Annotated in this window: 44 protein-coding genes, 18 pseudogenes and 1 riboswitch (1 of these 63 running past the window's edge); of the genes and pseudogenes, 5 read left to right on the top strand and 57 right to left on the bottom strand. The window is 33.8% G+C overall.

All coding sequences use genetic code 11. The annotated features are described in order from the left end of the window. The 3 genes and pseudogenes from JCM7501_RS02655 to pdxS form a co-directional block, all read right to left on the bottom strand. Positions 1–1,073: pseudogene (locus JCM7501_RS02655) on the bottom strand (elongator complex protein 3) (it extends 30 nt beyond the left edge of the window). 127 nt (positions 1,074–1,200) lie between these two features. Beyond that, a pseudogene (gene pdxT / locus JCM7501_RS02650) lies at positions 1,201–1,768 on the bottom strand (pyridoxal 5'-phosphate synthase glutaminase subunit PdxT). Position 1,769: 1 nt separating this feature from the next. After that, a complete protein-coding gene (gene pdxS, locus JCM7501_RS02645; RefSeq protein ID WP_012995317.1) occupies positions 1,770–2,648 on the bottom strand; it encodes a pyridoxal 5'-phosphate synthase lyase subunit PdxS in 879 nt (292 codons plus the stop codon). Positions 2,649–3,046: 398 nt separating this feature from the next. On the opposite strand from pdxS, the pseudogene hydE reads away from it, so the two are divergent. Continuing rightward, a pseudogene (gene hydE, locus JCM7501_RS02640) lies at positions 3,047–4,082 on the top strand ([FeFe] hydrogenase H-cluster radical SAM maturase HydE). A 22-nt stretch (positions 4,083–4,104) separates the two neighbouring features. Here hydE and JCM7501_RS02635 read toward each other — a convergent pair. The 23 genes and pseudogenes from JCM7501_RS02635 to pta form a co-directional block, all read right to left on the bottom strand. Then, positions 4,105–4,832: pseudogene (locus tag JCM7501_RS02635) on the bottom strand (GltB/FmdC/FwdC-like GXGXG domain-containing protein). Beyond that, a complete protein-coding gene (locus JCM7501_RS02630; RefSeq protein ID WP_028991685.1) occupies positions 4,832–6,097 on the bottom strand; it encodes an NAD(P)/FAD-dependent oxidoreductase in 1,266 nt (421 codons plus the stop codon). The pseudogene JCM7501_RS02635 and the gene JCM7501_RS02630 overlap by 1 nt, the downstream one beginning before the upstream one ends. Beyond that, positions 6,094–6,543, bottom strand: coding sequence for a 4Fe-4S dicluster domain-containing protein (locus JCM7501_RS02625; RefSeq protein ID WP_028991684.1), 450 nt, complete (start codon positions 6,541–6,543; stop codon positions 6,094–6,096). Before JCM7501_RS02625 ends, JCM7501_RS02630 begins: the two co-directional genes overlap by 4 nt. 11 nt (positions 6,544–6,554) lie before the next feature. Next, positions 6,555–8,060, bottom strand: coding sequence for a glutamate synthase-related protein (locus tag JCM7501_RS02620; RefSeq protein ID WP_028991683.1), 1,506 nt, complete (start codon positions 8,058–8,060; stop codon positions 6,555–6,557). After that, positions 8,057–9,181: a class II glutamine amidotransferase gene (locus tag JCM7501_RS02615; RefSeq protein WP_012995323.1), complete on the bottom strand. Its 1,125-nt coding sequence runs from the start codon at positions 9,179–9,181 to the stop codon at positions 8,057–8,059. Before JCM7501_RS02615 ends, JCM7501_RS02620 begins: the two co-directional genes overlap by 4 nt. Before the next feature lie 374 nt (positions 9,182–9,555). After that, positions 9,556–10,268 (bottom strand): annotated as a pseudogene (locus JCM7501_RS02610) (type 1 glutamine amidotransferase). 19 nt (positions 10,269–10,287) lie between these two features. Beyond that, positions 10,288–10,549, bottom strand: a pseudogene (locus JCM7501_RS12510) (transposase); the annotation flags it as partial. A gap of 124 nt (positions 10,550–10,673) precedes the next feature. Then, on the bottom strand, positions 10,674–11,012 hold the full coding sequence (locus JCM7501_RS02605; protein ID WP_013150364.1) for a P-II family nitrogen regulator: 339 nt from the start codon (positions 11,010–11,012) through the stop codon (positions 10,674–10,676). Between the two features lie 46 nt (positions 11,013–11,058). Further along, entirely contained in the window at positions 11,059–12,399 is a 1,341-nt protein-coding gene (locus tag JCM7501_RS02600; RefSeq protein WP_028991681.1) for an ammonium transporter, read from the bottom strand. A 316-nt stretch (positions 12,400–12,715) separates the two neighbouring features. Next, a pseudogene (locus tag JCM7501_RS02595) lies at positions 12,716–14,813 on the bottom strand (glutamine synthetase III family protein). Positions 14,814–15,210: 397 nt separating this feature from the next. After that, positions 15,211–15,949, bottom strand: a pseudogene (gene rnc / locus JCM7501_RS15725) (ribonuclease III). Then, positions 15,921–17,150, bottom strand: coding sequence for a beta-ketoacyl-ACP synthase II (gene fabF, locus JCM7501_RS02585; protein WP_028991678.1), 1,230 nt, complete (start codon positions 17,148–17,150; stop codon positions 15,921–15,923). The pseudogene rnc and the gene fabF overlap by 29 nt, the downstream one beginning before the upstream one ends. A gap of 63 nt (positions 17,151–17,213) precedes the next feature. Next, positions 17,214–17,441, bottom strand: coding sequence for an acyl carrier protein (acpP, locus tag JCM7501_RS02580; RefSeq protein WP_012995329.1), 228 nt, complete (start codon positions 17,439–17,441; stop codon positions 17,214–17,216). A gap of 42 nt (positions 17,442–17,483) precedes the next feature. Continuing rightward, a complete protein-coding gene (gene fabG, locus JCM7501_RS02575; protein WP_013150368.1) occupies positions 17,484–18,227 on the bottom strand; it encodes a 3-oxoacyl-[acyl-carrier-protein] reductase in 744 nt (247 codons plus the stop codon). 4 nt (positions 18,228–18,231) lie between these two features. Further along, positions 18,232–19,161 (bottom strand): ACP S-malonyltransferase, encoded by a 930-nt coding sequence (gene fabD, locus JCM7501_RS02570; RefSeq protein WP_028991677.1) that lies wholly within the window; start codon positions 19,159–19,161, stop codon positions 18,232–18,234. A 4-nt stretch (positions 19,162–19,165) separates the two neighbouring features. Next, positions 19,166–20,107, bottom strand: a complete 942-nt coding sequence (gene fabK, locus JCM7501_RS02565; RefSeq protein ID WP_012995332.1) for an enoyl-[acyl-carrier-protein] reductase FabK — start codon at positions 20,105–20,107, stop codon at positions 19,166–19,168. Between the two features lie 12 nt (positions 20,108–20,119). Continuing rightward, the gene (locus JCM7501_RS02560) at positions 20,120–21,115 is read right to left on the bottom strand and encodes a beta-ketoacyl-ACP synthase III (RefSeq protein WP_013150370.1); all 996 of its coding nucleotides are present in this window, start codon (positions 21,113–21,115) and stop codon (positions 20,120–20,122) included. Continuing rightward, a pseudogene (gene plsX / locus JCM7501_RS02555) lies at positions 21,108–22,105 on the bottom strand (phosphate acyltransferase PlsX). Before plsX ends, JCM7501_RS02560 begins: the two are co-directional and overlap by 8 nt. Further along, the gene (gene fapR, locus JCM7501_RS02550) at positions 22,089–22,691 is read right to left on the bottom strand and encodes a transcription factor FapR (RefSeq protein WP_012995335.1); all 603 of its coding nucleotides are present in this window, start codon (positions 22,689–22,691) and stop codon (positions 22,089–22,091) included. The pseudogene plsX and the gene fapR overlap by 17 nt, the downstream one beginning before the upstream one ends. A 118-nt stretch (positions 22,692–22,809) precedes the next feature. Beyond that, complete coding sequence (rpmF, locus tag JCM7501_RS02545) at positions 22,810–22,992, bottom strand: 50S ribosomal protein L32 (protein ID WP_012995336.1); 183 nt, start codon at positions 22,990–22,992, stop codon at positions 22,810–22,812. 17 nt (positions 22,993–23,009) lie between these two features. Further along, positions 23,010–23,495: a YceD family protein gene (locus JCM7501_RS02540; protein ID WP_013150372.1), complete on the bottom strand. Its 486-nt coding sequence runs from the start codon at positions 23,493–23,495 to the stop codon at positions 23,010–23,012. 70 nt (positions 23,496–23,565) lie between these two features. Then, entirely contained in the window at positions 23,566–24,771 is a 1,206-nt protein-coding gene (locus JCM7501_RS02535; protein WP_028991676.1) for an acetate kinase, read from the bottom strand. Between the two features lie 25 nt (positions 24,772–24,796). Next, the gene (gene pta / locus JCM7501_RS02530; protein WP_012995339.1) at positions 24,797–25,789 is read right to left on the bottom strand and encodes a phosphate acetyltransferase; all 993 of its coding nucleotides are present in this window, start codon (positions 25,787–25,789) and stop codon (positions 24,797–24,799) included. Between the two features lie 132 nt (positions 25,790–25,921). Here pta and JCM7501_RS02525 point away from each other — a divergent pair. Both JCM7501_RS02525 and ylbJ read left to right on the top strand, forming a co-directional pair. Then, a pseudogene (locus tag JCM7501_RS02525) lies at positions 25,922–27,126 on the top strand (nucleotidyltransferase). Positions 27,127–27,201: 75 nt separating this feature from the next. Beyond that, positions 27,202–28,383, top strand: a pseudogene (ylbJ, locus tag JCM7501_RS02520) (sporulation integral membrane protein YlbJ). Here the strand turns inward: ylbJ and JCM7501_RS02515 are convergent. From JCM7501_RS02515 to JCM7501_RS02475, 9 genes and pseudogenes are all read right to left on the bottom strand, one after another. Next, on the bottom strand, positions 28,384–28,848 hold the full coding sequence (locus JCM7501_RS02515; RefSeq protein WP_028991673.1) for a hypothetical protein: 465 nt from the start codon (positions 28,846–28,848) through the stop codon (positions 28,384–28,386). Between the two features lie 18 nt (positions 28,849–28,866). Further along, entirely contained in the window at positions 28,867–29,346 is a 480-nt protein-coding gene (gene coaD, locus JCM7501_RS02510) for a pantetheine-phosphate adenylyltransferase (protein WP_028991672.1), read from the bottom strand. After that, positions 29,343–29,897 (bottom strand): 16S rRNA (guanine(966)-N(2))-methyltransferase RsmD, encoded by a 555-nt coding sequence (rsmD, locus tag JCM7501_RS02505; protein WP_028991671.1) that lies wholly within the window; start codon positions 29,895–29,897, stop codon positions 29,343–29,345. Before rsmD ends, coaD begins: the two co-directional genes overlap by 4 nt. 221 nt (positions 29,898–30,118) lie before the next feature. Then, entirely contained in the window at positions 30,119–30,346 is a 228-nt protein-coding gene (locus JCM7501_RS02500) for an alpha/beta-type small acid-soluble spore protein (protein ID WP_028991670.1), read from the bottom strand. A gap of 173 nt (positions 30,347–30,519) precedes the next feature. After that, positions 30,520–30,747 carry an alpha/beta-type small acid-soluble spore protein gene (locus tag JCM7501_RS02495; protein ID WP_013150377.1) on the bottom strand — a complete coding sequence of 76 codons (228 nt, stop codon included), beginning with the start codon at positions 30,745–30,747 and terminating at the stop codon, positions 30,520–30,522. 115 nt (positions 30,748–30,862) lie between these two features. After that, on the bottom strand, positions 30,863–31,705 hold the full coding sequence (locus JCM7501_RS02490; RefSeq protein WP_028991669.1) for a DegV family protein: 843 nt from the start codon (positions 31,703–31,705) through the stop codon (positions 30,863–30,865). Between the two features lie 17 nt (positions 31,706–31,722). Then, positions 31,723–33,766, bottom strand: a pseudogene (recG, locus tag JCM7501_RS02485) (ATP-dependent DNA helicase RecG). 12 nt (positions 33,767–33,778) lie between these two features. After that, a pseudogene (locus JCM7501_RS02480) lies at positions 33,779–35,359 on the bottom strand (DAK2 domain-containing protein). Positions 35,360–35,369: 10 nt separating this feature from the next. Further along, positions 35,370–35,720, bottom strand: a complete 351-nt coding sequence (locus JCM7501_RS02475; RefSeq protein ID WP_012995350.1) for an Asp23/Gls24 family envelope stress response protein — start codon at positions 35,718–35,720, stop codon at positions 35,370–35,372. Between the two features lie 184 nt (positions 35,721–35,904). Between JCM7501_RS02475 and rpmB the strand changes: the two genes are divergently transcribed. Next, positions 35,905–36,093: a 50S ribosomal protein L28 gene (gene rpmB / locus JCM7501_RS02470; RefSeq protein ID WP_012995351.1), complete on the top strand. Its 189-nt coding sequence runs from the start codon at positions 35,905–35,907 to the stop codon at positions 36,091–36,093. Positions 36,094–36,128: 35 nt separating this feature from the next. Here rpmB and JCM7501_RS02465 read toward each other — a convergent pair whose 3' ends face one another. From JCM7501_RS02465 to JCM7501_RS02365, 21 genes and pseudogenes are all read right to left on the bottom strand, one after another. Further along, positions 36,129–36,311 (bottom strand): hypothetical protein, encoded by a 183-nt coding sequence (locus JCM7501_RS02465; protein ID WP_028991666.1) that lies wholly within the window; start codon positions 36,309–36,311, stop codon positions 36,129–36,131. Between the two features lie 60 nt (positions 36,312–36,371). Further along, entirely contained in the window at positions 36,372–37,007 is a 636-nt protein-coding gene (locus tag JCM7501_RS02460; protein ID WP_013150381.1) for a thiamine diphosphokinase, read from the bottom strand. Continuing rightward, positions 37,004–37,654, bottom strand: coding sequence for a ribulose-phosphate 3-epimerase (rpe, locus tag JCM7501_RS02455; protein WP_012995354.1), 651 nt, complete (start codon positions 37,652–37,654; stop codon positions 37,004–37,006). Before rpe ends, JCM7501_RS02460 begins: the two co-directional genes overlap by 4 nt. Before the next feature lie 3 nt (positions 37,655–37,657). Next, positions 37,658–38,539 carry a ribosome small subunit-dependent GTPase A gene (gene rsgA / locus JCM7501_RS02450; protein ID WP_012995355.1) on the bottom strand — a complete coding sequence of 294 codons (882 nt, stop codon included), beginning with the start codon at positions 38,537–38,539 and terminating at the stop codon, positions 37,658–37,660. Continuing rightward, entirely contained in the window at positions 38,540–40,426 is a 1,887-nt protein-coding gene (gene pknB, locus JCM7501_RS02445) for a Stk1 family PASTA domain-containing Ser/Thr kinase (RefSeq protein WP_028991665.1), read from the bottom strand. Continuing rightward, positions 40,423–41,166, bottom strand: coding sequence for a Stp1/IreP family PP2C-type Ser/Thr phosphatase (locus JCM7501_RS02440; RefSeq protein ID WP_012995357.1), 744 nt, complete (start codon positions 41,164–41,166; stop codon positions 40,423–40,425). Before JCM7501_RS02440 ends, pknB begins: the two co-directional genes overlap by 4 nt. 7 nt (positions 41,167–41,173) lie before the next feature. Further along, a pseudogene (gene rlmN / locus JCM7501_RS02435) lies at positions 41,174–42,201 on the bottom strand (23S rRNA (adenine(2503)-C(2))-methyltransferase RlmN). A 94-nt stretch (positions 42,202–42,295) separates the two neighbouring features. Next, positions 42,296–43,630, bottom strand: coding sequence for a 16S rRNA (cytosine(967)-C(5))-methyltransferase RsmB (gene rsmB, locus JCM7501_RS02430; RefSeq protein WP_028991664.1), 1,335 nt, complete (start codon positions 43,628–43,630; stop codon positions 42,296–42,298). A gap of 18 nt (positions 43,631–43,648) precedes the next feature. Further along, complete coding sequence (locus JCM7501_RS02425) at positions 43,649–44,332, bottom strand: zinc metallopeptidase (RefSeq protein ID WP_028991663.1); 684 nt, start codon at positions 44,330–44,332, stop codon at positions 43,649–43,651. 5 nt (positions 44,333–44,337) lie between these two features. Next, complete coding sequence (locus JCM7501_RS02420; protein ID WP_028991662.1) at positions 44,338–45,090, bottom strand: DUF116 domain-containing protein; 753 nt, start codon at positions 45,088–45,090, stop codon at positions 44,338–44,340. Between the two features lie 22 nt (positions 45,091–45,112). Next, the gene (gene fmt, locus JCM7501_RS02415; protein WP_028991661.1) at positions 45,113–46,042 is read right to left on the bottom strand and encodes a methionyl-tRNA formyltransferase; all 930 of its coding nucleotides are present in this window, start codon (positions 46,040–46,042) and stop codon (positions 45,113–45,115) included. Between the two features lie 3 nt (positions 46,043–46,045). Then, positions 46,046–46,525 carry a peptide deformylase gene (def, locus tag JCM7501_RS02410; protein ID WP_013150390.1) on the bottom strand — a complete coding sequence of 160 codons (480 nt, stop codon included), beginning with the start codon at positions 46,523–46,525 and terminating at the stop codon, positions 46,046–46,048. Positions 46,526–46,544: 19 nt separating this feature from the next. After that, a pseudogene (priA, locus tag JCM7501_RS02405) lies at positions 46,545–48,740 on the bottom strand (primosomal protein N'). Positions 48,741–48,790: 50 nt separating this feature from the next. After that, complete coding sequence (gene coaBC / locus JCM7501_RS02400) at positions 48,791–49,990, bottom strand: bifunctional phosphopantothenoylcysteine decarboxylase/phosphopantothenate--cysteine ligase CoaBC (protein WP_028991659.1); 1,200 nt, start codon at positions 49,988–49,990, stop codon at positions 48,791–48,793. A gap of 11 nt (positions 49,991–50,001) precedes the next feature. Beyond that, the gene (rpoZ, locus tag JCM7501_RS02395) at positions 50,002–50,214 is read right to left on the bottom strand and encodes a DNA-directed RNA polymerase subunit omega (protein WP_013150393.1); all 213 of its coding nucleotides are present in this window, start codon (positions 50,212–50,214) and stop codon (positions 50,002–50,004) included. Next, positions 50,211–50,834 carry a guanylate kinase gene (gmk, locus tag JCM7501_RS02390; protein ID WP_012995368.1) on the bottom strand — a complete coding sequence of 208 codons (624 nt, stop codon included), beginning with the start codon at positions 50,832–50,834 and terminating at the stop codon, positions 50,211–50,213. Before gmk ends, rpoZ begins: the two co-directional genes overlap by 4 nt. 9 nt (positions 50,835–50,843) lie before the next feature. Next, positions 50,844–51,130 (bottom strand): annotated as a pseudogene (remA, locus tag JCM7501_RS02385) (extracellular matrix/biofilm regulator RemA). 12 nt (positions 51,131–51,142) lie between these two features. Next, positions 51,143–52,015 carry a YicC/YloC family endoribonuclease gene (locus JCM7501_RS02380; RefSeq protein WP_013150394.1) on the bottom strand — a complete coding sequence of 291 codons (873 nt, stop codon included), beginning with the start codon at positions 52,013–52,015 and terminating at the stop codon, positions 51,143–51,145. Positions 52,016–52,060: 45 nt separating this feature from the next. Then, a pseudogene (dapF, locus tag JCM7501_RS02375) lies at positions 52,061–52,884 on the bottom strand (diaminopimelate epimerase). 91 nt (positions 52,885–52,975) lie between these two features. Next, positions 52,976–54,105, bottom strand: a pseudogene (locus tag JCM7501_RS02370) (MFS transporter). A 15-nt stretch (positions 54,106–54,120) separates the two neighbouring features. Continuing rightward, positions 54,121–54,648 carry a Chromate resistance protein ChrB gene (locus tag JCM7501_RS02365; RefSeq protein WP_028991656.1) on the bottom strand — a complete coding sequence of 176 codons (528 nt, stop codon included), beginning with the start codon at positions 54,646–54,648 and terminating at the stop codon, positions 54,121–54,123. 198 nt (positions 54,649–54,846) lie between these two features. Here JCM7501_RS02365 and JCM7501_RS02360 point away from each other — a divergent pair, with 198 nt between their 5' ends. Then, a complete protein-coding gene (locus JCM7501_RS02360; protein WP_013150398.1) occupies positions 54,847–56,559 on the top strand; it encodes an Rqc2 family fibronectin-binding protein in 1,713 nt (570 codons plus the stop codon). A gap of 24 nt (positions 56,560–56,583) precedes the next feature. Here the strand turns inward: JCM7501_RS02360 and thpR are convergent, their stop codons facing one another. Continuing rightward, complete coding sequence (gene thpR / locus JCM7501_RS02355) at positions 56,584–57,132, bottom strand: RNA 2',3'-cyclic phosphodiesterase (protein WP_028991655.1); 549 nt, start codon at positions 57,130–57,132, stop codon at positions 56,584–56,586. Positions 57,133–57,493: 361 nt separating this feature from the next. Beyond that, positions 57,494–57,616, top strand: a riboswitch (SAM riboswitch). Positions 57,617–57,671: the final 55 nt, after the last annotated feature.

The raw sequence follows: 57,671 nt of genomic DNA, 5'->3' as shown, positions 1-57,671 counted from the left end.
TAAAATTTTTTTAAAATTATTTTTTATAAATCAGTTATAGAAATGCGCATAATCTTTTTATCAGTACAAATAACTATTTTGTCCTTAGTCAGTCTATCTGATATTTTAAATTCCATTTTTACATTGTATTTTTTTTCTAAAAACAACTTGTTGAACTTTTTTTGCCCTATAATTGTTGAAATCCGCTTTTCATTACAAAAAATTGTAACATTTGTGTCCCTTATATTCTTATCTTTAAATGCCCTTATAAGAATGTCAAGAATAACACTTGACTCGACCAATTGTCCCATCGCAGGATGAAAAGGACCTGCTACTACATCTTTATTGTAATTAATATTTTCTGTCGTTTGAAGTCCAATACGAATGACATCAATATTATTCTTAATAAAAATTATATACATTTTCTTTGAAATTTCAACAGCCTCTTGCAAAGTCAAAGGAAGGAATCTTCCTTCTTTGTACATTCTTTCTAGATAAGTATTTTTAATCACCAAAGTAGGATAAATCCTCACAAAATCAGGTTTCAACTTCACAATCTTATAAGCGGTATTTAAAGATTTTTCTAAGTTATCTCCAGGTAGTCCTACCATTATTTGCAATCCTAATTTAAAGTCATATTGCCGAATTAGATTTACAGCTTTTACGACATCCTCACTTGTATGACCTCTTCTACTTTTTAAAAGCACTTCTTCATCCATTGATTGTACTCCAAGCTCTATTATTGAAACTTGGTATCTTTTAAGGTTTTGTAAAATCTTCGTGTCTATATAATCAGGACGAGTAGACAAACGAATAGCATCTATTTTGCCCTTATCCAAATATTCTTTTGCTATTCCTAAATAGAAATTTTGCATATCCTGGGGTATCCCTGTAAAACTTCCACCAAAAAAAGATACCTCTATTTCCGCATCCCTTGGAAGAGTTTTTAAATGACTTTCTATGGTTTGCCTTACCTCTTCTTCTGTTATCTCCCTTTGTTGCCCTGTTATCGAATTCTGATTGCAAAAAACACACTTAAAAGGACAACCTAAATGGGGTATAAAAATAGGTATTATATACATCTTCTTCTTCATAACAACTTCTACACTCCACTCAAAAGGCTTATTTTCCAGTTTTTTTGCATTAACTCTTTTATGCTATTTCTGGCACGCTTGGGCACAAACATTTTTTCTTTAAAAAGTTTGTATTCAATCTAAAGTTTTAAGAGTTAAGTCTTAAGAAATACTTATAAAAACTTAAATCATCAGTAAGTTCGGGATGAAAAGAGGTAGCAAGCAAATTATCTTGCTGTGCTGCTACAATTTTACCTTGGTACTTCGCAAGTATCCTGACACTATTCCCTACATTTTCTATATACGGAGCCCTTATAAAAACCGCCTCTATTTCATTATTGGAAACCTCTGGTATTATAAGTTTTGTTTTAAAGCTGTCAAGTTGACTACCATATGCATTTCTTCTAACTGAAATATCCATTATTCCAAGGTGCACTTTGTCATCATTAATTATATATTTTGCCATAAGTATCATGCCAGCACAAGTGCCCCATATGGGAATTTTCCTCTCATTTAGCTTTAAAATAACATCTTTGAGTCCAAAATCCACAATCATTTTCCCTATTGCAGTGCTTTCGCCCCCAGGTATAATCAATGCATCTAAACTTAGCAGAGTATTTTTTGTCTTTTGCCAAAACAGCTTCTACACCCATAAGCTTTAATTTTTCAATATGTTCTCTAACAGAGCCTTGAATTGCCAATACTCCGACACGCAAACTACCATCCCCTTGAAGCATATAGATCTTTTTCATCAAGTTTTCTTATATCAATGCTCTGCATGGCTTCTCCCAATCCTTCTGAAACTTCTGCCAATATTTCTGGTTTGTCGTAATAGGTTACCGCTTTTACTATAGCTTCTGCCATCTTTTCGGGATTTTGTGACTTGAATATTCCAGAACCAACAAAAACACCATCTGCACCAAGCTGCATCATAAGTGCAGCATCTGCCGGTGTGGCAATCCCTCCTGCCGCAAAATTTACAACCGGAAGTCTCCCATTTTGTGCAACATATTTTACAAGTTCATATGGAGCTTGTAGCTCTTTAGCAGCAGCCATAAGTTCGTCTTCCCTCAAAGTAGTAAGCCTTTTTATTTCAGCATTTATTATCCTCATATGCCTTACTGCTTCCACGACATTTCCTGTACCCGCTTCTCCTTTAGTCCTTATCATAGAAGCACCTTCCCCTATGCGCCTTAGTGCTTCTCCAAGATTTCGCGCCCCGCACACAAAAGGTATCTTAAATGCCCACTTATCTATATGGTACATCTCGTCTGCAGGAGTTAAAACTTCACTCTCATCAATAAAATCTATCCCAAGTGCCTCTAAAATCTGTGCTTCCACAAAATGCCCAATTCTAACTTTTGCCATAACAGGGATTGATACTGCCGCCTTTATCTCCTTTATTATTTTAGGATCTGACATTCTTGCTACTCCGCCTCTTGCCCTAATATCAGCTGGAACTCTCTCTAAAGCCATAACTGCAACAGCTCCTGCCTTTTCAGCAATAACCGCCTGTTCTGGTGTTGTCACATCCATTATGACTCCACCCTTTAGCATTTGGGCTAAATTTTTATTTAATTCATACCTTTCATTCATTGTTTTATACCTCCTTACAATTGTATTAATATTTTGCATATCTTAATATCAATTGTATCTATTAAATCATAACAAGTCAATCATAACATTATAGATACAAAAAAGAATGCATAATAATAGGATGCTGCCAACCATTGCTCATGCTTTGAAAGAAGTTGTAGAGGTAACGCCAAAAAATCCTCTTTTCTTTTAGAGCGTTAAATGTTAAACTCATATTGTGAAAGTTTTGCTTTCTATCAATGTTTTTAATTTTAACAGTTAAACATTAGAGAAGTGCGACACTTTTATGGATATTTCAAAAAAATTACTCATCTTTATTTAGCCACAAAAACTTCGCTTCTTTTTAACAATTTTATTTGCCAATTTGAAGCTTAAATTTATTAAGGTAGGTGAATATTTTGTTAGAACTAATAAAAAAAGCTGAAGAAACACACACTCTCTCAAAGAAAGAAATAGTTGAGCTTTTAAAGGATAATCAATATAACGACGAATTATTTAAAGCTGCGGATAGAGTAAGAAAAAAATATGTGGGTGATGAAGTGCATTTAAGAGGACTTATTGAATTTTCTAATATATGTAAGCAAAATTGCTTATATTGTGGTCTAAGAAGAGATAACAAAAATATAAAACGTTATAGATTAAAGCCAGAACAGATAATTAATTTTGCCAAAAATGCCCGCAATTTAGGATATAGAACTGTAGTATTGCAGTCTGGCGAAGATGATTTTTTCAATGTTGAAGGATGACTAAAATTATAAAATCAATAAAAGAACTCGATGTTGCAATAACTCTAAGTATAGGCGAAAAAACAAGAGAAGAATATAAGGCATATAAAGAAGCTGGAGCAGATAGATATTTGTTAAGAATAGAAACAACGGATAAAGAACTTTATGAAAAACTCGATCCTAATATGAGTCATGAAAATAGAAAAAGATGTCTTAAAGATCTAAAAGAATTAGGTTATGAAGTTGGAACCGGATGCCTCATAGGACTTCCTGGGCAAACTATAGAATCTATTGCAGATGACATTCTATTTTTTAAAGAAATTGATGCTGATATGATAGGGGTTGGCCCATTTATCCCGAATCCCGATACTCCATTAAAAAATGAAAAGGGAGGTACCTTTGAACTCAGTTTAAAAGTATGGCCATAACAAGGCTTTTGATGCCCGATATTAATATTCCGGCAACTACAGCAATGGAAGCTCTCAATATTAATGGAAGATTGATAGCACTTCGCAGTGGAGCAAATGTTGTAATGCCAAATGTTACAGAAGGGGAATACAGAAAATTGTACGCATTATATCCAGGCAAAATCTGTGTAAATGACACTCCAGCCCATTGCTTTAGCTGTATTACTGGTAAAATAAATAGTATAGGAAGACCAATTGCGAAAGATTATGGTTATAGGAAAAAGGTTATGTCAAAAAAGTAAAGGACGGGGTCTTCCCCGTCTTTTATGCATACATATTTCCATAGGGTCTTTTGCCTATCGGATGCAATTTGATAAAAGAATGATTCATAATCTTTTGAAAATCATAATCAAAATATTGACAAAAATTTTTAACATACTTTTGGATAAACACGTAATCCCTGTCATCTATTTTTTCTTTAATAACTTCTTTTCCAAGTTTATAGTCTTCTACATCACCTCTCAAATATATAACTCCCCCGTGCATACCTGTACCACAATATTCTCCGACTATATCTTCATCATTTTTTAAATTTAGTACAATCATGCATCCACCTGCCATATATTCACCAAAAAAGTCTCCCGCACTTCCTCCAATAACTATTACAGGAACTTTATCTTTGTATTCTTTCATGTGTATGCCAACTCTATAGCCAACATTATCTTTTATATAGATAGATCCACCTCTCATCCCATAACCAATGACATCACCTGCATGTCCATGTATAATAATATTCCCATCGTTCATTGTATTTCCTATTGCATCCTGTCCATTACCAAAAACTTCTATTGTAAGCCCGTCCATAAAGGCTGCCATATCATTCCCAGGCGTACCTTCGATATTTATTTTTGTAGTCCAGATAGATTATCTCCTATATATCGTTGACCATTAACATTTTTCAAATTAATTATATCTTCACCAGCACGAACTAACTCTTTAATTATTTCATTAAGGTCTTTATAATAAATTCCTGACGCATTTATGGTTTTCATCATACCACCTCCAGGTCAAGCATTTTTGCCCTTCTTAATTCTTTTGGCAAATATATAAATCCAAAATCATCATTTAAAAGATATTTCTTAAATGGAGTTATATCTGTTTCATTTTTTATAAATCCAGTAAATAATCCAGCCCTATCAATATCATTAATTAATATAAAACCTACTAACCTATTTTCTTTTACCACAAATTTTTTATAAGACCTTCTGTTATGATCAATTTTATAGATAATCTCAAATTCCTCCTGCTGGGGATTTGTTATACCAGCCGTTATCACATTTGTATTTTTATAACCTATTGAGTTCATAGGGAAAATCCCTTTAAAAGTTTTATTAATACCAATCATGTTGAGCCCTGCAATTTCTCCTTGCATGTATGCATTTGGCCATATTGGCACAACCCTATTTGACTCAACAAGCATATCATAACCTTCGGCTACGTCTCCTGCTGCATACACATCTTCAGCACTTGTTTTCATAGTGTTATCTACTAAAATACCACGGTTTATAGAAATTGATGTGTTTTTTACAACATCAACGTTTGGCACAACACCTATCGCGATGATAAGATTATCGGCTTCTAATTCCTGCCCATTTTTGAGCAAAACCCCTTTAACATATTCCTCTCCTATAATTTTATCCACTGTTGTTCCCGTAATTATTTTTATTCCGTCATTCTGAAGACTTTGAGATACCAAAGATGCTCCTTCTGCATCAAGAATTGTACTTAAAATTCTATCGGCAAGTTCAACTATTGTTACATCTACCCCTAAATGGTGAAGACCTTCTGCTGCTTTGAAGCCGATTAGGCCACCCCCTACAATTACAGCTTTTGAACCCGGCTTGGCAACTTCCTTTAATTTTTTAGCGTCGTCCATTTTTATAAAAGTATGAACATTTTTTTTGTTCAATCCTTCTACTGGAGGTATTATAGGTTTCCCGCCCGTTGCAATGAGAAGTTTGTCAAAAGTTATGCTATCCCCGTTTTCAAGATAAACTTCTTTTTTTCTTTCATCAATAGAAACAGCTTTAATACCAAATATAGTTTCTACCTTATTTTTGCGATAAAAGTCTTTCTCTCTATATATCATTTTGTCCTCAGACACTAAATTTCCGAGATAATAAGATATAAGAGGCCTTGAATACACATGATAGGGTTCATCCGAAATAACAACTATTTCAGAACTTGTATCATATTTCCTTATTGCCTCTACTGCACCTACCATTGCAGCAGAATTACCAATTATTACTATTCTCATACAGAAATGCCTCCTTCACTATAGACAAGTGCCTCATTAGGACAATTCTTGACACACGCCGGTTCTCCTGTTTCAGCACATAAGTCACATTTTGATGCAACCTTATTATTTACATCTCTTATGATTGCGCCAAACTCACACACAAGCACGCAAGTCCAACATCCAACACATTTATCTGTATCACAAGTTACAACGCCCGTTAACGGATCTTTTCGCATTGCTCCTGTAATACATGATTTGACACATGGTGCATCATCGCAATGCCTACATTGGAGTGAAAAAGATACAGGTTTATTTTCTTCAATAACAATTCGTGGTGTCGGCCTCTGGGTTTCCAACTTATATGCTTTTAAAACATCTTTATACCTTGAATGAGATGTAATACAGTATACTTCACATAATCTACATCCAACACACACATCTTCTTTCACATAAACCTTTTTCACAAAAATCCCCCCTATTCGCCGGCAGCTAGAATGCCAAGTATATCAAGTTCCTTTTGTGTCATTCCTATGCCACGAAGCATTAACCTATTTCCTTTAAGACTTTCAATATCATTTATACCCATTCCACCAAGCATTTCTTTTATTTCATGACTCCATGCTTGAACAAGGTTAACAAGACGTTTATATCCGATTTCTGGGTTTAATCTTTTTACAAGGTTAGGATCTTGAGTAGCAATTCCCCAATTGCACTTACCAGTATGGCATTTTTGGCACATATGACATCCCAAAGCAATCAAAGCAGCTGTTGCAATGTAAACAGCATCTGCGCCAAGAGCTATCGCTTTGACTATGTCTGCACTGTTTCTAATACTACCCGCTGCCACCAAAGATATTGTATGTCTTATACCTTCAGATCGGAGTCTTGCATCTACAGCAGCTATTGCAAATTCAATTGGAATTCCTACATTATCCCTTATTCTTTTTGGAGCAGCCCCCGTACCGCCTCTAAATCCGTCTATTGCTATATAATCTGCTCCAGCTCTTGCTATTCCAGAAGCTATTGCCGCCACATTATTGACTGCTGCAATTTTAACACCAACAGGTTTTTGATAATTGGTAGCTTCCTTCAATGCATATATTAATTGTGCAAGGTCTTCAATTGAATAGATATCATGATGCGGTGCAGGAGATATAGCATCACTTCCAGGTGGTATCATCCTTGTTGCCGAGATATCTTCACTCACCTTTTCACCGGGTAAATGACCACCTATCCCGGGCTTTGCACCTTGACCAATTTTTATTTCAATAGCCGCCGCAGTATTGAGGTATTCTCTATCAACACCAAAACGACCTGATGCGACCTGTACAATTGTATTTTTGCCATATTTGCGAAAGTCCTTATGAAGTCCCCCTTCACCAGTATTATATAGTATTCCAAGCTCTTCAGCAGCTCTTGCCAAAGCTGCGTGAGCATTGTAACTTATTGAACCATAAGACATTGCTGAAAACATTATTGGTGTCTCAAGTTTGAGTTGTGGAGGCATTTTTGTTTTAACATTAAGGTTTTCGTCTATTTCTATCCTATCAGGCTTTCTACCTAAATATACCCTTAACTCCATAGGTTCTCTCAACGGATCTATAGAGGGATTTGTAACCTGGCTTGCATTTATAACCATTTTATCCCAATATACGGGATAAGGCCTATCATTTCCCATGGATGACAGAAGAACTCCACCTGTTTCTGCCTGTTTGTATATATCTCTTATAGCATCGTAAGTCCAATTGGCATGTTCTCTAAATGTTTGAGGATGTTTAATAATTGTAAGAGCTTGAGTTGGACACAGCACGACACATCTTTGACAATTTACACAGTTCATATCATTTGAAACCATCTTATCTAAATGTTCGTCATAGCTGTGAACTTCAAATGAGCACTGTCTCATACAAACCTTACAATTAATGCATTTATCGTAATCTCTGAGTACTTTAAATTCTGGAGTAAGGTAGCTTAAACTCATGCAGTAACCTCCTTTGTAGAGTACATTTCTTTTTCATTATCACGTATGAGCTCAGCTATAACAGGTTCTCCACCTCTAGGAATCCATACGCTTTCAGGATTTTTGCATACTTGCCTTATTGCTGACTCTTCGCTGGCTACATATATCATATCGCCTTTTTTTGCAGCAGTAAGTGGCCTTAGTTTAATCCTATCGTTTATTGCTACAAAGCCATCTTCATATGCTATTATCATTGAAAATGGACCATTTAAAAGTGCTCTACCATAAATTATTTTCAGGTTAGTGTATAAAATTTTTTCTTTTGGTGACATCCTTTCAACCTGCTTCCACAAAGGCGATGCAACTACTTTGCATGCAAGTTCTATTGGCAAACCATGTCTTCTTAATAAAAGGTCGAAAATGTATGCTGCAACTTCTGTATCAGTTTGCAAGGTGCAAATATATCCAAACTCTTCTAAATATTTACGATTAGTATCGTACGAAGAAAGCTCACCATTGTGAACAACAGAGATATTTAATAGATTAAAAGGATGTGCACCACCCCACCATCCTGGGGTATTCGTTGGAAATCTACCATGGGCCAACCACATATATCCTTTATAAGATTCCAATTTATAAAAATTCGCAACATCCTCTGGGTAACCTACCGCTTTAAATACTCCCATATTTTTCCCGCTAGAAAAAACATATGCACCTCGTATGTTACTGTTTATATTAAATACAAATTTAATTGTAAATTCATTTTCATCTAGTTCTGACAATTTCAATTTCTCTGGCTTTGGTATAGCAAAATATCTGTAAATTAATGGTGCATTTTTAATATGTGTCGTTTTTCGTGTGGGTATTTTCTCTTCTAAAGCCACTATATAATTTGCTTTTAAAATATTCTCTGTTTCCTGTTTAGCTATCAAATCATCATAAAACATATGAAATGCAAAGTAATCTTTAAAATCAGGATAAATGCCATATGCAGCAAAGCCACCTCCAAGACCATTTGATCTATCATGCATTGTCGCGATGGAATCTGTTATAGATTGCCCCGAAAATAGACGACCAGTGCGATCAATTATGCCACTTATAGCACATCCTGAAGGTATTCTTACATAACCTTCCTTCAACATTTTATAACCCCCTTAAAAAATTTTTATATGCAATATTTTTTTTGAAACTTGCATCAAGCGAAAATGTTTACTGCTTAAAATTGTCCTCAAATCGTGGCAAAACACTTATCAATTCTAAATTATAAGTGTTATGTTAATTATAATATATTTTATTAATTTTGCAATACGTTAATATGAAAAATTCATAAATTATTTTTAAGTTAATTGTACAATTAAATGTAATTGCCCTAAAAAACAATTAAAAAATCCACCTCCTTAAGTCGAAACTATATGCAGAATAACAACACCCCACTACTTAATAAAGTGGGGGTGTCTTTTATCCCTGCAAGTATTCTTTTTTACTGTTCTCGTTCCTTTCTTACCTTATTGTGCGTCTACGTATAAACATCTAAAAGTCGACAAAAATTCGCCCAAAAGCGGGAAAAAACTTCCTGATTTTTTTCCCACAGCCTTTTTGTTTCTTCTTTAAGTTGATTCACTGCTTCTGGTCCAGCAAAGTCAAGTTCTTCTTGATAAATCTCAGCCCAATAATCAATGATTATAGGTGTAATTTCTGGGTGAAATTGTAAAGCCCAGGCACACTCCTGATAAGCAAAAGCCTGGTTAGTACAAGTATCACCTTCTGCAAGTAGAACAGCACCTTCAGGCAGTTCAAAAGTATCTCCATGCCATTGAAAAGCCCAAAACTCCTCTGGTAAATCGCGGAAAAGAAAAGCCTTTTTCCCTGCTTCTGTCAAATGTATTTTATACCACCCAATTTCTTTTATCGAGTTAGGTTTAACTGTTGCCCCTAACGCCCTAGCAATAAGCTGTCCTCCTAAACATATTCCTAATATTGGTATTCGTCTTTCTATCGCATCGCGTACAAGTTCTTGCACTTGATAAAGATATGGGTACTTTGGTTCTTCATATGCTCCCATTGGACCTCCCAATATTATCACAGCTTTATAGTCAGCCACTTTTTTAGGTAAAATAGTTCCTGGTTGATCCATTATACGAATATCTAACTTCCATCCTTCTTCGAAAAAATCTCAGCTATAAGACCTGGTCCTTCCTGTCTTACATGTTGGATAATTAAAACATGCATTATCCCATCTCCTTTGCTAAACAATAGGGTCAAGACTTTTACAAAGCTCAGAAATTGTAGATTTTGAAAATTCAGTATGATAGAGTTCATAAGTGATTTCTTCAGCTTTTCGTGTAGATACTTCGTTAACCACCATCTTCATTAATGCCAATAAAAAAGCCTGTTTCTTAAATGGTAGCCATTACGATAGTTTTGCCTTTCTTCCGTTCTTTCATATGGTTCAGCTTCGATTTTTAAGTAGCTTGAGCTAGTAATATTTGATCAAGTACAGATTTTAAGAGTTTGTATAACTTTACATAAATAGACATTTTTAGAGGGGTGCAAGAGGCAAGGCAGACTATCTTTCATTTGGAGGTATTTTGAATGCCTCCTATTGCCAAATTGTAAGTATGGCTCCTCCAAACTTTAAATTGCGCTTTCACCTTTTTCGCCAGTTCTGATTCTGACAGCATCTTCAACATTGTATATAAATATCTTACCATCGCCTATATTACCTGAGCGGGCAGCTTTGATAATTGTATCCACAATTCTATCAACCTCAGAATCCTTTACAATCAGCTCAAGCTTTATCTTAGGTAAAAGGTTGATATTAATCGCAACACCCCTGTAATATTCTGTCTTCCCCTTTTGAAGACCGCATCCCATTACTTGGGACACTGTCATGCCCTTTATCCCAAGTTGATTTAAAGTATCCTTTACCTCTTCAAGCTTTTCAGGCCTGATAATACACTCAATCTTTTTCATTGACCTTCACCCTTTTCAAATAAAATTTATCATAAAACCATCAAATTTAGTTTACTGCCTCAGACTTCGTTACAAAGTCACCATAAGCTGTGGCACCATGTTCTGCAACATCCAGACCTTCTACCTCTTCCTCTTCGGAAACTCGCAAACCGACTGTGAGTTTGATTATCGCAAAGAGAATAAACGCTGTCACAGTAGTCCATGCAAACGTTGAAGCAACCCCAGCAAGCTGCGCCAAAAACTGCTTTATTCCACCACCATAGAACAGTCCTCCTTCTATTGCAAAAAGCCCAACCATCAATGTTCCAAACGCACCACAAACACCATGCACAGAAATTGCACCAACGGGATCGTCTATTTTGAGCTTTTTATCAATAAACTCAACAGAAACAACTACTAAAATTCCTGCCAATCCCCCTATTATTGCAGCACCCCATGTACTTACCGACGCACATCCTGCTGTGATCGCAACAAGCCCAGCTAAAGCACCATTCAGTGTCATGCTAACATCGGGTTTTCTGTACTTTAGCCATGTATAAATCATCGCGAGGGTTGCACCCATTGCAGCTGCTAAATTGGTATTTACAGCAATATCGCCAATTTTGTCACTCATACCTGAAAGTGTTGAACCTGGGTTGAATCCAAACCATCCAAACCATAAAATGAAGGTACCAAGCGCTGCCAATGTTATGCTATGCCCTGGAATCGCATTGACCTTTCCGTCTTTTGTGTATTTTCCTATTCTTGGTCCAAGCATTTTTGCACCAATCAACGCTGCCCAACCACCAACAGAGTGAACAACAGTAGACCCTGCAAAGTCGATAAATCCTAATTTGCTCAACCATCCTCCTCCCCATGCCCAGTGTCCTACAACTGGATAGATAATGAGTGAAATTACAGCACTATAAATACAGTAAGCAGCAAATTTTGTTCTTTCAGCCATAGCACCAGATACAATTGTTGCGGCTGTTGCTGCAAATACTGTCTGGAAAATTAAAAAGGACATCAAAGGAATTGAAAGCTCTAAATGTTCAAATGAATCACTGAAGAAAAACCCTGAGGTTCCTATAAAGCCACCTGCATCTTTTCCGAACATTATTGCAAATCCTATCAGCCAGAACATAACTGAACCAATTGCAAAGTCCATTAGGTTTTTCATAACAATGTTGCTTGCATTCTTTGCTCTTGTGAACCCCGCTTCAACCATTGCAAACCCTGCTTGCATGAAGAACACCAAGAAAGCTGATACAAGTACCCAAACATTGTCAATAGCTGTTGCAACTTTTTCTGGTGTTATTTGGTCTGCTGCTTTTGCAGTGCAAATTCCACTCGCTACTACAAAAATTAAAATCATAAAGCTTAAAAATATTTTCTTTACCTTATCCATTTTTATAAACCTCCTCATAATTGAATTAAGTTTTAAGAAGACTTATAAATCATTAAGCACACCTACTTGCACCCCTCTTTTCAAATTTGATTGATTTGATGTGATAAAACGATCTACATGTTTTAAAAAGGTTTTTAGGGGATAATATTTGTTATAGTTTGACAGAAATTTAAGGGTTAATGATTAAAAAAGGCAAAGACAACCTTTTTCTAAAGGCGCCTTTGCCTTTTTTCTATTTACTTGTTTATTTTAATTACAATTGCTTTTTTTCGTTTTGTCATTTGTACTTTAAAATACTAATAATCACTATAAAAAGTTAAATGTTAAATAACATGTCGCATATGTCGGTAATGGCCACAATTCTGCATCTACAATGGTTTCGAGTTTATCGCCAATTTCTCTTAAAATGCCCATTTTTGCAAATACTACATCTCTGTAATAGCAAGCCTTGCTATAAGAATCACCATTCATATTTGAAGCTTCATTAACTGCATTTTCAAGTTCAGAGATGTTTTTCTTAAATTCACTCATTAGTGTAGAAACTTCTTCTAATAATTCAGTTTGTGCACTTATATCAGCATTTAGACCTGTTGCTTTTACAGAATTTATTGATTCTGCAATTTTTGTAGCAAAAGTTATTACAGCTGGGAGTATTTGTCGTTTTGCTATGTCTAACATTGTTAAAGCTTCAATATTAATTGTTTTTATATAATTTTCAAGAGAAATCTCATATCGTGATTCAAGTTCAACTTTGCTTAAAACACCGTGTTTTTCCATGACTTTGATATTCTTCTCTTTAATTAAAGCAGGAATAGCTTCAACTGTTGATCGAATATTTGGAAGTCCTCTTTTTTCTGCCTCTTTTACCCATTCTTCTGAATAACCATTCCCATTAAATATAATTCTTTTGTGCTTCTTTACAATTTCCTTAAGCAACAGTTGCACTTCTTCATCAAAATTTGTGGCCTTTTCCAACCTATCCGCAATCTGAGATAGACTTTCAGCAACAATGGTGTTTAATATAAAATTAGCAGTTGCAATTGATGAAGAAGAACCAACATTCTAAATTCAAATTTATTTCCTGTAAATGCGAATGGAGATGTTCTGTTTCTATCTGTAGAATCCTTTGGTAGTGCAGGAAGAGTTGATACACCTACTTTTAATACTCCTCCTTGTTTTGAAGTTGTTGCACCACCATTTTCGATCTGTTCAAGAATATCCGTAAGCTGTTCACCAAGGAAGACTGATACAATTGCGGGCGGTGCTTCATTAGCGCCAAGACGATGGTCATTTCCTGGTGTTGCAGCAGCTACTCTGACTAAATCAGCGTATTCATCGATAGCTTTGATTACAGCACACAAGAATACTAAAAATTGTGCATTTTCGTGGGGTGTATGTCCCGGATCTAAGAGATTTTGACCATCATCGGTGCTCATTGACCAATTAATGTGTTTACCGGAACCATTGACTCCTGCAAAAGGTTTTTCATGCAAAAGGCATACAAGTCCATGTCTTAAAGCAATTTTTTTCATTAGATCCATTGTCAATTGATTATGATCTGATGCAATATTAGCTGTATTGTATACTGTAGCGAGTTCATGCTGAGCGGGAGCAACTTCATTATGCTTAGTTTTAGCAGGAATTCCTAATTTCCACAATTCCTCATCTAAATCTCTCATAAATGCTGATATTCTTTCTTTGATAGATGCAAAATAATGATCTTCCATTTCTTGACCCTTTGGTGATTTAGCACCAAATAGAGTTCTTCCCGTAAGTATAAGATCTTTACGCTTGTCATACATCTTTTTATCAATTAAGAAATATTCCTGTTCAGGTCCTACGGTTGTAATAACTTTCTTTGCTGTAGTATTACCAAATAATCTTAATACTCGAAGAGCTTGTTTTGATAAAGCTTCCATAGAACGCAGTAAGGGTATTTTTAAATCTAGCGCTTCGCCTGTATATGAGCAGAAAGCAGTGGGGATATATAGCGTATCATCTTTTATAAAAGCCGGCGATGTACAGTCCCATGCTGTATATCCTCTTGCTTCAAAGGTAGCCCTTAAACCACCTGATGGAAATGAAGAAGCATCAGGCTCACCTTTAATTAATTCTTTTCCTGAAAATTCAGTTATTACCCTACCATCTTGAGTAGGAGAAATGAAAGAATCCCGCTTTTCAGCAGTAATTCCAGTCAATGGCTGGAACCAATGTGTAAAATGAGTTGCTCCCTTCTCAATTGCCCAATCTTTCATTGCATTTGCTACAACTTCAGCAACTGCTGGTTCTAATGGAATTCCCTCATCGATTGTTTGCCTTAAAGCTTTGTAAGTTGCCTTTGGAAGGCGTTCTCTCATGACTGAATCGTTAAAAACATTTGAACCAAAAATGTCGCTTAGAGTGTTTTGTGCCATAGTAATTCCCTCCTCTTAAATGATTTTATAAATTAACATATTAACTTGATAAATAATTAAGGTATAATATTAAAAAATAAAACAAAGGCGTCACTTCTACAACGTGAAACGCCTTTGTTTCACTTACAAACTATTAACTTTACACATTTATATAGTTAATACTAGATTTATAATAACATATTATTATTCTGATTTCAAGTATTTTTTATGTAAGTCCGTGTTAAGATCTAGTAAGTAAATTTTTAAAAATATCTCGTTTAAATTACCTCACCGTCAGCATATTATCGCCCTGTCCCCTTTGATATGCTAGAAGCAGCCTCTTCTCCTCTAGGTATCTTACCATATTTCAGACACACAGTCAGCAGACGCATATTTTCGTGGATTACCGTCTTTGTCTTCATTTTAATATACCCAATTTAACCAATGCTTCCATAGCAGCAGCTTGTTCAGCTTCTTTTTTACTTTTACCATAACCTTCTCCTAAAACTACATCTCCAATTCGCACTTTGGTGATAAAAGTTTTGTTGTGGTCAGGTCCTATTTCTTTTACAAGTTCATAAGTGATTTTCCCTATTCCCATACTTTGAACAACTTCTTGCAACTTGGTCTTATAGTCACGATAAATAAGTCCTTCTAATACTTCTTCAATGATATTCTAAATAAATCTAAGATTATATTGCGAACGACTTCTAATCCTCCATCCAGATATACAGCAGCCAGCAGCGCTCCATAGCATCTGCAAGAAGTGAATCTCTTTCTCTTCCTCCAGTCATTTCTTCTCCCTTACCAATGAGCAAAAAATTGCCTAACCCTATTTCTCTTGCACATCTAGCAAGAGAGGGCTCACAAACTATTTCAGCTCTATATTTAGAAAGAGAACCTTCTTCTAAATCTTTTCTATTCTTGTACAAATACTCACTTATTACAAGGCTTAGAACAGAATCTCCTAAAAACTCCAATCTTTCATTGCTAATCTTGCTATTTTTACCTTCGTGAGCCCATGAACTGTGAGTTAAAGCCTCAATAAGCAAATCTTTATTTTTAAAGCTATAATTAATTTTCTTTTCTAATTCAGACAAATTTTTTCTTTTCACTTCCATACCTCTTTTAAAATTTTTTAAAAAGTATTGTCCCATTATGTCCTCCAAAGCCAAAGGAATTAGAAATCGCATAATTTACTTCTTTCTCTATAGCCTCGTTAGGCACATAATTTAAATCGCAGTCTGGATCGGGAGTTTCATAATTAATAGTAGGGGGTATAATGCCATTTTTTATAGTCAAAACAGTAGCAACAGCCTCTACTGCACCTGCTGCTCCTAATAAATGACCTACCATAGACTTGATAGAGCTTACATAGAGTTTATACGCATGGTCTTTAAAGACCTTCTTTATAGCCATTGTTTCAAATTTGTCGTTATATTCAGTGGAAGTTCCATGAGCGTTGATATAATCTATCATTTCAAAACTTACTTTTCCGTCCTTTAAAGCTGCTTCCATTGCACGAGCAGCTCCTTCTCCTTCTGGCGCAGGAGCAGTTATGTGGTAAGCATCATCTGTAGCACCATAACCTATTATCTCTGCATAAATTTTAGCTCCTCTTTTTTGCGCATGTTCTAAAGATTCTAAAATTAAGCTGGCAGACCCTTCCCCCATTACAAAGCCATCTCTATTTAAGTCAAAAGGACGGGAGGCTTTTTTAGGGTCCTCATTTGTAGACATTGCTTTCATTGCACAAAAGCCTGCGAAAGACATTGGAGTTATAGCTGCTTCGGTACCTCCTGTAACTATAAGGTCTGCTTCTCCCCGTTGAATGGCTTTAAAAGCTTCTCCTATAGCATTAGTACTGGAAGCACAAGCATTTACTATAGTCTCGTTTATCCCTTTTAATCCAAAAGTTATTGCAATTTGACCCGCTGCCATATTTGCTATCATCATGGGAATAAAGAAAGGACTTACTTTCCCGGGGCCTTTTTCATACATAATTTTTATTTGATTTTCAAGAGTTTCCATTCCCCCTATGCCTGTACCGTAAATGACTCCAAACCTGTTTAAATCAACTTTAGAAAGGTCAATTCGTGAATCCTCTAATGCCAACTTCGCACTAGCAACGGCAAACTGGATAAACCTATCCATTCTTCTTGCTTCTTTTTTGTCTATATATAAAGTTGGTTCAAAATCTTTCACTTCTGCCGCTACCTTAGTAGGAAATTCTGACACGTCAAACTTAGTAACAGTGTCTATTCCAGACTCACCATTTATTAACGAATTCCAAAATTTTTCTACAGTATTACCCAAAGGTGTAATGACTCCTACTCCCGTTACAACTACTCTGTTCATAAGTTAAACCTCCAACATAGGGTAAAAATATATGGTATAAAGTCCCGCAAGGCGGGACCTCAACTATTCAAGATTGCTTAAGTATTCTACTACATCACCTACCGTTTTAATCTTTTCCGCATCTTCATCAGGAATTTCAATATCAAACTCTTCTTCCAGAGCCATTATAAGCTCTACTATGTCCAAAGAGTCTGCTCCTAAATCATCTATAAAAGATGACTCCATCGTTATTTCATCCGGATCAATGCCAAGTTGTTCAGCTATTATGTCCCTTACTTTTTCAAAAATCATACCTTTTTCACCTCCTCTCAAAAATTATACATTATGATAATATTACATAACCATTCCTCCGTCAACATTTATTACTTGCCCAGTAATATAATCTGAAGCAGGACTTGCCAAAAAAGCAACCAATTCAGCAACATCCTCCGGTTTTCCAGCTCTTTTTAGAGGAATGCTCTTTAACATCTTTTCTTTTATTTCATCTTTTAACACACTTGTCATATCCGTTTCAATGAAGCCAGGAGCTACAGCATTTACTGTTATTCCCCGACTCGCCAACTCTTTTGCAACGGATTTGGTAAGTCCTATCATTCCTGCTTTAGAAGCAGCATAATTAGCTTGACCTGCATTTCCCATTAATCCCACAACTGATGTAATATTTATTATCTTCCCTTTTCTCTTTTTTATCATATACTTTGATGCAAATTTTATTACATTAAACGTACCTTTTAAATTTACATCTATTACTTGGTCCCACTCGCTTTCATCCATCTTCAAAATTAAATTATCCTTTGTAATTCCCGCATTATTTACCACAACATCTATACTACCAAATTCTTCTACAATTTTATCTATTGCTTTTTCTACCTCATCGTATTTAGAGACATCACATTTGATAGCCATTGCTTCTACTCCATACTCTTTTACTTCTCTTACCACCTCTTCAGCACTTCTGTCGCTTTTGGAATAGTTGATCACAATATTAAATCCATCTTTTGCTAAACGCCGAGCAATTGCTCGCCCAATACCACGAGACCCCCCTGTTATAAAAGCAGTTTTTCTTTCAGTTTCCATATTCTTATCCCTCCAAAGCAGAGAGAGTCTTCAAAAGTGACTCCTCATCTTCAAAATTATAAGCATCTTTGGTTCTGTCAATCTTTTTAACAAAACCTGTAAGAGTTTTTCCCGGACCTATTTCAACAAAAATATCTACACCATCCTCAATCATTCTTTTTACAGATTGTTCCCATAGCACAGGATGACTCACTTGTTTTATGAGCAATTCTTTAATTTCTTCCCTTGTAAGATAGTTAGCTGTCACATTTGATATTACAGGAATTTTTAACTCTCTTATTTCTATTTTTCCCAAATCCTTCTCCAAAAGTTCTCCTGCTTTTCTTAGCATGCTGCAATGAAAAGGGGCACTTACTGCCAATACTACTGCTCTTTTTGCACCTTTTTCTTTGGCTAGCTCCACTGCTTTTTCCACGGCTTTTACTTCTCCGGATATAACTAATTGTCCTGGACAGTTATAATTGGCAGGTTCTACTATTCCAACTTGTGATGCAATACGGCAAATCTCTTCTACTACTTCATTTTCAAGTCCCAATATTGCTGCCATAGTACCCACTCCTTGGGGTACCACTCCCTGCATATATTTCCCTCTATTTTTCACAAGTCTAACTGCATCTTCAAAATCCAAAGCTTCAGCCAATACTAAAGAGGAATACTCTCCTAAACTCAATCCTGCAGTAACCTCAGCATTTATCCCTCTATTTTGCAAAACCTTTGTTAAAGCAACAGAAACCGTTAAAATGGCCGGCTGAGTATTTTCTGTTTTTAGAAGTTCTTCTTCTGGCCCTTCAAAACAAAGTTTAGATATACTAAATCCCAAAGCTTCATCGGCCCTTTCAAAAATCTCTCTTGCTTCCTGGTATCTTTGGTATATTTCTTTGCCCATCCCAGCATATTGGGAACCTTGCCCTGGGTAAATAAAAGCTATTTTCATTTTTTCACCTCATTTTATACAAATTGCCAATAACCTCACTGGCTTGTTTCATTATGTCCTCTATTATCTCTTTTACAGGTTTAATGTCATTTATAAGGCCAGCAATTTGTCCTGCCATCACAGAGCCATATTCTACATCACCGTCTACTACCGCTGCTCTTAATTTTCCTTCTCCTAATTTTTCTAATTGTTCCTTAGAAGCTCCCATTTGTTCTAATTTTTCAAATTCTCTTGTCAGTTTGTTTTTTAAGGACCTGACCGGATGGCCAGTGCTTCTCCCAGTAACCACAGCATCTCTGTCTTTTGCCTTTAAAATATATTCTTTGTAACGAGGATGAGCAGTACATTCAGTAGAACATACAAACCGTGTTCCTATTTGAACTCCCGAAGCACCTAAGCAAAAAGCTGCAGCTAAACCGCGTCCATCAGCAATACCTCCTGCAGCGATGACTGGAATTTTCACAGCATCCACTACTTGAGGTACTAATGCTAAAGTTGTCAATTCCCCAATATGACCTCCCGATTCTGTTCCTTCAGCAATAACAGCATCTACCCCAATGTCCTCCATTCTTTTTGCTAAGGCTACTGAAGGCACAACAGGAATTACTTTGATACCCCGCTCTTTAAGTCTTGGTATGTACTTGCCTGGATTTCCTGCTCCAGTAGTTATGACATCTATTTTTTCTTCTAAAATAACCTCCATAACTTCATCAACAAAAGGAGACAAAAGCATTACGTTGACACCAAAAGGTTTATCAGTAAGTTCTCTTGCCTTCCGTATTTGTTCCCTTACAAAACTGGCAGGTGCATTACCTGCTCCTATTATTCCTAAACCTCCTGCATTTGACACTGCAGCAGCTAGTTCTGCAGTCGCTACCCATGCCATTCCACCTTGAAATATCGGATATTTTATATTGAGCATTTCTACTATTTCCGTTTTAAACATATCTTTCACTCCTTACTTACTCCATTTTATAACACTTGAGCCCCAAGTCAAACCTGCACCAAAAGCAACTGTAAGTATAATATCACCTTTTTTAATAAGTCCTTTCCTATATGCCTCATCTAAAGCTATAGCAACAGAGGCTGCAGATGTGTTACCGTATTTATCAAGATTTATATAAACTTTATCATCGCTAAGTTTTAGCCTTTTTCTTGCTGCTTCAATTATTCTTGTATTCGCTTGATGAGGTATAAGCATATCGATATCTTCTGGTTTTAGGCCACATCGGTTTAATGCCTCAATAGTAGCGCTATCCATTACTTTTACAGCAAACTTAAATACTTCTTGTCCTTCCATAAAAATAGTATGTAAATTTTTCTTTACAGTCTCTTCACTAGCAGGCATTCTTGAACCTCCTGCGGGCATGTACAAGTGTTTTCCACCAGTTCCATCAGCTCCCAAATAAGTACTCAAAATTCCATATCCGCTTTCTACTCTTCCTACCACAGCTGCTCCTGCTCCATCCCCAAAGAGGACACAAGTGTTTCTGTCTTTCCAATTAGTAATTTTAGACAAAGTTTCTGCTCCAATAACTAATATTTTGTTATACATACCAGTCTCTACAAATTGTTGAGCAATAGCAAGACCATATATGAAACCTGAACATCCAACAGAGATATCAAAAGCAGCTGCGTTGGATGCACCCAAATTAGCTTGAATTATGCAAGCAGTAGATGGAAAATTCATATCAGGTGTCACAGTTGCAACAATAATCATATCAATTTCTGAAGGGGCAATTTTAGCATCTTCCAAAGCTTTTCTTGCAGCTTCAATTCCTAAATCAGAAGCTGCTTGTGAAGGATCTGCAATGCGCCTCTCTTTAATTCCTGTCCTCGTTGTAATCCATTCATCAGAAGTATCTACCATTTTTTCTAAATCGGAATTAGTCAAAACTTTTTCTGGAACGTAACTACCCGTTCCTAAAATTCCTGCAGCAAATTTTTTACCCACTTAACTCATCTCCCATTGACTCAATTTCTTTTTTTATGTGATTTAACACATCATTATCTACAAAATTTTTAGCCTGTTTTATCGCATTAAAAATAGCCTTTGCTTTTGAGTTGCCATGAGCTTTTATGACTGGTTTTTTTATTCCCAAAAGAGGTGCTCCTCCATATTCGGTGTAATCCATTTTTTTAGTTATTCTCTTAAGTCCCCTCATTATTAAAAGAGCTCCTATTTTAGTAAAAATATTTCGTGTCAACTCTTCCTTTAAAAGTTGAGAAATTACAGAAGCGATTCCTTCCATAGACTTTAGTATAGCATTTCCCACAAACCCATCGCAGACTACAACTTCACAGACGCCGTAGGGAATATCTCTTCCCTCTACATTTCCTATAAAATTTAGTTTTGATTTTTTAAGTTCTTCAAAAGCCTTTTTTACTACTTCATTACCTTTTTCCTCTTCTGCTCCTATATTAAAAAGCCCTACTCTTGGGCTTTTAATCCCAAACATTTTTTGTGCATAAACATTTCCCATGACAGCAAACTGTATCAAATTTTGAGCATCACAATTAGTATTAGAACCTGCATCTAATAACACAGTAGCCCCATTTAAAGTAGGAAGTATTGGAGCTAGAGCAGGTCTGTCAATTCCCTTGATACGCCCTAAAGTAAGTAATGCTCCTGCCATTAAAGCACCTGTATTGCCAGCTGATAAAAAAGCGTCCACTTCCTCATCTTTAAGAAGCTGTAGGCCTATTACCATAGAGGAATCTTTTTTCCTTCTAACAGCCGTAACAGGCGCTTCATCATTTTCAATAACTTCTGAAGTATAGACGAGATTAAGCCTTTTATCCTTTCCTTCAAGACTACGTAAAACTTCATTTCTCCCAATAAGTACTATCTCTAAGTCTTGAAAATGCCGTAATGCCTCTAAGCTGCCTTTAATTATCTCCTCTGGGCATAGTCACCACCCATAGCATCAATCGCTAACCTCAACAGTGTCACTCCTTTTTTTTAGAAAATCCTCATCAATGGCTACTAAAATGAACTTACCTCTGAATACTTCCCTGTCCTTAACTTTTATCTTAACCCAGACAAAATATTTGTTTCCTCTTTGACGTATCACTTCGGCTTTCGCCACAAGTCTATCTCCTACTTTAACGGGAAACTTGTACTTTATGTTTGCCACTCCAATTAAAGCAGCAGAGGCATCAATAACAGACATAGCTAAAGACTCAGCCTGTGAATAAATGTATTGCCCCTTCACAATTTTTGTTTTGACAAAAACCATATCTTCTGTAGGCTCAAAAATCGAAATACCCCTTTTACCTAATTCTAAGTCTATTAGTTCTCCAACTACTTCACTTCCTGTAATAGTTCTCACTTTTTGATAATTTTCTTCTGCAACACTTTTTATACGCTCTCTAACTTCGGGGATTCCTAATTCCATCCTGTCAAGTCTTATAGTTTGTACACTTACTCCAAACATTTCTGCTAACTCGTCATCAGTATAAAAGGGGTTAGTATTTATTTTTTCTTTTAGAAGTTTTTGTCTTTCTACTTTACTCATTCGCACAGTCATATTACCAGCTCCAGATATTAGTTGTTTTTATGACCTACCCAAAATTATAAATTATTTTTTTTGTAAAATCAACTAAAAAGTAGTAATAGGTCTTTTCCTATTACTACTTTTTTTAGTCTTATTCTTCTACTTTTATTACCTCTCTCCCTTTGTAATAGCCGCAATTAGGACATACTCTATGAGGGAGCTTAGGTTCATGGCATCTTGGGCATAAAACGTAAGCCGGTGCAGCTATTTTATAACTATTATTCCTCCTGGTATCTCTTCTAGCCTTTGATATTCTCCTCTTTGGAACAGCCATCTTAACACCTCCTACATCTATTGCAGTAGTTTAGAAAGGACGGTAAGCCGCGGATCAATATCTTCTCGCTTGCAACTACAGGATTGATGGTTTAAATTGGCACCGCAAACAGGACACAAGCCTTTGCAATCTTCTTTGCACAAAAATTTCATTGGTAATGACAATATGACAAACTGGACTACAAAAGTAGTTAAATCAAAATTTTCATAAAAACTGTCATCTACTTTGCCGTCTACTAAATCCTCTACATATTCTCTTAATTTAAGGTCTAGATTATAAATGAACTCTTTCAAACATCTGTCACATACAGCATTTATACTGCCTGTAATATCAAGTTCTGCAAAAAAACCTTCTTTTTGTGCCGTAATAGTACCTTTTACATGTAGAGGAATTATAATCTTATATTCTTCTCCTTTAAATCCAATGCTCTCAACGTCTTCCACATAGTCTATATTTATGCTGCGGCCAAGCTGTCCTTTGATTTTTAATAGATCGACTTTCATTTTTCTTCACACACCTTAAAATAATTGACATCCCTATTATACTAACCTCGCAACCCGTTGTCAAGATTATCTACTTTAAACCTTTTACCAATTTTTCAGTATCTTTAGCTATCATATATTCTTCATTTGTGGGAATAACCATAACTTTAACTTTTGAATCTTGAGTAGATATAATTTCCTCTTTTCCTCTCACCTTATTTTTTTCTTTGTCCAATTTTACACCCAAAAACTCCAAATCCTCTAAAATAAACTCTCTTATCTCCGGTCCATTCTCCCCAATTCCAGCAGTAAATACAATAACATCAACACCACCCATAACAGCTGCGTAAGAACCTATTGTCTTTTTCACCCTATAAGCAAAAACTTTCAACGCCAGCATTGCCCTTTTATTCCCTTCATTAAAGGCTGCGTTTTCTAAATCTCGAAAGTCACTGCTTATTCCTGAAATTCCGTATACTCCTGATTTTCTATTGAATATCTCTATAATTTCTTCAGCAGTTAACCCTTCTTTTTCCATTAAGAAAGTTATAATTGAAGGATCAACATTCCCAGACCTTGTACCCATAGCCAGCCCTTCTAATGGTGTAAATCCCATACTTGTATCTATCGATTTACCGCCTTTAATTGCAGCAATACTAGAACCATTCCCTAAATGGCAAGTAATGATTTTTAGCTCTTCAATAGGTCTATTTAATATTTCAGCAGCTCTTAAAGAAACATATTTATGGGAAGTCCCGTGGAATCCATATCTTCTTATTCTGTATTTTTCGTAGTATTCATAAGGAATGGGATAAATATAAGCGTAATCTGGCATTGTTTGATGGAAAGCCGTATCAAAAACCGCTGCCATCGGCACCCCTGGCATTATCTGCTGACAAGCTTTTATACCCTCAATATTAGCAGGATTGTGCAAAGGTGCAAGGTCAATACAGGCTTCTAATTTTTTAATAACCTCTTCGTCAATCAAGACAGAATCAGTGAAAAACTCTCCACCGTGCACAACTCTATGTCCTACTGCATCTATTTCTTTCATATCCTTTAATATTCCCATTTCTTTATCTGCTAAAGTCTCTAAAACAATTTGTATAGCTTCTTTGTGATTTTTCATATCTTTTTGTATCTTTATTTTATCTTTTCCCTCTACTTGATGAGTTAAAAAAGAATTATTGATACCTATTCTTTCCGCTAACCCTTTTGCTAAAACTTTTCCATTATCCATATCCAATAATTGATATTTTAATGACGAACTTCCACAGTTCATAACTAAAATTTTCATATGTACTACCTCCTTAAAGTTATTTTTACACTCCTTGAGCTTGTACACAAGTTATTGCTATAACATTAACAATATCCTCTACACTGCAACCCCTTGATAAGTCATTGATGGGTTTGGCAAGACCTTGAGAAATTGGTCCAATAGCATTAGCCTTAGCAAGTCTCTGTACCAATTTATATCCAATGTTTCCAGCTTGCAAATCTGGGAAAACAAGCACGTTTGCATTTCCTGCAACAGGACTTCCTGGAGCCTTTAACTCTCCTACTTCTTTGACAATCGCAGCATCTAATTGAAGCTCACCATCAATTAGCAAATCAGGCGCCAATTCTTTTGCAATTTTTGTTGCATTTTTCACCTTATCTACTAATTCATGGTTTGCACTTCCTTTTGTAGAAAATGATAGCATAGCGATTCTAGGCTCAATCCCAGCAAGGACCTTTGCTGTATGGGCAGAAGCAATAGCAATTGCTGCTAATTCCTCTTCAGTAGGATTAGGATTTATTGCACAGTCAGCAAAAATAAACACACCATTGCTTCCATAAGTACAATTAGGTACTTCCATTATAAAGGCACCAGAAACTACTTTGACGCCTGGAGCAGTTTTTACAATTTGAAAAGCCGGTCTGAAAACATCAGCAGTAGCGTGAATCGCCCCAGATACCATGCCATCCACATCATCTAATTTAACCATCATGACACCGTAGTACATCGGATTTTTCATAATTTGATATGCCTGTTCCTCTGTTACTCCTTTGTTTTTTCTTAAATTATAATATTCTTCAGCATATTTTTGTAAAAGAGGCGACTTTTCAGGGTCTATAATTTCTGCTTTCGAGATATCCAACCCCTTTGCTTTTTCTTTTATTTCTTCTTCTTTTCCCAACAAAACTACATCAGCGATACCTTCTTTAATAACCGTTTCGACAGCTTTTAAAGTCCTAGACTCACTTCCCTCAGGAAGCACAATTCTTTTTTTATTTGCTTTAGCTTTTTGTATAATACTATCCATTAGCGCCATTTAAAATCTCCTTTCCTTTTTTAATTTTAAAACTGTAATATTGTATACACGATCTTCCTTTTACATTTTATCATATTTTATGTAAAATAATAAGTATATCTTAAAAAATTTTTTGAAAGGATAAGAAGTTATATGAAAATTTTGGGAATTATTGTCGAATACAATCCTTTTCACAACGGACACCTTTACCATTTGCAAACTTCAAAAGAATTAACCAAATGTGATTATACTGTAGCAGTAATGAGTGGAAATTTCGTACAAAGAGGAGAACCAGCAATTGTAGACAAATGGAAAAGGACTATGATGGCTTTAAAAGCTGGCGTAGACTTAGTAATTGAGCTGCCAGTAGTATACGCTACCTCCACTGCAGAAAATTTTGCTTATGGAGCAGTGAAATTATTAGACTCTTTAAAAATAATAGATTGTATTTCTTTTGGTAGTGAAAAAGGTGAGTTAAGCGAACTTATAAAAATTGCTGAGATACTTTTAGAAGAACCAATTCATTATAGAAAAGCATTAAAAGAATATTTAAAAACCGGTATCACTTTTGCAAAAGCTCGCGAATTAGCATTAAAAAAAGTTACGAATAACAATGAAATAGAAAAGATTTTACAAACCTCCAACAACATCTTAGCAATAGAATACCTAAAAGCGCTAAAAAAAATAGATAGTTCTATTACACCTTTTACCATAAAGCGAAGAGGCTCTTTGTATACTTCTTTAGAACTCAAAGGAGAATTCGCCAGTGCCTCTTCCATAAGAAAGCATATTTTTGAAAAAGGTCTAGAAGACTTAGAAAAATACATCCCAAATTTTTCAAAAGAAATTTTACAAAGCTCTTTTGAAAAAAAACAGGGGCCGGTATCTTTAGAGGATTTTTCTAATATTTTAATTTATCTTTTAAGAAATCACATTCCTCTTAATCACATATTTGATGTCTCGGAAGGTTTGGAAAACAAAATTTACAAAGCTTCTTATAAAACTAACAATATTGAGGAACTTATAAAACTTATAAAATCAAAGCGATACACTGAAAGCAGAATAAAGCATATATTGACTCATCTTTTACTTAAGATAGATAAACAAATTTTTGAAGAATTTGACGGTCCTAATTATATAAGAGTTTTAGGTTTTAACGAAAAAGGCAAAAAAGTGTTAAAAGAAATTAAGAAAAAGTCTTCTCTCCCTATCATCACAAAAGTATCACAATATAAAAGCAAACTATCTAATACCAAAATGTTCGAAAAAGATTTATTTGCTACTGATACCTATACTTTAGCTTATAAAAACTCTTCTATCGCTGGCTTAGATTTATACATCCATTAATAAAACTTTAAATTCCCCACCATTCATTTTTAAAGAACTCTTTAAATAAGATAATAATAGACAACAAAACAAGGTGGGGATAAAACTTGAAAAACACCTTTTTAAATATTTTTATTTCTTTTTTAATTTTAATGGTACTATCTTTAATACTTTTCCCTAAAGAAGCATTAGAAGCAGCTAAAGGCGGCATAAACCTTTGGCTTTTTACTATTACCCCTTCTTTACTTCCTTTTTTCATAGGTTCAGAGCTTCTTTTACAATTAGGAGTAGTGCATTTTTTAGGCACTTTTTTAGAGCCTATAATGAGGCCCCTGTTTAATGTACCGGGAAGTGGTTCCTTTGCAATGGCAATAGGATATACTTCTGGTTATCCAGTAGGAGCCAGGTAATATCAAGACTTTGGGAAGAAAATTTATGTAAAACAGAAGAAGCTGAAAGGCTCATGTCTTTTTGCAATAACTCAGGCCCCCTATTCATGTTGGGAGCTGTCGCAATTGGCATGTTTGGTAGCCCACAAGCCGGATACATGATCATGGCTTCTAATTATTTCGCAGCTATAACCACAGGACTTTTCTTTCGATTTTATAAAAAAAATTCTCACAAAACATCTCCCACAACAAAAAAATTTTTAAATGCTACTATCAAAAAAATAAATTATACACCAGAACAGAATAAAAAAAAGTTTAAGCACTATACTGTCAGAAGCTGTCGTTAAATCAACAAATACTATTATCATGATAGGAGGTTATGTTGTACTTTTTTCCGTTGTGATAGAATTTTTAAAACTGTATAAAATTTTAGATTTCCTCTCTTACTTCTTATCTCCAATATTCGTATTATTAGGTTTTGATAAAAGTTTAATACCAGCTTTCATAAGCGGTCTTTTGGAAATAACGGTAGGTTCAAACTTAATAAGCCAAGTTTCTGCGCCTTTAGAACAAAAAGTTATATTAACAAGCGCCATAATAGCATGGGGCGGAATATCAATACATGGACAAGTATTAGGAGTAATAGCAAAAACAAAAATAAAATATTTTCCTTATTTCATTGCAAAAACAATCCAATTTTTTCTTGCAGCTTTATATTCTCATTTGTTACTCACTATATTAAAATTTCAAGAGGACAATGAAATTTCCCATGTTTTTAACCCATATACTTACAAAAATTCCTGGGACATATTTCAATTTTCTTCAATAATTTTCATAATTGTTATTTTAACCATCCTATTTTTTGCAATAGCTTTAAAACAATATTTACAACAACACTAACTATTTGTTGCCTTTTAATTCTTCTCTATTTCTCTTAATAATTTCTAATATTTCAGACACTTGCAACTCAATTTTAGCAAGCAATTCATCAGCATATTCTCTACTTCCTAGCCTTATTTCCCTTGCATTAGCTTGGGCAGTAGAAATTATTTCTGCTGCCGTCTTTTCAGCCTTTTTAACTATCTCACTTTCACTTACCATTTCCTTAATCTTTTGTTCAGCTTCTTTTATTATCATTTCTGCTTCCTGTTGTGCCTCTAAAAGAATTCTTTGCCTTTCTTGTTTGATCCATTCCGCCCTTTTAAATTCGTCTGGCAATTTTATTCTTATTTGCTTTATTAATTCCAAGACTTCTTCTTTGTTTATTAAAACTTTGCCAGAAAGAGGAATAGAAGAACTATTTTCTATAATGTCTTCTAATTCTTCTAAAAGATTAAGAACTTCTAAATCATTAATATTCGACAAAAATAAAACCCCCTTTAATTATCTTGAAAACTTTTCCTTTAATTTTTGAGCTACAATCTCTGGTACAAACTCAGAAAGGCAACCGCCAAACTGAGCGATTTCTTTCACAACACTAGAACTTAGATATCCATACTTTGCACTAGTCATCAAAAAAACCGTCTCAACAGAAGGATTTAATTTTTTGTTGATTAAAGCCATTTGAAACTCATATTCAAAGTCAGAGACCATTCTCAACCCTTTTATTATAGCATTAGCATTTACTCTTTTAGCATACTCTACCAATAAACCGTCAAAATAATCAATCTCAACATTGGGAATATCACAAGTTACTGCTTTTAAAAGCTCTATCCTTTCTTCCACCGAAAATAAGGGCTTTTTCGAAGGATTTAAAAGTACAGCTACAATTAGTTTATCAAACAGATTTGCTCCTCTTTTTATAATATCAATGTGTCCATAGGTGACTGGGTCAAAACTCCCGGGATAAATTGCAGTTTTCATGTTTCCTCCTTATAAAATGATAGTATTGTTTCTCCATATTTATTTTCTCTTACCTTTACTAGATTTCCATAAGTTTCTTTTACTTTATCATTTTTATGATGTTGTGCTATTATAATGCCGCCTCTTTTCAAAAGTTTTGCCTTTCCAAGCTTTATAAGAGTTTTTTCGGCAAGGTTTTGATAATAAGGGGGATCTAAAAATATTATATCAAACTTTGTATTATTTTGGTCTAATATTTCAATAACTTTTAAAACATCTCGATGGAGTATTTTAGCAAAAGGTATTAAATTTAATTCGGCCACATTTTCCCTTATACATTTTACACTTTTTAAACTTTTATCGACAAAATAGCAAAACTGTGCCCCTCTGCTTAATGCTTCGATGCCTATATTCCCTGTACCCGCAAACAAATCTAAAAAAACACTTCCTTCTATTTTGTTCATCAATATATTAAATAATGATTCCTTAACTCTATCGGCAGTTGGCCTCACTTCACTGCCTTCTATAGATTTTATTTTTCTTCCTCTTAGCTTGCCTGCTATTACTCTCAAAGGCAATCCCCCATTTCACCAATTATTTTAGCATATTTTTAAAAAATATCGTAAAAAATATGTATAAATTTTTTTCAAAATGGCAAATAATATTTATGGGAACAGAAATTTCCCCAAAATTCTTCCTTCAATTTCTCCTCTCCCAGTCCAGGTAGGCAACTACCTGGATTAAAATTTTAAAAGGGCAATCACAAGGATTGCCCTTTTTATTGTAAATTATCTTATTTCCAAGTTCCTTTACTGGCTATTTGGCTTTCTGCCATCTGTATCATTTTTCTTACCATATGGCCACCTACAGCCCCACAATCTCTTGATGTGAGATAACCCCAGTAGCCATCGGCCGGAGGAGTTATTCCTAATTCATTAGCTATCTCATACTTCCACTGGCTCATAACCTGCTTTGCCTCTTTTACCACAAGAGGATTTCTGGTTTCTGAACCTACAGCCATTTTATTCACCTCCTAAATCGTGTTCCATTATTAATTTAACCCGCTATTTAGCTTATATACCTGTAAACTATTGTTATATATACCTTTTGATATAAAGAAGGATACCCACTAGGGATATCTTCTTTATATCATATATCATTATCCTTATTATCTTTATATATATCAATATATATTTATTTCCAGGTTCCTTTGCTGGCCATCTGACTTTCTGCCATTTGTATCATTTTTCTTACCATATGGCCACCTACAGCCCCACAATCTCTTGATGTGAGATAACCCCAATAACCATCAGCTGGAGGATTTATTCCTAATTCTCTTGCTATTTCATACTTCCACTGGCTCATGACTTGCTTTGCCTCTTTTACCACAAGAGGATTTCTGGTTTCTGAACCTACAGCCATTTCAATCACCTCCATTTGTATTTGTATTATTAATTTAACCAAATTGCTTTTTTATAAACTATAAATTTGTTTTCAAAAATGTATAAAAGTGATTGAAATGGCAAATAATAAAAATTTATTTTTCCTCAAAAAACACTCCCGCCGCATCAGGCCCTGCATGAGTACCTATTCCACATCCAGCTCTTGACCTTAAAAATTTAGTTATGCCTAACTCACTTCTTAAGGCAGCTTCTATTTCATTTAAAAATTCTTCTTTATCTGTATGAATTAATCCCACTTCTTTATCTGTAAAATCTACTCCTGTATTTTTCATATAATCAATCATCCAGCGAATAACTCTTTTTTGCCCTCTAACCTTATCTACTATTTTTAATTCTCCATCATCATTCATTAAAATAGGCTTTATATTCAAAATATTCCCAATAAATGCCTGCGTTTTAGGTAAACGCCCTCCTCTGTATAAATAGTCCAGAGAATCAAAAACCATTATATACCTAATTTTAGGAGTTAAATCATACACTTTTTGAACAATTTCCTCCTTAGAAGCTCCCGCAACTGCCATTTTAGCAGCCTGAAGAACTAACATACCATTTCCTAATGTAAAATGTCTTGAATCAATAACTTCAATTCTTTTTGGATCTACCATATCTTTTGCAATCACCGCAGATTGGTAAGTTCCACTCAATTTTGATGATAAAATTATGGCAATTACGTAATCATAACTTTTTAACAAGTCCTTAAAAGTTTCCATAAACTCTACTGGTGAAGCTTGAGTAGTTGTAGGCATTTTTCCTTCTCTTAAAAGCCTATAAAATTCTTCTTTTGTTATATCTTCTCCATCTTTATAACTTACACCATCAATATTGATAGTCAGAGGAACTACAAATATTCTATAAGTTTTTATTAAATCCTCAGGTATATCAGACAAGCTATCTGTGACAATCGCTATCTTTTCCATACTACTATTCTCCTTCTCTAATTTAATATTATTCCTTCTAATTTTTGGTAAAACTGATTAAGTAAAATATTTTTTATCTTAGGATAGTTTTCAAGTTTAGGGTCTTTTTTAAGCAACTCCTCTACATCTTTTTGCACTATCTTTAAAATATCTATATCCTCCACAATGTTAGCAATTTTAAATTCAGGAAGGCCATGCTGTCTTAATCCTAAAAATTCACCAGGTCCTCTTATTTCTAAATCTTTTTCTGCAATTTTAAATCCATCAGAAGTTTGAGCTAAAACTCCCAGTCTTTTTTTGGCTACGTCAGAATTAGAATAACTGATTAAAATACAGTAAGACTGAAATTCTGACCTGCCAACTCTGCCTCTTAATTGGTGAAGTTGTGCAAGTCCAAACCTTTCTGCATTTTCTATAATCATCACTGTTGCATTAGGTACATTTACCCCCACCTCTATTACTGTGGTAGAGACTAAAATATCAATTTTGCCATTTACAAATTCTTCCATAACTTTTTCTTTCTCGCTGTCCGCCATTTTACCGTGTAAAAGTCCTACTTTAGCTTCCTTAAAAGCATCTTTATAAATTTCTCTATATACTATTTCGGCAGACATCGCACTTATTTTATCCGATTCTTCAATTAGGGGACAAACTACATAAACTTGTCTTCCCTTTTTCACTTCCTTCATTGCAAACTCGTAGGCTTTTTTTCTCACAGAAGAAGAAATAACGTAGGTTTTGACTTTTTTTCTTCCAGGAGGTAATTGGTCAATTATCGATATATCCAAATCTCCGTATAGAATAAGAGCCAAGGTACGAGGAATTGGTGTAGCTGTCATAACCAAAACATCAGGTTTTTGCCTTTTTGTGTCAAAAGCGCCCTTTGTCTCACTCCAAAACGGTGCTGCTCATCAGTTATACAAAGTCCTAAATTGTTAAAAACCACATCATCTTCTATTAGAGCGTGTGTCCCTACTATAATATCGTAATCTCCCTTTTTGATTTTTTCTAATACTTCTTTTTTATTAGAAGGTGAAAGGCTACCAGATAAAAGTCCAATTTTTATATCAGTATTTTTAAAAAGTTCTTTTAACGTAGAATAATGCTGTTTTGCAAGTATCTCCGTTGGAGCCATCATTGCCACTTGATAGCCATTCTTGACAGCAATATACATGCTGCAAGCTGCAACAACTGTTTTTCCGGAGCCCACGTCTCCCTGTACCAAACGATTCATCACCTTGTGAGAATTCATATCTGCAATTATTTCTTTTAAAACTTTTACCTGTGCTTGTGTCAATTTAAAAGGCAATCCCATAATAAAAGGCTTTAAATCTACCCGTTCAAATTTTATTCCTTTTTTTTCTTTCGCAGATCCTTTCATTAGAAATAAAGCCATTTGCAGCAAAAAAAGTTCTTGATATTTAAATCTGTATTTTGCCTGCTCTAAATATGCTTCATTTTGGGGAAAATTTATATTAATTAGTGCACTTTTTATGTCCATTAATCTTTTTTCAGATAGAAATTCTTCATCAAAAAACTCTTCTACTTCCTGTACATACTCCTTAAGAGCATTAAACATTATCTTTCTAATAGCATTTTGTGTCAAACCTTCTGTTAGTCCATAAATAGGAACTATCCTTCCTGTGTTTAACTTAAAATCTTCACTTTTTTCTATAACAGGATTTTCTACTATTAATTGTCCATACTTAACTCGTAATTTACCGTTTATTATATATTCTTCACCAATTTTTAAGTTATTCTTTATATAGGGTTGATTATACCACACTAACTCTACTGCGCCTGTTCCATCTTTTACAGGGACTTTAGTGATAATCACCCTTGAAGTCTTTATTTCTCTTGGACTACCTACAATATAGCCTTTAAAAGTTTGTTTTTCTCCAACTGTTAAGTCCTCAATTTTTAAAATACTGCTCTATTTTCATAATCTTTAGGAAAATAAAATAATAAGTCCTCTACTGTTTGTATTCCCAATTTTTTAAGAAGTTTTGCCCTTTTAGGTCCAACTCCTTTTACGTACTGAATATCCAGATTTAAAGGCATTTCATTTCACCTTTACTCTATTGATATAACGTAATAGTAAAGCGGCTGACCTCCAAAATAAATTTCTACATCTGCCTCTACGGAAATAGAATTTTTCAATTCCTCCGCTTTTTCTTTTGTAACTTCTTCCCCATAATATATGCTAACTAATGAAGAATCCTCATCTAAAGCTTTATAAATCAATTCTTGTGCTACTTTATTATAATCTTTTCCTACTGATTCCAGGTTGTCATTTATAAAACCTAACACATCTCCTTTTTTGATTTCAAAACCATTTATTTGCGTGTCTCTTACTGAATAAGTAACTTCAATTGTCTTTATATTACTTAATATTTCTTTTATTTTAGCTACATTTTCTTCTAAACTCTTTTCAGTATCAATATTTAAAATAGAAGTTATAGCTTCACTAAAATTATTTGTTGGGATTATTTCTACTTTTTTATTTGATAAGGCTTTTGCTTGTTCACAAGCCATTATTATATTTTTATTATTGGGGAAAACTAAAATATTTTCCGCATTAATCTTTTTTATACCCTCCAAAATATCATTTGTACTCGGATTCATAGTTTGTCCACCATTTATAATAACATCACAGCCCAGCTCTGAAAAAAGATTTTTAATTCCTTCTCCATTAGCTACAACTAAAACTCCATATTTTTTCTCAGCCTTTTGCTCTTCACTTACCAACTTTCATGTTGTATTTTCATATTGTCAATTTTCACTTTTATAAGTTCACCTATTTTAAGTCCTTCTTCTAATACTAATCCAGGATTGTTCGTGTGCACATGAACTTTTAAAATGTCATCATCTGAAACTATCACCAAACTATTTCCAAATCTTTCGAATTTACCTTTTAAAATAGCTTCTGCATAACTCTTTTTTGTTTTCACTAATATTTCTGTACAATATAAAAATCTTAAATCCTCCACAGTTTGCTTATTTGTTACTGTCTCTTTTAAAACTTCTATCGGCTCAATTTTGTTTCCTTTAAACCCTTCAAACATCCCCTTTAATACATACACAAATCCCATTCCACCAGAATCAACTACTCCAGCCTCTTTTAAAACTGGCAAGAGATTTGGAGTGTTTTGTAAAGACTTTTCTGCAGCTTCAATAATTTTTGCGAAAAAATTCTTCAAAATTTTCAACCTTTTTACATATTTTTTCCGCCTCTTCTGCAGTTTCCCTAGATACTGTGAGAATAGTACCTTCTACAGGTCTCATAACTGCTTTATAAGCTACCTCTACACCAGCTTTCAAGCCTTCTGCAAAATCGCAAGGAGTTATCTTTTTTGTATCTCTAAGTCGTTTAGAAAAACCTCTAAAAATCTGGGATAAAATAACTCCCGAATTACCTTTTGCTCCCATTAAAGTACCTTTCGAAATAGCATCTAAAACTTCTCTTATCGTATCTTGTGATTTCTCTAACTCTTTTGCAGCATATTGCATTGTATATGCCATATTAGAGCCAGTATCACCGTCTGGAACAGGAAAAACATTGAGTTTATCAACTTCTCCTTTGTTGTTAAAAAGATAATTAGAACTTGCTATCATCATGTTCTTTAAAATTTTTCCATCTAAGTACTTCAACACAACTTCCTCCTCAATTATCAACTTTAATTCCCTGAACATTTATTATTACATTTTCTACTTTTACTCCTACAAATTTCTCGACAGCGTATTTTACTTTTTCAATAGCATTCGCTGAAACAGTTTTTATATTTACGCCGTATAGGACAACTATATAAACTTCTAATATCAAACCTTCCTCTATAGTAACAACCTTGACTCCTCTTCCAGAATTTTCTGTTTTAAATATTTCTATTAATCCATTTGCTCCTTTTCTGCCTAATCCTACTATCCCATAACATTCAGATACTGCTCTACTGGTTATAGCAGCAATTGCATCATTTGAAATATGTATTATGCCATATTTGTTTTTTATTTGAACCATTAATACCCCTCCAATCTTAATTTATATTTTACCTAAATCTCTTAATAACATCAACTAAACATTTGTTGTAAAGGTATTTACATTTATAAGAGATGGTGATAAAATAATATTGTTATTTTGATTTTTATTGTGCAAGTAATTAATTTTTGATAAAATATTACTGTCTTTCAAAGGAGGTGCAACTGTGCTTAAGTGCGATGTTTGTGGAAAAGGTCCTTTGGCAGGTTACCAATATAGCCACTCTCATAGAAAATCCATAAGAAAGTGGAAGCCTAACCTAAAAAAAGTAAGAGCAATAGTAAATGGTACTCCTGTTAGACTCCATGTATGTACAAAATGCTTAAAATCAGGAAAAGTACAAAGAGCAATATAAAGAAAGACGTGCATTTTTGCACGCTTTTTTATTTTTCACTTAAAATATATGTTTACATAGTAACCAGCTATTACAAGAAAAATTCCCAAAAAAATCATCCATAACCAGTAAGGAATATACCTAATAAAAATCAATACACCTAAAGCAATCAATACATATCCTAACGAATAATTTAGTTGCCTATTTAATCGCTTCAGTTTATAAAAAAATTTGTTCATAAAAACACCCCTTTCCTCTTTAGTTACTATTATACTATTCACAGGAAAGGGATTTTGAAACTATTCTCTTGGTTTTATCACTAATAAAAGTCCTTCTTCTATTTTTATAGTTGCTTTATCTTCTATAAAAACATTGCTTATACCGTAAGGCATTTCTAAATCCATACTTTGACCTGAAAGGGCATAAAACAAACCTTTAGTGTATATTCCTTTTACATCTTTAGAATATGGAAGTAAAGATAACAATTCTCCTTTTTTCCCTTCAATCTCTAAAAATTTATCAATCAAATATATCTCATTTTTTTCATTTATAATTTTACCCTTGATATTGCGATTTAATAAATACAACAAAAGGGAAAGATTTGCATAAGAGTGATCAAATCTCTCTCCAAATACCCCTGTAAAAATAATTTCCTTCGCCCCTAATTCTATCGCTTTTATCATTGCCAATTGTGTATCTGTCTCGTCCTTCATAGGAGAATATTTTTCAATTTTTACCCCTTTGTTTTTATAAAATTCCAAAACTTCTTCTTTTATTGAATCTAAATCACCCACTATCAAATGAGGTTTTAGTTTCATTTGATAGGCATGATTCGCTCCACCATCTGCACATATAACTATATCTACTTCTTTTGTCAAATTTTTATAAAAATCATAATCTTTTATATCCCCATTAGAAATAATTAAAACCCTCATCTTTTTACTGCCTTTCTAAATTCTTTTATAGTTTGGGCAGGATCCGAAGATTCAAAAATTGAAGAACCAGCTACAATTATATCAGTTCCTGCCTCAACTACTTCCTTTACATTATAAAGGTTAATTCCCCCATCTACCTCAATTTCAAAGTTTAAGCCTAAATCTTCTCTCATTTTCTTTATTTCTTCAATCTTTTTAAGCATTGAATCTATAAACTTTTGTCCTCCAAATCCAGGATTTACCGTCATAATCAGAACCATATCAATATCCTGTAATACATATTTTATACTTTCTAAAGGTGTAGCCGGATTTAAAGAAACTCCGGCTTTTTTACCATAGCTTTTTATTTTCTGTATCGTACGATGTAAGTGTATACAAGCTTCTTGGTGAACAGTTATAATATCCGCGCCCGAATTTACAAAATCTTCTATGTACAAATCTGGATTTTCAATCATCAAATGAACATCAAAGGGAATAGAAAAAAATTTTCTCAGGGACTTTACTACTACTGGTCCAATGGTGATATTTGGAACAAAATGGCCATCCATTACATCAATATGCAAAAGGTCAGCATCTTTTTCTATCTTTTTTACATCTTCTAATAAATTTGCAAAATTTGCAGATAATATTGAAGGAGCTATTTTCAATTTTTAGTACCTCCTCTTTTCTTTTTCCTTTAATTCTTTAAACAGAGAAATATAACTTACATATCTGTTTTTATCAATTAGTCCTTCTTCTACAGCCTTTATAACATTGCACCCCGGTTCTTGTATATGAAGACAAGAAGAAAATTTGCACCCTCCTTGAAACTCTAAAAATTCTCTAAAATAGTATCGAAGGTCTTGTTTTTCAATATCTAATGTTAATGCAGTAAAACCTGGGGTATCCAAAACATACCCTCCAAAATCAAGAGATAAAAGCTCTACGCTTCTTGTTGTGTGTTTACCTCTTAAAAGCTTTTCGCTTACCTCCCCTGTCTTGAGTTTTATATTTGATTGAATAGAATTAATCAAAGAGGACTTTCCTACTCCAGAAGGACCTGCAAAAAAAGAAACCTTGTCTTTTAAATAGGATTTTAATTCGTCAATTCCTTCTTTTGTAACTGTAGAAGTTGCAACTGCTTTATATCCTATTTTCTGATAAACACTCACCAAATCAAAAGCCTCTTTATCCTCTTTTAAATCCACTTTATTGATACAAACTACAGGCTCAATGTCATTACTCTCTGCCAATACAATCATTTTATCCAATAAAATTCTGTTAAGTTCTGGCCTAATAATAGCAAATACTATTATAGCTTGGTCTACATTAGCTACTGGAGGCCTTGTAAGCTTATTTTTTCGTGGTAAAATGTTTAAAATATACCCCTCCCTATCGTTTATCATTTGAATTTCCGCAATGTCACCTACTAAGAGAGTAACATTATCCTTTCTAAATTTTCCGCGAGCACGGCATTCTATAATGCCGTGCTCTGTAGCTACATAATAAAATCCAGCTATTCCTCCCACAATTTTTCCCACTACCCTCGTCAATTAAAATCTCGCCTCCACTGTGCTATACACTTCTCCATCTATATCCACCTCAATTGTAGCTTTACCTTTATATGCCGTTACAGGAACAGTAAGAGGGCTATCTTGATAAGTGTGTTGGGCAGAATATATTAAATTTTTTTGTCCGTTTTGTATTACATATACATCTACTTTCATAGTGCCCTGTTTGTTAGGCAATTCAATAATAACATTTTTGGTTCGGTGTTGTAAAGAACCCTGGGGCATCTGAGGCATCTTACTGACAATTAAATCTATCGTGCTTCCTTTTTGAATTTCACTATCTGGAGAAACACTTTGCTCTAAAACCACACCCTCTGGTACCTCAGTAGTCTCTTTATAAATGACTTTGCCTAACTTTAAACCAGCATTTTCTAGGGCAGTTGTTGCTTCCTCCAATGTCATATTAACTACGTTGGGCATTATCGCAGGTTGTTGACCCTTACTAACATATAGATCAATCGCTGTATTGTATTCTACCTGTACCCCTTGTCTTGGATTTTGATCAAAGACATATCCTTTAGCAAATTGATCATTGTATTGTTCTATAATGTTTGCTTTAAGGCCCATATTCTCAAGGATATTTTTAGCCTCTAAATAATCTTTGTTTATCACATTAGGCACCACAACAACTTGCCTGCCTTTACTAATTACTACATAAACTGTACTTCCAGCTTTTACTACGCTGCCTTGTGAAGGATCTTGAGATAAAATAGTATTTTCGGGTTTATCACTGTACTGTTCTTCGCTTATCTCCATATTCAAATTATGGTCTGATAAAATTTTGCTTGCCTGATTTAAAGACAAACCAACAATATTTGGAACTACTACATCATTCACTTTAAAAAAGTTATTAAGGACGTATATCGTACCATAAGATAAAGAAGCCATCAACAAAAGAATTAATAAAGCAATTGTTATTTTCTTTATGACATTTCGTCTTTTCTTTTCTTTTTCTTTTTTTTGTGCTGCTTTTTTTAACTCTTCTACATCTTTAGAAGGAATCACCCGTGTTTTTGTAATTTCCTCTTCTTTGAAATTTAGCTCTTTAGGATTTCGCAAAAAAGTATCTAAGTCTTTAAGAAAATCTGCTGCAGTTTGATACCTAAGATTTACATCCTTCTGTGTAGCTTTTAAAACTATTTGATCTAATTCTTTTGGCACCTTCTCATTTAGCCTGGAAGGAGGAATTATCTCTTCTTGAATGTGTTTTAAAGCGACAGAAATAGGACTATCTCCCTCAAAAGGTACTTTTCCCGTTAGCATTTCATAAAGGACAATTCCTAAAGAATAAATATCCGTTCTTTCATCTACTATTCCGCCTTTTGCTTGTTCAGGAGAAAAATAATAAGCAGTTCCTACCACATCTCCGGTATAAGTTATGGTAGAACCATTGGCAGCCCTTGCAATTCCAAAATCAGTAACTTTCGCCACATCCTCTTCAGTAACAAGAATATTTTGTGGTTTTATATCCCTGTGAATTATTCGATTTTTATGAGCGTGATCCAAGGCTTTGCAAACTTGTCTTGCTATTTCTATTGCTCTTTTTACTTCTAACGGTCCTCCATTTTCACTTATGAGTTTTTTTAAAGTGTGTCCATTTATATATTCCATTACAATATAGTAAATGTCTCCCTCTTGCCCAACATCGTATATACTCACTATATTAGGGTGTGAAAGACTTGCCGCTGCCTGAGACTCTCTTCTAAACTTTTTTACAAAATCCTCATCTGCTGCAAATTCAGGCCTCAAAATTTTGATTGCTACTATTCTGTTAAGGAGATGACACTTTGCTTTGTAAACCTTAGCCATTCCGCCTTCGCCAATTTCCTCTAATATTTCGTAGCGGTTACCTAATATACGTCCAATCATGATGTCACCTCCTTAACAGCGATAAGAGTTATATTATCATATCCGCCGTTAGCTTTTGCAAGATTTACTAAATTAATACAAGAGGTATTTATATCTTCATTCCTAGTAAATTCATCTAAAATCTGTTGGTCTGTCACCAAATTAGTTAGCCCATCTGTGCACAAAAGCAAAATGTCTTCTGGCATAACAGCGTCATGGAATATATCAATTTCTACTTCCTCATCAACTCCCAAAGCCCTTGTTATTATATTCTTTTGAGGATGAACTCGGGCTTCTTCATGAGTTATTTTACCCATTTTTACAAGTTCTTCTACAAAAGAATGGTCTTCTGTAATTTGCTCTATGCTGTTATCTCTTATCAAATAAGCCCTACTATCTCCAATATGTCCTATAAAAAAATGGTTTTTTTCAAAAAATAACAAAGTAAGAGTAGTACCCATCCCTGTCAATTCACATTCTGAACAGGCTTGAGAATAAACAATTTTATTAGCATATTTAATTGATTTCTCTATAAAACCTTCTATAGAGGAAATTTCTCTATCCTGTAGCTTAAAATAATTCTTTTTAAAATAATCAACAATGGCTTCAACAGCAGACTTACTTGCAACTTCACCCCCATTATGGCCTCCCATTCCATCTGCTACAATAAACAGTGGCAAATCTTTTTCTCCCGAGGCATAATAATAATCTTCATTTTTTTCTCTTACATTGCCAATATCAGTTAGGGCAGCTACAATCATAAAAACCCTACCTTTCTTTTAAATACTTTCTCCTCAGCTGTCCACAGGCAGCTTCAATATCGCTTCCTAATTCCCTTCTCACCGTACAAGATATCCCTGCATTTTCAATAATTTTTTTGAACATCATCACTTTTTCATTAGCCGCCTTTTTAAAGCCTATCTCTTTTACGTAATTAATAGGTATCAAATTAACATGGCACAGCATGCCTTGCAATAAATCCACCAATTGATATGCATGTTCTTTTTTATCATTTACTCCTTCAATTAACGAATACTCAAAGGTTATCCTGCGCCTTGTTTTTTCTATATAATACTTACAAGCTTTCATCAATTCCTCTAATGGATAAGCTTTATTTATTGGCATTAGTTGAGTTCTCAATTCATCATTAGGAGCATGTAATGAAATAGATAAATTAACCTGTAATTTTTCATCTGCAAATTGGTAAATTTTAGGAATTATTCCGCAAGTAGATATAGTTATATGCCTACTGCCTATTCCTAAACCGTAAGGGTTATTTACTATTTTTATAAATTTCATCACTTCCTCGTAATTGTCAAAAGGTTCTCCACTGCCCATTAAAACAATATTTGAAATTTTGCCATAGTCGCTGTCTATAGACATAACTTGGTCTACCATCTCTGAAGCTTTTAAATCTCTGACTTTGCCTCCAATAGCAGAAGCACAAAAGCTACATCTCATATTGCATCCTACTTGAGTAGAAACACAGGCAGTATTTCCAAACCTGTATTTTATAGCAACTCCTTCAATAATATTTTTGTCTTCCAGCAAAAAAGGTATTTCACAGTGTTATCTATTTCAGAAACCCTTCTCGCTTCTACCTTCAATTGAGAAATATAAGCAATTTCTTTTAATTTTGATCGCAAATTTTTAGAGATATCTGTCATCTTGTCAAAATCTGTAATTTTTTTACCGTAAATCCACTTGTAAATCTGTTTAGCTCTATATCTACTCTCTCCAATATTTACAAAAAATTCTTCCATTTCTTCTAACGTCATATTTTTTAAATTGTACAACTTAATATACCTCCGTGTCCATGTTGAAATTTCGTAGGTTTCTTATCCCCATAAGTTTACTTGATAAATTCATACATGGCTATCGTTTTGCACGTTATTTTATTCTTTTTAACTTGCTTATAAAAAAGCCATCGATTCCATGCTCTAAAGGTGTAGTTTGTATATATCCTAAAGAAGCAGTTTCAATATTCAATCCACTTGGCATCTCAGCTTTTATAGCAACCAATCTAAAATTAGGGTGTTCTTTTAAAAATTTCATTATTACATTGTGATTTTCTTCTACTCCTATAGTACAGGTGCTATACACTAAAAATCCATCTTTTTTTACATATTTTGAACTGGAGTCTAATATTTTATATTGCGTTTCAACTAATTGTGAAATTTCACTTTTCGTATAATTCTTTAACTTAATATCAGGTTTTTTTCTGATTATACCTATACCTGTACAAGGGACATCTGCTAAGACTTTATCTGCTTTTTCCAGATATTTGTCATTAACAAAAGTGGAGTCAAAGGCTTCTGCTTTTACATTTGTAATTCCTAATCTTTTACAATTCTCTTTTATCACCTCTAATCTATGAGGATGTAAATCAAAAGCTACAACATTACCAGTATTTTTCATCAATTGCGCTATATGGGTCGTTTTACCACCAGGAGCAGCACACACATCTAATACCGTCTCTCCTTCGTTAGGATTTAAAATTTTAGAAACCAACATAGAAGCCTCATCCTGAATGTAAATAAGCCCTTCTTTGTACAATTGATGACTTTCAGGGTTTTTAATATCTATATATAGCGCTTCTTCTAGATAATAACCTTTTTTATAAACAATACCGCGAGAAACTAATAGCTTTTTCAAATCTTCTATATCAATCTTTAGTGTATTAACTCTGTAACAAATTTTGGGTTTTTCATTTAAACTTTTTAAAAGAGCTTCTGCTTTTTCTTCATCATAATTATTTAGTAATCTTTCCACAATCCAATCAGGATAAGAATATGTTAACATTAAATATTTCCTTAAATCCCTCTCTTTATCAGGGAAAATTACTTTTTCTTTTTCTCTTTCATAGCTTCTTAGAACTGCATTTATAAAGTTTGCCCTTTTTATTCCCAATACGTTTTTAGCTATATTAACTGTTTCATTTATAGCCGCATAAGATGGAACTTTATCCATGTACAAAAGCTGATATAATCCCATTTCAAGGAAAATCTTACTTTTTTCATCCGCGGGCTTCTTTACAAAAAAAGAAAGTATAAAATCTAGCGTGTACTTTCTCTCAATAACACCAAAGACCAGTTTTTTAATAAAGTCTCTATCTACTTCTTTTAATTCTCGTCCTTTTAAATGCTTATTAAAGGAAATATTCGCATAAGCTTCTTTTGACAACACTTCTTGAAGTATTTTATAAGCTATTTTTCTTGGTTTCATTTATCTAAATTTTCTCCTTTACTCTCTGCTGTTTCTTATAATAATTAGTCTTAATAATTGCATAATGGAAACCAATGCCGCAGCTACATAAGTCAAAGCAGCAGCTTGTAGTACCCTCCGGGCAGGTTCAATATCTTCTCTTGTAAAAAGTATATTTGATTGAAGAAGTGTTATTGCTCTATTGCTTGCATCAAATTCTACAGGCAAAGTAATAACCTGAAAAAGTACTGCTGCACTAAAAAGGAGTATACCTATGTTTATCAAATGTAGTCCCGGCGCCCCCATGAAAAATCCTAAAATGACTAAAGGCCAAGCTAAATTAGCACCTAAATTAGCCACCGGAACAAGACTGTTTCTTACAGTCAAAGGTACATAACCTTTTGCATGCTGTATAGCATGCCCTGCTTCATGAGCAGCTACTCCTATTGCTGCTATAGAGTCACTTCCATAAACAGATTCAGAAAGTCTTAACACTTTTGCTCTTGGATCGTAATGGTCAGTTAAATTCCCCGGTATCCTTTCAATTCTTACATCATAAAGCCCCATACCGTCTAATATCTTTCTAGCTATTTCCTCTGCGGTATACCCATATCTATTTCTGACGCGAGCGTATTTGCTAAAAGTGCTTTGCACTCTAGCTTGCGCATACATTGCGAATATTAAAGCTGGTATTAAAAGTATTATTGTAGTATCCCAAAACATACTAATCACCCTCCATTTAACAATTTTTTTATGGCTTTTTCAATTTTTGATACATCTACACGAGTATTAAAACACGGCCCATTAGGTCTGTCATTTATTATACCATACACAGGGATTTTCTTCACATCCTGCATGCCACTTGTCAAATCTCTTTCACAGGCAATCGCTATTATAACTTTTGGCCTTGTATCTTTCACTACCTTTCTCGCCATAGTACCACCCGTAGCAACTGCCACATTTACGTCATATTTCTCCTTGAAATTTACCAAATCATTGATTTGGCACTTTCCACATCGTCTACAATTATCTATATCATAAGTTACTTTAAATTTACAGTTGCTATTTTGTATGCAATGAGGTGACAATATCAATATGTCTTGTGGGGCATATCTCTTTATATTTTTATTAAACAAAAAATTCTTTATTTCAATGTAAGACTGCTCTACCTTTTCAATTTTTAAATCCAAAACTCTTGCTACAAAGACCACCAAAGGATAAAAAAGGTCTAAAAAATTTGCTATGAAAGAGTTTAAAATTTTGTTAGATTTTTTACCAACCACCACATAAAAAGTCGCTCCAATAACAGCCACAATTATAGCCATCAAAGATAGAACAAAAATCATTAACGTAATAAACAAATATCTATAAAGTTCAATTTTCCCTCTATTTATTACGTATAAAATTCCCAAAACGACTAAAGTAAAAACCAAAAAGGTAACTGCCAATATCCCCAAAAAAATTCTTTTTTTCCCCTTCAAAAGTTATTCTCCTTTTTAAAAATTATCTTAAAATTGTCCCTTCAGGTATATTGTGACCTATTAAATATTCCCTAATACTCATTTTTTTAGAACCTTCTTGTTGAATCTCTACTATCTTTAGGGCGTCTTTATCGCATTTCACAATTAAGTCGCCTTTTGACTTTAAAACTGTTCCATTTTCTTCTTTCCCATTGTATTCGACTATCTCTCCTTTCCAAATTTTTAACATCTTATCTTTATAAAACGTGTAACAGCCAGGCCAAGGTTTCATTCCCCTTATCAAATTTCGGATTTCTTCCGCCGTTTTATTCCAATTTATGTGCCCCATTTCTTTAGTAAGTATTGGGGCATAAGAAGCCTCCTCTTCCTTTTGTTTAACCGGCGTCAAAGTGCCTTTTTCCAATCTTTTTAACGTTTCTATTAAAACTTCTGCTCCTAATCGAGAAAGCTTATCATGAAGTGTTTCCGCATCATCTTCCTCTAAAATAGGAATAGATTTTTTGATAAGAATATCTCCTGTATCCAATCCCTTATCCATAAGCATTGTAGTAATACCCGTTTCTTTTTCACCATTGATTATAGCCCAATTAATGGGAGCTGCTCCTCTGTATTTTGGCAAAAGAGAAGCATGGACATTTATACAACCGTACTTAGGAAGAGCCAAAATTTCTTCGGGTAAAATCTTTCCATAAGCTGCAACAACTATGACGTCTGGATTTATCTCTTTTAATCTTTCTAAAAACTCTTTATTGTTTTTTATCTTTTCTGGCTGTAAAATTTCTACTCCCTTTTGCAATGCCACTTCTTTGACAGGAGAAAATCTAAGTTTCATCCCCCTTCCTTTCTGTTTATCTGGCTGCGTAACCACTGAAGCTACGTTGTATCCTTCTTCAAAAAGTTTTTGCAAAGAAGGGACGGCAAAGTCAGGCGTCCCCATAAAGACAATTTTCAACAATCATACCTCCTTGACATTTTCTTTCTCTTCTTCATCTAAAAATCTTATAGCCTTATCTATAAAGAGAACTCCGTTTAAGTGGTCTATTTCATGGCATAAAGCTCTTGCCAATAAATCCTCTCCTTCGATCTCCCTCTCTTTACCTTCTCTATCTAAATATTTTACTTTTACTTTTTTAGGCCTTTTAACTTCTCCTACTACTCCTGGAATGCTCAAACATCCTTCTGCTCCTACTTGTTCACCTTCTTCATACACAATTTCAGGATTTATAAGTTCTAAAAGTCCTTCTCCTATATCTATCACTATTAGTCTTCTCAAAATACCCACCTGATTTGCTGCCAAGCCTACCCCTTCGTTGAGATACATCGTTTGTACCATATCATCTAATATAGTCAAAACATGAGAATTTATCTCTGTAACAGGTTTTGCTTTTTTTCTTAAGACCTCATCCCCAATTTTTCTTATATACCTTATTGCCAAAATTAATACCTCCTTAAATTTACATTATATTCAAAGGGTCAATGTCTATTGATATTCTTATATCTTTAGGATATTTCATCTTCTGGATTTCTTCTGCTATTTCCGCCAAAATACTTCTATCTTCACTTTTTAAAATGACCTGCCATCTATATCTATTGTTTATCTTACTTATAGGAGCAGGAGCAGGTCCTAGTATTTTATTATAACTCTTATTTTGAAGTTTGTTAATAAGTTTTTGACAAGTTAAATAAGCATTTGCGGCCATATTTTTAACCTCTTCATCCTTTTCTCCTGATATCACTACATTCATCAGATGTGAAAAAGGAGGATATTTAAATATTTCTCTGTATTTAATTTCTTCGTTGTAAAACTTTCCATAATTTTGCTGTTTTGCAGCAATTATGCTGTAGTGGTCTTCTTCATAAGTCTGTATAACAACCCTCCCAGGCTTTTCACCTCTTCCTGCCCTTCCAGCTACTTGAGTAAGCAGCTGAAAAGTCCTTTCACTGGACCTAAAATCAGGAAGATTTAAAGTTATATCTGCAAGTATTACTCCCACCAATGTAACATTTGGAATGTCAAAGCCTTTAGATATCATTTGCGTACCGATTAAAATATCTGCCTTACCATTCTAAAATCATAAAAAATTTTCTCATGAGAACCTTTTTTCCTTGTAGTATCTACATCCATCCTCAAAACTCTTGCATTAGGAAAAATTTTTTATATCGTTTTCTACCCTTTCAGTCCCTATACCTAGATACCTAATTCTTTTACTCCCACATTTAGGACAAGTATCTTTCATAGGCTCTTCATAACCGCAATAATGACAAACTAATTTTTTATCCTCAAAATGATAAGTTAAAGAAATATCACAATTGGGACATTTAGGCACATAGCCACAATCTCTGCAGGAAACAAATGAAGAATATCCTCTTCTGTTTAAAAAAAGAATAGTTTGCTCTCTCCTTTTAAGATTTTCTTTTATATAGGAAAATAATTTACGACTAAATATTGAAGTATTTCCACTTGCCAATTCCTCACTCATATTGACAACTTCTATCTTCGGCATAGAAACATTAATCCTTTTTGTAAGCCTTATAAGTTTATATTCTCCTTTATTAGCTTTATAATAGGTCTCTAAAGAAGGAGTAGCACTTGCCATAACCAGAACTGCTTTTTGTATTTCACACCGCTTCTCTGCCACTTCTTTAGCATTATATTTGGGTCTTAAGTCTGATTGTTTATAGGTAGTCTCATGCTCCTCGTCAATTATAATAAGGCCAAGATTATTAAAAGGAGCAAAAACTGCATTTCTCACACCAACTACTACGTCCACTAAACCATTTTTTACTTTTCGCCATTCATCGAAACGTTCTCCCGATGAAAGGCCACTGTGTATTACAGCTACCCTATTGCCAAATCGGCTTACAAACCTTTCAATTGTCTGAGGCGTCAATGAGATTTCTGGTACTAAAACTATAGCGCTTTTGCCTATTTTTATAGCTTCATCTATCAATTGAAGATAAACTTCAGTTTTGCCACTTCCCGTAACTCCAAAAAGCAAATATTTATCAAAAGTACCTGTCAAGATAGATTTTTTAACTTCTTCTACAGCTCTTTTTTGTTCCTCTGTCAAAGATAAAGGTTTAGTCCTTTCAATATCTTTTATATTAAATCTCAAAACTTCCTCCTCATAAACCTTTATATACCCTTTATTTTGTAAATTTTTTATAACTGAATAATCTATATTCAGGACTTTGACAAGCTCAGAAAGCCTAATAGGACTTTTATTTTTTAAATATTGTAAAATCTCGTATTGCTTTGGCGCTCTTTTAGAAAGTTGGAAAGGTATCTCATCAATATTTATTTTCACAACCTTTACCTTCTTTTCCCCTTGCTTTATCCCTACAGGCATTATAGTCTGAAGAGCTTCAGAAAAATAACATTTATAATAATCCCTCATCCACTTAGCCAGTTCAATCATTTTTTCATCAAATATGCTGTAGCTATCTAAAATCCTATAGATATCCTTTATTTTATCCACCGAGTAAGACGCCTTGTCAGTAATACTTATTACATAACCCTCTATATACCTATTATTAAAAGGAACAGATACTCTCATCCCAATTTTTACATTCATTCCTTCAGGAATATGATAAGTATATACCCTGTCAGTATTAGAAGATTTAATGTCTACAACGACCTCAGCAAACATAGCAACCTCCGCCTGTTAAATATTTACCAAATAAAAAAAGCCAAAAGGCTTTACAATAATTTAGCTACTTCATCTAATATCACATGGGCAGCTTGTTCTTTTGTCATCAAAGGATACTCCCTTATGTTTAAATCTTTATCTATGATTTTTATTATATTAGTATCTACTTCAAAACCTGCTCCCTCTTGAGAGACATTATTTGCAACTATTAAATCCATATTTTTCTCCTTTAACTTTTTTTGTGCATATTCTACTAAATTAGTAGTTTCAGCGGCAAAACCTATCAAAATCTTGTTTCCTTTTTTCTGTCCTACTTCATACATTATGTCTGGATTTTTAACCAATTCAATAGTTAATTTCTCTTCATCTTTTTTTATCTTTTCTTTTTTTATCTCTTTAGGTCTGTAGTCAGAAACTGCCGCAGCCCCTATGACAATGTCTACTTCATTAAGGTGTATCATGACAGCATTGTACATATCTGCTGCTGTTTCTACAGGAATAAATGTTACATTTTTAGGAGATTCTATATAAGTAGGCCCAGAAATTAAAATCACTTGTGCTCCTCTTTCTACCAAAGCTTTTGCAATCTCATATCCCATTTTACCCGAAGAGCGATTTGTAATGTATCTTACAGGGTCAAGAGGCTCACGAGTGGGCCCTGCTGTTACTAATACCTTTTTCCCCTCAAAATCTCTTTTTTTCTCATTGTGCAATAACTCTAAAATAGCTTTTTCAATCTCCTCTACATTAGCCAATCTTCCTGCACCATAAGTTCCACAAGCAAGCCTTCCTGTACCCGGCTCCACAAATAAAAAACCATATTCTTTTAAAATTTTAATATTCTTTTGAGTTACAGGATTGGTATACATGTTTGTATTCATGGCGGGAGCAATTAATACAGGACTTTTTGTAGCAAGAATAGTAGTAGTTAACATATCGTCTGCAATCCCATGAGCAATTTTAGCGATAATATTTGCGGTTGCAGGAACTATTGCTAAAACATCAGCTTTTTTTGCTAAAGAAACATGTTCAATTTCCCAATATTTCCTATCTGCAAACATGTCAACAACTACTTTATTGTTAGTTAAAGCCTCAAAAGTAAGAGGGCTTATAAAATTTGTAGCTTCCTTTGTCATTATGACATCCACATTTATGTCTTTTTTTACTAGTCGAGATGTAAGGTCAGCAGCTTTATAAGCTGCTATACCTCCTGTAACCCCTAACACTACATTTTTTTTGCTTGTATTCATTTCAACACCCTCTATTTTATTCCATATTTTTGCGGTCTTTGATAAGTAATAAGTCCATTATTTACTTCTTCTGTAGCAATTGTTACAGGTTTATCAGAATTTATGTCTACTAATTTAGTGTCACCAGCAATAAGCTGTCTTGCTCTTTTGGCAACTAAAGAACACAAAGTATACTTGCTATCCATTTTTTCCATCAAATCTACAATTGATGGATATAAAATCATGTCAATCCCTCCCTGATTTCTAAGTACAAATCCTTATTTCTATCGACTCTGCATTTTTCTGCAATAATTATAGCTCTAATTTTTTCAACCGCTTCTTCTATACTGTCATTTATAACTACATAATTGTACCTGGAAACATAATTTAATTCCTCATACGCACTTTTAAATCTTTTGATTATCTCTTCTTCTGTCTCTGTCCCACGTTTTTTAATTCTATTTTTCAATTCTTCCATTGAAGGAGGCAATATGAAAATAAATATTCCTTCTGGAAACTTCTCTTTTATTTTTAAAGCTCCTTGAATATCTATCTCTAACACCACATCATTTCCTTCATCTAAATTTTTTAATACAAAATCCTTTGGTGTTCCATAGTAGTGGTCGTATACCTTTGCCCATTCTAAAAAAGAATCATTTTCTATCATTTTCTCAAATTCCTCTTCCGTTTTAAAAAAATAGTTTTTTCCTTCTATTTCCCCGCTTCTTGGCGGACGGGTAGTGGCAGATATACTCAATTTTAAATCTTTCTCTTTTTCCATCAAAGCTTTGCATATAGTCCCTTTTCCTGCTCCTGAAGGTCCAGAAAGTACAATAAGTAACCCTTTTTTCTTTTTCGACAACACAAATTCCCCCTACTCTTCTTCTTCCTCTTCATCTAAAGCATCTTCTAATATTTCCTTGTTGGAATTGAGACGATTAGCTACGGTCTCTGGTTGAACAGCAGAAAGTATTATGTGGTCACTATCAGTAATTATAACAGCTCTAGTTCTTCTACCATATGTAGCATCAATAAGCATACCTCTATTTTTTGCCTCTTGAATTATTCTTTTTATAGCGCAGATTCTGGACTGACTATTGCCACCAATCTATTAGCCGAAATTATATTGCCAAAACCAATATTTATTAATTTAATCGACATACTTTTTCCTCCCTACTCAATATTTTGAACTTGTTCTCTAATTTTTTCAATTTCATTTTTCAAGTTAATGACTTTATTAGAAATTCTATAGTCTATTGACTTTGAAGCAATCGTATTAGCTTCACGATTCATTTCCTGAACTATAAAATCTAATTTTTTACCTACAGGACCTTCTTCTTCTAAAGAATCTTTAAATTGAATAATATGGCTTTTAAGCCTTGTAATTTCTTCAGCAATACATGACTTGTCAGCAATAACTGCTATTTCCATTGCCATCCTATTAGGATCTATATCTACCCCCAATTCTTTTATACGCTGTTCCAATCTTTTTCTATAATCTTCTACTACTACAAAACTCAAATCCTCAATCTCTTTTACTATCTCTGAAATTTTGTCTATCCTATTAACAACATCATCGTATAATTTTATACCTTCTTTGTTTCTCATGTCAACGAGGTTATTAATAGCTTCCCTCAATGGCAGTTTCAATAATTCCCATATTTCTTCCAAATCCAAATCCTCATTTTTTACTTTGATAACTTCTGGTAGATACACCAAATCACTTACCTTTATAAATCCTTCTAATTCAAATTTAGTCTTTACATCAGTAAAAACTCTAAGATATTCTGACAAAAGATTCTCATCAATTTCTATAACATTAATACTTCTTTCATACACTTCAAAGCCAATATTTAATTCTATTCTTCCTCTCGCAACATGCTGCGAAACAAATTCTCTCACTTTTTCTTCAAGCCCATTTAAAAGTTTATTCATCCTGCAATTTATATCTAAGAATCTATGATTTAAAGATTTAATTTCCACAGTTATATAATAACCTTTTTCCTTAATCTCACCTCTTCCATAACCAGTCATGCTTTTTATCATCATATCACCTTTTTCTTATTATAGTCAAATTCTCTCTGTATTAAACTAAAGCTCTATCTCGCCCCTAAAAACTTCTTCCACCTTACCAGATAAATAAATGCTGTTGTCCTCAAGCCATTCTACAAAAAGTTTTCCCGCTTTAAAATGAACATTGACATTTCGCTCCGTCTTACCTAATACTGCTGAAGCTACTGCAGAAGCGCAGGCACCACTTCCACAGGCAAGAGTAAGTCCTACACCTCTTTCCCAAGTCCTTACAAAAATATTTTCTTTATCTTCTACTTTTACAAAATCCACATTTGTACCTTGAGGGAAAAGAGAAGACTTTTCAATTTTAGAACCTAACTCTTTAATCATATTTTCATCTAAGGATTCTACAAAAACAATAGTATGAGGCACTCCTACTTTTATAGAAGTTAATTTATAAACTTTCCCATCTATTTTTACCGGCTCATTAATAAATTTTTGCTTATCCGTTTTTATAGGTATTTTACTAGTTTCAAAAATAGGATTACCCATGTAAACTTTTACACTTTCTACTTTCCCATTTTTCACAAAAACTTCTGGCATAATCACTCCAGCTAAGGTTTCCACAGCCATTTTCTCTTTTTTTACTATCCCTCTCTCATAAACATATTTTGCAAAACATCTAGAACCATTGCCGCACATTTCTGCTTCGCTGCCATCTGCATTAAAAATTCTCATCCTAATATCTGCAATTCCTGAAGGCTCAACAACTAAAAGGCCATCAGCCCTATGCCAAAATGCCTATCACAAAGTTTAACAGCTAATTCACTATAATCTACATTTTCTAGAGCCTCAATTACTATAAAGTCATTCCCCAATCCATGCATTTTAGTAAATTTCACCTATATCACTCCATTTTCTAATCTTCAAGGATATTATAACACAAAAAAGGCTAATTTGGTTAGATATTTTAAGAAAATGTGAGGAAAACAATCATAAAACGATCATAAGGCCAATAGCAGCCAAAACTCCCATAATTCCGCCAAAATAAAAAGGTGCAGTTACTCCCAATGTATCCCAAAGTATTCCCGCTATAAAAGACGCCGGTAAAAGGCCAATACCTGTAAAAGTAGCATGAAGCCCTATGACTGTAGCTTTTAAATGGGATGGAGAAATTTCCGCAACTAAAGCTTTTTCAACCCCTTCAGTCAAGGCTATGTACAAGCCGTAAACAGAAAATAATATCCACATAGCACTTTTAAAGCCAAAAACAGCAAATCCTAAATACACTATTCCGTAAAGGAAATAACCGATAATGAGAAGTTTCTTTCTCCCTATTTTATCAGACAACCTTCCCATAGGATACGAAAAAATCATATAAACTATGTTGTACACCAAATACAAAAGTATAACATCTGACTCGCTAAATCCCACATTTTCGCCCTTAAAAGCAAAAACTGATTAGAAGAATTACCTAAGGCAAAAATTAAAATAACTATTAAAAACATTTGAAGGCGTCTATCAAGACTTCTCCAAGAAAATGAAAGCTTTTTTGAAAGTTCACGTTTTACTGTGCTTTCCTTAGCAAAAAACAGCACAAAAACTCCTAAAAAAGCTGGTATCAGAGAATACATAAAAACCGCTTTATAATCTCCTCTATAAAAAGTCAAAAAATAATACGCCAAAGCAATTCCAATCGTCGCACCTAAAGTATCCAATGCTCTATGAAGTCCATATGCTCTTCCAATGTTTTCTTTATCTACAGCTTCAGCAATCAAAGCATCTCTTGGGGCTGTCCGTATTCCTTTTCCAAATCTGTCACTGGTTCTACCTAAAAACACCCATCCCCACGAAGTAGCAAAATACAAAAACATTTTTCCTATAGTAGAAAAAGAATATCCAGCTATAGCTAAAGGCTTTCTTTTACCTACTTTATCAGATATGTATCCTGAAAAAACCTTAAGTATACTAGCTAAACTTTCTGCAAATCCTTCAATAATACCTACTATTGTAGGGCTTGCCCCAAGTTGAGAAGTGAGAAAAAGTGGAATCAGAGGATATACCATTTCAGTAGATATATCTGTAAGAAGACTTGTCAACCCTAAAATAATTACATTTAACAATCAAAATACCTCCCATCATTCTTTATTGTTTTCATAAACCAATGAAGCAAAATATTCAAAGTCTCGACTGGCTTTTTCTAATAAATTCTTAACCTCTTTTTTCATTTCACACTCAAACACATCTCTTTGGGCTACTTTTTCAAACCACTTATATAACTTATTCAGCTCATCTTCATTTTCTTCTAATTCTGCAAAAGTAAAATTTTTTCTCGCTATCTCTTTTTCAATCTCTTTAAAAAACTCTTCACATTGTTCCTTTATTTCACTATATTCTTCCATCCTTTGATGATTAAATTGTTTTACCACATCTTTCTCTATTTCTTTATCAAGGGCCACTACTTCAAAGGCTTTAAAATCTCCTCCAAAACCTTTAATTTCTTCTTTTAACTTTTCTATTTCTTTTAAAAACCTTTCTATATAAGGCACAATACATACAGACTGTTGTAAATACAAAGCACCAATTTTTTTTATTCTTCTCCAGATAGTAACTCTAGCTGTTGACGAATCACTTGGGACCTTATACACAAAAAGCAACCACTTCAACTTTCCACCTCCTCTATCTTTCTTTCTCTTGCTTTTCAACTTTCTACTTATGGCAATTAAACTTTAATTCCTATTTTTACATCTTGTTTTATTGTAACAAATGTTACAACTAAAATCAATACAATCAATTTTTCACTATTAAACCCTTCGATTTCATGGTATACTTTTTATATACAATAAAATCTGGAGGTTATAACTATGGCTTTGGACGGCATAACTTTGCATGCAATAACAAAAGAATTAAAAGAAGAAATTATTGGTGGAAGAATTGATAAAATATATCAACCTGAAAAAGAAGAATTAATCTTTATAATACGAAACAAAGGTAAAAACTATAAACTGCTATTGTCTGCTAATGCAAATTATCCAAGAATATATCTTACAGAAGAAAATAAAGAAAATCCTGCTGAGCCTCCAATGTTTTGCATGCTTTTGAGAAAATTTCTTCAAAGCGGCAGGATAATAGATATAAAACAAGTAGAATTTGACAGAATAGTAAAAATCGATATAGAAACAAAAGACGAATTAGAAAATCAAACAATTAAAACTCTAATTATTGAAATAATGGGAAGACACAGCAATATCATATTAATTGACAAAGCTAATGAAACGATAATAGATAGCATAAAAAGAATATATTCCGATATGAGTAAAGTAAGAGAAGTACTACCTGGGAGGCAATATGTCTACCCACCACTGCAGGAAAAGTTAAATATAAATAATCTCTCGCTACCTTCTTTTAAAAAAGCTATTAATAACTACAAGTCAAAAAAAATTGAAAAAACTCTAGTAGATATTTTACAAGGATTTAGCCCCACTTTAGCAAGAGAAGTTGCTTTTAGATGTAATATATCTGACAGATTTGTAGAATCAATAGAAGATGAGCAAATTGAAAATCTATATCAAAACATAAAAAAAATATATGAAGATGTTTTAAGCTTAAATTTAAAACCTTGCATTGCTTTTCAGGAAAATGAAGTAATTGACTTTTCTTGTATTGATTTGACTCAATATATTACAAAAACTTTTTTCCCTACAGTAAACCAAGCTGCTTGTAAATTTTTCAGTGAAAAAGCAAATATAATAAATTTGCAAGCAAGGTCCTCGGATTTAAGAAAAATCATCAGCAACAATTTAGAAAAACTTTATAACAAACTAGATAAACTTCAACAAGAATTAAACGAAGCAAAAAACGCTGACACTTTTAGACTTTACGGCGAACTTATAACAGCAAATATGCACCTTCTAAAAAAAGGAATGGAAAACTTGAAAACTATAAACTATTACACTGGCGAAGAAATTGAAATACCCATTGACAAAAAATATTCCCCTTCAGAAAATGCCCAAAGATACTTTAAAAAATACAGTAAGTTAAAAAATGCCAACAAAATAATAGAAAAACAAATATCCGATACTCTCGAGGAAATAACTTATTTAGAGGGTCAATTAGTGAACCTGGAAAACTGTACATTGCCATCAGAAATAGAAGAAATAAAAAATGAACTGTTTGAACAAGGATATATACATAAGCAACAAAAGAAAAAAATATCACGACAAACTCTTTCTCAACCATTGCATGTAGTATCCTCAGACGGGTTTGACATATATATAGGAAAAAATAACACTCAAAACGATTATCTAACGTTAAAATTCGCAAATCCTAACGATATATGGCTTCATACAAAAGACATACCAGGGTCCCACGTCATAATCAAGACAAATAACAAACCAGTTCCTGAAGCAACACTTATAGAAGCTGCAAAATTAGCCGCTAAATATAGCAAAGCGAAACATTCTTCAAATGTACCCGTTGATTATACCTTAAAAAAATATGTAAAAAAACCTTCTGGTGCAAAACCGGGCTTTGTAATATACACAAACCAAAAAACCCTTTATGTAAATCCAGAGTAAGATGCTTTTTAAGCATCTTACTTCTTATCTTAAAGGCACACTAAATATAGGAATATATTTTCTTCTATTTTCTTGTATAACACTCTCATACAAAAAAACTGTATCGACCAAAATATCATTTTTCTTTTGTTTTTCAAAAAGATTATTTACTTCTTCTATTCCAATGTTTAAACGTATATCTCTGGCAATGGTAATGTGGGAAGTAAATTTTCTCTCATCTTTTTTAAATCCAATTTTATGCAATTCCTCATCTATATTGTCATGCAATTTATTAAGAAAAGGATTTTCTTCTGTACCTACCCACAATACTCTCATGTCTTTATTACCTTTAAAAAAACCTACTTTATCAAATTTTATATAAAAGGGGTTAATACTTTTTGCAGCAACTTTAACAGCATCTTCTATTTCGGTTATGCTTTCCGCCTCGATTTCTCCTAAAAACTTTAAAGTTATATGGAAATTATCTTTATGAGTCCATCTTCCTTTTATCGTATAATTTTTCAGTACCTCCTGAAATCTCGATAATTCATCTGTAGCTTTTACACCTAACTCGATCCCAATAAATGTCCTCATGTTACTCCTCCTTTGCCTATTTCCTTGGAAATAATTGTATTGGAATTTTTGTTGTGCTTATTAAAATTATAACAAACAATAACAGAAAAAAGTCCATCCTAATGGTCTACTGCTACTTTCTTTTTCACAATTTATTCTTCTGGCATATGTCTAAATATTTCCATTATATCATTATTGAAATCTAATTCAAATCGTAGTATAATGCTATTCAGATTATCGTTCATAAGAGGCAATCTCTTTCTTTGATTTTTGATTTTTACAAAAAATTTGCACTTACCATGATTTTTTGACCTATTGACAAAAGTCCAGGACAATGCTAATATTCTAATTAAATTGTTTAAAGTGAATAATAATATAAAAACTCTTATCGAGAGCAGGTGGAGGGACTGGCCCGATGAAACCCGGCAACCGGTGGCCGAAAGTTTTATACTTCCGGCTGCACGGTGCTAATTCCTGCAGAACGTTGAGTTCTGGCAGATAAGAGGATTTCAAAAACCTCTTCGCGCTGTCAGAAGAGGGTTTTTTATTTTTATTTTGTA

Source organism: Thermoanaerobacter thermocopriae JCM 7501 (assembly GCF_001310975.1).
Taxonomy (GTDB): domain Bacteria; phylum Bacillota; class Thermoanaerobacteria; order Thermoanaerobacterales; family Thermoanaerobacteraceae; genus Thermoanaerobacter; species Thermoanaerobacter thermocopriae.
Note: the sequence above shows the minus strand (reverse complement) of the source record. Positions and strands in the feature narration are given on the sequence as shown.

What these genes read in the sequence shown, in the direction of transcription:
- fabF (WP_028991678.1), bottom strand. Translation starts at nt 17,150, where the DNA reads ATGAACAGAGTAGTTGTAACGGGAGTAGGAGTCATTACACCTTTGGGT.
- JCM7501_RS02620 (WP_028991683.1), bottom strand. Translation starts at nt 8,060, where the DNA reads ATGAGTTTAAGCTACCTTACTCCAGAATTTAAAGTACTCAGAGATTAC.
- JCM7501_RS02495 (WP_013150377.1), bottom strand. Translation starts at nt 30,747, where the DNA reads ATGGCTGTAGGTTCAGAAACCAGAAATCCTCTTGTGGTAAAAGAGGCA.
- fabD (WP_028991677.1), bottom strand. Translation starts at nt 19,161, where the DNA reads ATGAAAATAGCTTTTATTTACCCAGGGCAAGGTTCCCAATATGCTGGG.
- JCM7501_RS02500 (WP_028991670.1), bottom strand. Translation starts at nt 30,346, where the DNA reads ATGGCTGTAGGTTCAGAAACCAGAAATCCTCTTGTGGTAAAAGAGGCA.
- JCM7501_RS02605 (WP_013150364.1), bottom strand. Translation starts at nt 11,012, where the DNA reads ATGAAAAAGATTGAGTGTATTATCAGGCCTGAAAAGCTTGAAGAGGTA.
- rpmF (WP_012995336.1), bottom strand. Translation starts at nt 22,992, where the DNA reads ATGGCTGTTCCAAAGAGGAGAATATCAAAGGCTAGAAGAGATACCAGG.
- pknB (WP_028991665.1), bottom strand. Translation starts at nt 40,426, where the DNA reads ATGATTGGACGTATATTAGGTAACCGCTACGAAATATTAGAGGAAATT.
- fabG (WP_013150368.1), bottom strand. Translation starts at nt 18,227, where the DNA reads ATGGAAACTGAAAGAAAAACTGCTTTTATAACAGGGGGGTCTCGTGGT.
- JCM7501_RS02535 (WP_028991676.1), bottom strand. Translation starts at nt 24,771, where the DNA reads ATGAAAATTTTAGTTATGAACTGTGGAAGTTCGTCATTAAAATATCAA.
- JCM7501_RS02440 (WP_012995357.1), bottom strand. Translation starts at nt 41,166, where the DNA reads ATGATTGTAGCTGCCCTAACTGATATTGGCAATGTAAGAGAAAAAAAT.
- coaBC (WP_028991659.1), bottom strand. Translation starts at nt 49,990, where the DNA reads ATGAATACAAGCAAAAAAAATGTAGTGTTAGGGGTTACAGGAGGTATA.
- thpR (WP_028991655.1), bottom strand. Translation starts at nt 57,132, where the DNA reads ATGAGGACATTTATTGGGATCGAGTTAGGTGTAAAAGCTACAGATGAA.
- JCM7501_RS02475 (WP_012995350.1), bottom strand. Translation starts at nt 35,720, where the DNA reads ATGGTTCAAATAAAAAACAAATATGGCATAATACATATTTCAAATGAT.
- JCM7501_RS02360 (WP_013150398.1), top strand. Translation starts at nt 54,847, where the DNA reads ATGGCTTTGGACGGCATAACTTTGCATGCAATAACAAAAGAATTAAAA.
- acpP (WP_012995329.1), bottom strand. Translation starts at nt 17,441, where the DNA reads ATGATTTTTGAAAAAGTAAGGGACATAATAGCTGAACAACTTGGCATT.
- JCM7501_RS02465 (WP_028991666.1), bottom strand. Translation starts at nt 36,311, where the DNA reads ATGAACAAATTTTTTTATAAACTGAAGCGATTAAATAGGCAACTAAAT.
- JCM7501_RS02380 (WP_013150394.1), bottom strand. Translation starts at nt 52,015, where the DNA reads ATGATAAAAAGCATGACTGGTTATGGAAGAGGTGAGATTAAGGAAAAA.
- JCM7501_RS02540 (WP_013150372.1), bottom strand. Translation starts at nt 23,495, where the DNA reads ATGAAAGTCGATCTATTAAAAATCAAAGGACAGCTTGGCCGCAGCATA.
- pta (WP_012995339.1), bottom strand. Translation starts at nt 25,789, where the DNA reads ATGGCGCTAATGGATAGTATTATACAAAAAGCTAAAGCAAATAAAAAA.
- rsmB (WP_028991664.1), bottom strand. Translation starts at nt 43,630, where the DNA reads ATGAAACCAAGAAAAATAGCTTATAAAATACTTCAAGAAGTGTTGTCA.
- JCM7501_RS02460 (WP_013150381.1), bottom strand. Translation starts at nt 37,007, where the DNA reads ATGAGGGTTTTAATTATTTCTAATGGGGATATAAAAGATTATGATTTT.
- rpoZ (WP_013150393.1), bottom strand. Translation starts at nt 50,214, where the DNA reads ATGATTTTATATCCATCAATTGTAGATTTGATGGAAAAAATGGATAGC.
- JCM7501_RS02615 (WP_012995323.1), bottom strand. Translation starts at nt 9,181, where the DNA reads ATGTTGAAGGAAGGTTATGTAAGAATACCTTCAGGATGTGCTATAAGT.
- JCM7501_RS02630 (WP_028991685.1), bottom strand. Translation starts at nt 6,097, where the DNA reads ATGAGAATAGTAATAATTGGTAATTCTGCTGCAATGGTAGGTGCAGTA.
- JCM7501_RS02600 (WP_028991681.1), bottom strand. Translation starts at nt 12,399, where the DNA reads ATGGATAAGGTAAAGAAAATATTTTTAAGCTTTATGATTTTAATTTTT.
- JCM7501_RS02490 (WP_028991669.1), bottom strand. Translation starts at nt 31,705, where the DNA reads ATGGAAAAGATAGCGATTGTCACAGATAGCTTGTCTGATATACCTGAG.
- pdxS (WP_012995317.1), bottom strand. Translation starts at nt 2,648, where the DNA reads ATGAATGAAAGGTATGAATTAAATAAAAATTTAGCCCAAATGCTAAAG.
- fabK (WP_012995332.1), bottom strand. Translation starts at nt 20,107, where the DNA reads ATGTTTAAAACGGAAATAGTAGAAATGCTCAATATAAAATATCCGATA.
- coaD (WP_028991672.1), bottom strand. Translation starts at nt 29,346, where the DNA reads ATGAAAACTGCAATTTATCCCGGGAGTTTTGACCCAGTCACCTATGGA.
- fapR (WP_012995335.1), bottom strand. Translation starts at nt 22,691, where the DNA reads ATGACTGTGCGAATGAGTAAAGTAGAAAGACAAAAACTTCTAAAAGAA.
- JCM7501_RS02425 (WP_028991663.1), bottom strand. Translation starts at nt 44,332, where the DNA reads ATGTTTTGGGATACTACAATAATACTTTTAATACCAGCTTTAATATTC.